The organism is Flavobacterium pectinovorum, from assembly GCF_900142715.1.
In the GTDB taxonomy this organism is placed as follows: domain Bacteria; phylum Bacteroidota; class Bacteroidia; order Flavobacteriales; family Flavobacteriaceae; genus Flavobacterium; species Flavobacterium pectinovorum.
On sequence record NZ_FRBX01000001.1, the window covers coordinates 1 to 57,671 of the forward strand.

Below are 57,671 nucleotides of genomic sequence, written 5' to 3' on the forward strand. Positions count from 1 at the left end.
GGGGCTCACCTCTTCCCATCCCGAACAGAGTAGTTAAGCCCGCCTGCGCAGATGGTACTGCAGTTATGTGGGAGAGTATGTCGTCGCCTTTCTTTTGAAAAACCCTATCCAATACGGATAGGGTTTTTTGTTTTTAAAACATTTTGAAATATAAAATCTTCTTATTTTGGAATTTAGAGCTAAAACAGATTAATTCAAATCTGTGCAACAACAAAATTTACGCATAAATGTTTAGTATAGTCTAAAAAGAAAAAAATCTACATTTCTGACACCTCTGAATTGTGATCTAAAACTTTTATTTTGCATTAAAAGAGCCTGTCGGAAGCATTGGTGTTTCTGTTTATATGATTTGATAGGTTTATTCTCGTTCTAATATTGCATTGAATGATTTAAATCCCGATTGGTTGACTTTTTCATGCCATTTGATCGTCTGGAAAGATCAATGATTTTATTGGTTATCTTTTAAAGATATTATACAAATTCTGGTAGGCTATATGCTTTTTAGATACCCGGAATTCAAATAATAACACAGACTCTGTCTTGATTGCTCAAACCATTTGATTTGTTCTTTTATATAAATGTAGTGACTAATAATTATAAAAAAAAACTCCTAAGTAAGGAGTTTTGGTTACAATGTTAACTTTATTTTTTTAAACTTTTTAAATTAAAATTTATCATTATTTACATCATTTACGAATTGGATAACCCCATTCATAAAAACTTTTTGATCATCCCACATTGCTAAATGACTTCCATTAGGACAGTAAAGGTAACGTCCTTTTTGAACTAATTTACTTTGCTCTTCCATTGCTTTTGGATCCATAGTGTCATATTTTGCCCCAATCATTAAAGTTGGTATTGTAAGTTCATGAAGACGATTCTTAATGTCCCATTTGGCTAAACGCCCACTAATCCCGAATTCACTTGGTCCCTGCATCAAGGTATAGATCTCTCCATTTACATGTTTGCTGGCTCTGTTTAGACCATCCGGCCATTCTTTTAAGCGGCATAAATGTTCTTTATAGAAATTTGGGATAAGTAATTCCATGTAACGTGGATTATTGAAATCTTTTTTAGCTTCTAATGCTCTTATTTCTGCAAGAATTTCCGGTTTCATTTGTTTGGCTAATACTTCATCTGCATATTTTCCATATTCTGGAGCGCTGGCAACCATATTTGCGACTAATAGACCTTTTATGTTTTTTTGGTATTTTAAAGCATATTCCATAGCTAGAATTCCTCCCCAAGAATTTCCTAACACATAAAAGTTGTCTTTATCAGCACCAATTGCTTTTCGAACTTGTTCTACTTCATCTACGAAACGCTCTGTTGTCCATAAACTACTGTCTTTTGGCTGGTCGCTGTAATATGATCCTAATTGATCGTATTCATAAAACTCAAAACCTTCACGTTGAAAATAGGTTTCGAAACACTCCATATATTCATGTGTCATGGCCGGACCACCATGTAATAATAAGATTTTTATTTTTGGATTCTTTCCAAAACGTTTTGTCCAGACTTTAAATTCCCCAACTGGTGTTTTAATTGGAATCATTTTTACTCCGGCTGATTCCACAGCGGTATTTTGACCATAGGTAAAATAATCTGAAAGTGTTTGTGATTTATTTTCATTTTTACAGGAAATAAATAAAGCAACGAATGCTAGAAGGATGATAGAACGCATATTTATAATTAAATTATTAGTTTCTGGTAGATTTATTCTACATCTAAAATACAAATTTTAATTACACTTTGATATTTATGTTTTACGAAGAAAAAAATATCCCAATACTCTTTAAAAAACGTCATTGGTCGAAATACTATACAATCAAATACTCATTTACATTAAATTTATATTTTTAATTAGCTAACCACCAAAATTTTAATTGCAATCGTAATGAAAAACCTTTTTCTTTTACTGAGTTTTTTTTGTTTACTATCATCATCTGTCAATAGTCAGGAATTGGTAAAATCTCCGGAACCTTTTGGTCCACTTCCTACGCAAAAACAGATAGATTGGCAGGAAATGGAGTTTTATGCTTTTGTGCATTTCTCCTTAAATACTTTTACAAATAAAGAGTGGGGCTATGGCGATGAGTCTCCACAACTTTTTAATCCAACGAATTTAGATGTTCGTCAATGGGCGCGCGTGGTAAAGGCAGCCGGAATGAAAGGGATTATATTAGTAGCCAAACATCACGATGGTTTTTGTCTATGGCCTTCTGCTTATACGGAACGTTCTGTCAAAAATTCTCCATGGAAAAATGGGAAAGGTGATCTTGTTAAAGAGTTAGCTGCCGCTTGCAAGGAATATGATTTAAAACTAGGCTTATATCTTTCGCCTTGGGATAGAAATCATCCGGAATACGGAAAACCAGAATATATTACTTACTTCAGAAATCAGTTAAAAGAATTATTAACTAATTATGGTGATGTTTTTGAAATGTGGTTTGATGGTGCTAACGGTGGTGATGGATATTATGGTGGAGCAAACGAAACAAGAAAAATAAATACGCTTGAATATTATAATTGGGATGAAACTTATAAAATGATTTATGAGTTAGCTCCAAAAACATTAGTTTGGGGAGTTGGACCTGCCGAAGCAAGATGGATTGGAAATGAGGAAGGCCGGGCTGGAAAAACAAATTGGTCGCTTTTACGCCAGAAAGATGAATTGGCTGGTAAAGTACATTATACCGAATTTATGTCAGGACATGAAAATGGTGAAAAATGGGTTCCAGGTGAGGCCGACGTATCCATAAGACCGGGATGGTTTTACCATAGTGTTGAAGATGACAAAGTGCGTCCTTTGGATGAAATGGTTGATATTTATTATGAATCTATTGGTCGAAATGCTACTTTATTATTGAATCTTCCTGTGGACAGAAGAGGTTTGGTTCATGAAAATGATGAAGCAAGATTAAAAGAATTGGTGGCAACAATAAAAGAAGATTTTAAAACTGAATTATTGGCAGGAAGTAAAATAAGTGCCGATAATGTTAGAGGAAAGAGTAAAGAATTTACTGCCAAGAATGTTACTGATGGAAATAAAAATACATATTGGGCAACAGATGACAATGTAAAAACTGCATCAATTGTGTTTGAATTTGACAAACCTACAGCTATTGATCGTGTTTTGCTTCAGGAATATATAAAATTAGGACAGCGCGTTAAGGCTTTTAATATTGAAGCCAAAGTTAATGGAAAATGGAAAACTATTGCAACTGAAACAACCATTGGTTACAAAAGAATTTTAAGAATTGACCGGGTTATTGCTTCGGCATTAAAAGTGAATATTACAGATTCGAAAGCAAGTATTGTAATTTCAAATATTCAGGCTTTTAATGCACCTACTTTTGTTCGGATGCCGGAAATTCAACGTGATAGAAACGGAAATGTTACTATGAAATCTGAAGAAGGAAATAGTATTTATTATACCGTTGACGGAAGTAATCCAACAACAAAAAGCACATTATATAAAGATATATTTAAATACAACAAAGCCGTTCAGATAAAAGCGGTTGCATTCAATAAAGAAGAAAAAATATATAGTGCTGTTAAAACGGCAAAGTATGGAATTTCTAAAGAAAAATGGAAAATGGTAGCTGTTTCGAGTGGAGATTTAAATTCATCTATCAAAATAATAGATGGAAATCCAAATACAGATTGGGGATTTGGAAATGAAACCAATAAACTTCCGCAAGAAGTATCAATTGATATGGGAACAATTCTTAAAATTGCTGGTTTTACTTATGTTCCGCAGCAAGTTGGAAATAATCTTAATTTGATCTCAAAATATGAATTCTATACAAGTTTGGATAATGTAAAATGGACATTACAATCTGATGGTGAGTTTTCGAACATCAAAAATAATCCAATAGAACAAGTAAAAACATTTGCCGAAACAAAAGCAAGATACCTTCGTTTTGTAGCAAAATCTGCTGAAGGAAAAGGACAGACAGTTTCTATCAGCGAAATAAATGTAGTTGAAAAGTAAAATAAGACATCTCAATTAGAAGAAAATTTTTTTAAAGTTTCTAATTATGTCTTTTACCGAAGCTAACGGGTCATTAGTCGAATTTTTAATTTTATCGGCAGAGTAATTCTTAATTTTATATTATAAATTAAATGAAACAGGCAAATGATTAAAGAAGGCATAAATTTTAAAGAAGCTGGAAAATTCGAAGAAACTCGTTTTGAGAAGATTCATAACGTGATTTTCGAATCATCAAAAGAGGCTTCAATATTAGTTGCTCAGGAAATAGCAAACATAATTCAAAGAAAAGAAGAATTAAACGAGCCTTGTGTTTTAGGATTAGCAACAGGATCTTCGCCAGTAAAAGTTTACGAAGAATTGGTTCGCTTGCATAAAGAAGAAGGTTTGAGTTTTGCAAATGTAGTAACCTTTAATCTGGACGAATATTATCCAATGGATAAAAATAATATTCAGAGTTACTATCATTTTATGCATGAGCACCTTTTTAATCATGTTGATATTCATCCGGAAAATGTAAATATTCCAGACGGAAAAATAAGTAATGAAGATTTACAACAATATTGTATCGATTATGAAATGAAAATTAAAGCCTACGGAGGTTTAGATTTTCAACTTTTAGGAATTGGAAGAACAGGTCATATTGGTTTTAACGAACCGGGATCTCACGTTAATTCAGGAACGAGAAGTATTACATTGGATCATTTGACTCGTACAGACGCGGCATCATCATTTTTAGGAATAGATAATGTACCTAGAAAAGCAATTACAATGGGAATTGGTACTGTAAAAAATGCCAAAAGAATTGTACTTCTTGGATGGGGAATCAGCAAAGCTGAAATCATTAAAAAAACAATTGAAGGAAATATTTCTTCGCAAGTACCGGCAACGTATTTACAACAGCACAACAACACAACTTTTGTTTTAGATACCGAAGCTTCATCAGAATTAACACGTGTAAAAACTCCCTGGTTGGTAAAATCAGTGATTTGGGACGAAGAGTTAAAACTGAAAGCTGTAGCCTGGTTAAGTGAATTGACGAAAAAACCTTTCCTGAAATTAACAGACAAAGATTATAACGATAACGGTATGTCTAGTGTGTTGACGGAAGAAGGAACTGCATATGATTTGAACATTAAAATGTTTAATAAAATGCAGCAGACTATTACGGGATGGCCAGGTGGAAAACCAAATGCCGATGATACTTACAGACCTGAACGTGCAACGCCGGATAGAAAAAGAATTATCATTTTTAGTCCGCATCCAGATGATGATGTTATTTCGATGGGAGGAACTTTTGACAGATTGGTAGAGCAGGGTCACGATGTGCACATTGCATATCAAACTTCAGGAAATATTGCAGTTTCTAACGAAGAGGCTTTAAAATTTGCTGAGATTTCGTTGTCATTAAATCCGAACTCTTCTGAATCTGAAAAGATCATTAATTTTTTGAAAACCAAAAAGCACAATGATATTGATTCTTTAGAAGTTAGAAAATTAAAAGGAAGAATTAGAAGAAGCGAGTCTTTGGCTGCTACAAGATATTTAGGTTTACCGGATACGAATGTTAACTTTTTAGATCTACCATTTTATGAAACTGGAACAGTTAAGAAAAATAACCTTGGAGAGGCTGATATTCAAATTATGTGTGATATTATCGAAAGGATAAAACCACATCAAATATATGCAGCAGGAGATTTAGCAGACCCTCATGGAACCCATAAAGTTTGTTTAGATAGTTTGTTTGAAGCTTTAAAAAGATTAAAGCACAAGAAATTTATGGACGAATGCTGGGTCTGGTTATACAGAGGAGCGTGGCATGAATGGGAATCATACCAAATCGAGATGGCGGTTCCGATGAGCCCTGATCAGGTTCTTAAAAAACGTCATGCCATTTTCTATCACCAATCTCAAAAAGATGGAGTTATGTTTCAGGGAGATGATAGCAGAGAATTCTGGGTAAGAGTTGAAGATAGAAACAGATTAACAGCAGAAAAATATCATGCTTTAGGTTTGGCAGATTATTCAGCTATTGAGGCGTTCAAAAGATATTATTTTTAGTTAATTTTTTTACAATACAATAAATTATTTTTTAAATGGTTTATTTTGGTTAGTTACCTGTATGAAGATGCGGCCTTTTGGCCGCATTTTTTTTGCTTTTTTGTTTGTGAGTTTTACTGCAAAGAGTGCAAATATTTTTCGCATAGTGCGCGAAGATTTTTATCTGAAAGTAATTATAAGTTTTAGAAGTTCGCTAAGCTTGTAGAAGTTTAAACTCATTTTATGTCATACTGAGCGTCCCGAAGCTTCGGGAGAAGGACAGCAAAGTGATTTCTCAATCAAAATAAAAAAATATAAAAAGTTGCAATGACAAACCAACCCGACAGGTTTTTAAAATCTGCCGGGTTTAGAAACATACACGTCAAAATAAAAAAACCTTTGTCAAAGTTTAAAACTTTGACAAAGGTTTTCTCATAATATAATAAGTAATTTTTAAATCGAAGAATTCAAAATTCTCTGTTTTACATGATCAATATAGGATCTTCCAATTACATATCTAAGGCCTTCAATTTCAATGCTATTTCCTTCAACGGCATCAATTTTATCAATTGCAATGGTGTAAGATCTGTGTATCCTTAAGAAATTTCTTTCAGGTAATAAATCGGTAAAGTCAGATAATGTACTGTGTATAATATATTTTCCTGTCAGGGTATTTATTTTTAAATAATCTTTTAAACTTTCGATCACTAAGATTTCATTAAAAAAGATTTTCTTCATTCTCTTCTTATCAATCTTAACAAATATAAAAGGACTTTCAGGGCTACTTTCTTGAGGAAGACTGCTGTTGCTGTTTAGTCTTTTGCTAATTTTGTTTAGCGTTTTCATTAACCTTGGAAATTCTATAGGTTTTACCAAATAATCCAAGACGTCCAATTCATATGTTTCTATTGCAAACTGACTGTAAGCACTTGTTATTACAAGTATCGGCGGATTATCCAGACTTTTTATAAAATTTATACCATCAAGAACCGGCATGTTAATGTCCAGAAAAATGACATCGACTTTGTTGTTTTTTAAAAAATTTAAACCTTCTATCGGATTACTAAAAGTATTTATAACCTCAAAATTTTCAATAGGCTCCAGATAGTTTTTGATAACATTAATCGCTAATGGTTCATCATCTATGATCAAACAGTTTATTTTCATTTTCGATTATTTTGGTGAGAGAAATAATTTTAGTAAGTATAGTTGGTAAAAAAGATGCTAATGCTTGCTAAGAGACCTTGATTACAAGCTTTACGACAAAAATATCCTTTTTATTTTTAAATGAAAGCTTATAGTCGTTTTTATTATAACCTAATTCGAGTCTTTTTTTGACATTCTCTAAACCTATACCACTAGACTTGTTAAAATTGTCCTTATGTTGCGTAATTTCGGGCATAGGATTACTAATAGTGAAATGCAGAAAATCTCCTTTTACCTTGAATTTGATATCAATTAATACTTTCCCTGTGTTTTTATTAACGCCATGTTTGAATGCATTCTCCAGAAACGTCAATAATATAATAGGGCTAATTTCTTTATCATGAATGTCTCCCGAAATTTCCATATTTACTTCCAGGCGATCATCGTTTCTGATTCTTTCTAAATCCAGATAATTTTGAATGCATAGTATTTCATTTTCTAAACTTTGTCTGGTGCTTTTTGTGTCATACAACATATAGCGCATTAATTCAGATAGTTTAAGAACGATTTTTGGCGTTTTGTTTGATTTTTCTACCGATAAGGAATAAATATTATTAAGCGTATTAAAGAAGAAATGCGGGGAAATTTGAGATTTCAAAAAAAGCAATTCGGTTTCTAACTGAGATTTTTCAAGATCTGTAACTCTTTTTTGTTCTTTCAAAAAGTCAAAAGTAATCTTAATTGCTGTAACAAAAGTCATCACATAAAGTTCTCCCATCATCATATCAATAGTATAATTGAGTGTCAATTTATCTATCGTTTCAGGGCCTTCGGGCCAAACTTCATGTGTTATTAATAAATAGGTAAGATTAAATTTCAAAACTACCATTATAAAGATAGCGCATAAAATAGAAATAACATACTGCAGGTATTTCTTTTTATAAACCAAATTAGGCATCAAAACCAAAATATTCAAATAACATAACGCCATGTGAATTGGAAAACCCAACAAATTTGTTTTGAACGAATAACCATAATCATTAAAATAACTTCCCCATCTAAAAGTATTAAATATGAAATAAGTTAACCAAAATATAATGTGATACTGCAATTGAATGCGATATAACCTGCTTGAATTTAAAATCATAATAATGTGACGTTTTGTGACTTTTTTTGATGTTTATCTAAGTTTATACGTCATCCGTCTAAATTAGTTTTGGTAAAAGTCGTATTTGTTTAAATTTAAAGTTAAATTAAGATTGTTTTATATGAAGAAATTTACTCTGCTTGTTTTGTTCGTCATTTTGGTTACAAGTTGCAAAATAAATGTAAACAAAAATAACCAACAAGATAATTTTTTTACTAATCACGTAAATCCTTTTATTGGTACAGGTGGTCACGGACATACTTATCCGGGTGCAACTGTTCCGTTTGGAATGCTTCAGGTAAGTCCTGACAATGGCATTTCGAGCTGGGATTGGTGTTCAGGGTATCATTATTCAGATTCTATCGTTGCAGGTTTCAGTCATTTACACTTAAGCGGAACAGGAATTGGAGATTTGGCAGACATCTTATTTATGCCTACAAATAAAAAACTGGATTTAACTACAAAAACAACTTCACGAGATCAATTACCTTATAAATCAAAATACAGTCATGTTAACGAAAAAGCAACACCGGGCTCTTACCAAGTTTTTCTTGAAGATCCTAAAATCAATGTAGAATTAACTTCTTCACAACGCACCGCATTCCATAAATATACATTTGCTAAAAACGACAAACAATCTGTTGTAATCGATCTTGGTTTTGCAATTAATTGGGATAAAGCCTTAAAAACTTCCATAACAGTTGAAGATCAATTTACTATAAGTGGTTATCGATATAGTATGGGCTGGGCAAAAAATCAAAAAGTATTTTTTGTTGCAAAATTTTCAAAACCTATTACAGAATCTGTTTTATTGGCTAATAAACAAATAGTTACAGGTAAATCTGCAGAAGGAGAAAACACAGCAGCACAATTATTTTTTGATGCCAATAATAATCAGGAACTATTTGTAAAAGTAGCTTTGTCATCTGTTAGTGTGGCTAATGCAAAAGACAATCTGGATGGCGAAAGTTCAAATTTTGAAAACACAAAAACAAAGGCAGCTAATATCTGGAATGCTGCTTTAAATAAAATAGAAGTCGAAACGCCGGTCGACTCATTAAAAACCATCTTTTATACCGCGATGTTCCACACCCAAGTTGCCCCTGTAGCCTATAGTGATAAAAACGGTCAGTTTAGAAGAGAGGATGATCAAATTGTTACAGCAAAAGATTATACCGCTTATTCGACCTTATCACTATGGGATACTTTTAGAGCCGAAAATCCTTTATTGACTTTATTGGCACCAAAGCAAACATCAGATATTGTAAACTCAATGTTAGCGTATTACGATACTAAAAAAATATTACCGGTTTGGACACTCTACGCCAACGAAACAAATACAATGACAGGATATCATTCTATTCCGGTAATTGTTGACGCTTATCAAAAAGGTATAAAAGGTTTTGATGCCGAAAAAGCCTATCAAGCCATGAAAGTCACCATGATGCAGGACGAGCGCGGATTGAATTTTTACAAAAAATACGGTTACATTCCGTATAATTTACTTGACGAATCTGTTACCATAACTTTAGAATATGCTTATGATGACTGGTGCGTGGCACAAATGGCAAAAGCTTTGGGTAAAACGGAAGATTATCAATTTTTCTTAAACCGTTCAAAAGCTTATCAATATTTATTTGATTCGAAAACCGGATTTATGAGAGGAAAATCAGAAGATGGAAAATCATGGAACGAACCTTTTGATCCAAAACATTCTAATCACAGAGAACACACCGATTATACAGAAGGAAATGCATGGCAACACAGCTGGTTTGTGCCTCATAATGTAGATGATTTTATTACGCTTCATGGAAGTAACGAAGTGTTTACAAAACGATTGGAACAGCTTTTTACAGAAAGTTCAGAAATCACAGGAAGCAATGTTTCTGCAGATATTTCAGGATTAATTGGTCAATATGCACACGGAAACGAGCCAAGTCACCACATTGCTTATATGTTTAATCACGCCAATCAGCCGTGGAGAACGCAATATTGGGTGCGTCATATTTTAGACACACAATACAACACAACACCAAACGGATTAAGCGGCAACGAAGATTGCGGACAAATGTCGGCGTGGTATGTTTTCAGTTCAATGGGATTATATCCAATGAATCCCGCTTCTGGCGAATACGAAATAGGAAGTCCGATTTTCGAAAAAGCAAAAATCAATCTCGAAGGAGGAAAATCTTTTGTAATCGAAGCAGAAAATGTTTCAAACAAAAACTTTTATATACAATCGGCAACGCTTAACGGTGTTCCTTTCAATACAACAGTCATTACCCATAAACAAATACTACAAGGCGGAATTTTGCATTTTGTGATGGGAGCTGAACCCAATAAAAACTGGGGAACAAAACACTAAAACCACGTAACTAACTAAAAAACAAATAAAATTAATGGACATTATTGACGTATCAATCATCGTAGCCTATATCCTCCTCTCCGTAGGAATAGGAATTTGGATTTCAAGAAAAGCATCAAAAGGTTTAGATGATTATTTCCTTGGAGGAAAAACAATTAAATGGTATTTCCTGGGATTAAGTAACGGATCTGGAATGTTTGATGTTTCAGGAACTTCCTGGATGATTGGCGTACTGTTTTTATATGGCGTAAAAAGTTTTATGTTTATGTGGCTGTGGCCGATATGGAATCAGATTTTTGTAATGATGTTCCTTGCAGTCTGGATCAGAAGGTCAAAAGTAATGACAGGTTCTGAATGGATTTTAACCCGTTTTGGGAGCGACAGAGCCGGAAAAGCATCTCATATTATCGTTGCCATTTTTGCCATTATTTCTACAATTGGTTTCATCGCTTACTTTTTTGAAGGAATCGGGAAATTTGTAACCATTATTCTTCCTTGGGATTTAACGCTTCATTATGGCGATTTAATTCTCCTGACTTCAGAAAGATCTTATGCCTTAATAATTATTTTGTTAACTACAATTTACACCGTAAAAGGCGGAATGTTTTCTGTAGTCGCTACAGAAGTGGTGCAATATTTAATTATGATCGTTGCCGGAGTTTTAATCGCCGGTTACGCTTTTATCAACTATACAGATTTACAAATCAATTCGGTTATTACAGAAGAATGGAAAAATGTTTTCTTCGGATGGCAGTTTGAGACCCAATGGGGTGATAAATTTCAAACCTTCAATAATTTAATTGATTCTGAAGGATACAAAATGTTTGGTGCTTTTATCGGAATGACATTGTTCAAAGGATTTTTTGCCAGTGTTGCAGGACCAACACCAAGTTACGATTTACAAAGAATTCTTTCTACAAAATCTGTAAAAGAAGCCGCTTACATGAGTGGTTTTACCAACCTTATTTTATTCATTCCAAGATATTTATTAATTACCGGAATCGTAGTAATTGCATTGGTAAACCTTGCGCCGGAGTTAAATGCCAATACAGGTTTAACAGGAGCTGATTTAGAATTATTAATGCCAAAAGTTGTTAACTTATACATTCCCGTTGGAATAAAAGGAATTCTTCTTGCTGGTTTATTAGCCGCATTTATGTCTGGATTCTCTGCTTTTGTAAATGCAGGTCCGGCTTATATCGTAAATGATATTTATAAAAAATACTTCAAACCCGTTGCAACAAACGAACATTACATTAAGGTAAGCCAGATTTCTTCTTTCCTTGTTGTTGGTTTAGGAGTTTTCATGGGATTCTTTGCAGACTCAATTAATTCATTAACCTTATGGATTACAAGTGCTTTATACGGAGGTTACGTAGCAGCCAATTTCTTAAAATGGATTTGGTGGAGATTTAACGGCTGGGGTTATTTCTGGGGAATGTTCGCTGGATTAGTCGTAGCGTCTTTGCAATTTGCTTTAGGTCAGGCCAAAGGAAGTTTATCTGAAGGTTCATTCTTATTTGAGTTAGCGCATGTGCAGGCAATTTATCTGTTTCCTGTAATTTTTGGATTTTCTATTTTAGGATGTCTTTTAGGAACATTCTTAAGCAAGCCAACAGATATGGAAGTTTTAAGATCTTTTTACAAAAACGTAAGACCTTGGGGATTCTGGAATCCGGTTTATAAAACACTAAAAGCAGAAGACCTGACTTTCGAAAAAAACAATGATTTCTGGACAGATATGCTTAATTGCGCCATCGGAATTGTATGGCAGTCGAGTATGATTTTACTTCCGATATTTTTCATCATCAGAGATTATCCAAAAGCAATTACAGCATTAGTTGTGTTTTTGGTAACAACAACGATATTGAAATTTACGTGGTTAGATAAAGTTCGCAGAATAGAAGATTAGATAATTAGCCAATTAGATAATTAGTCGATTAGATAATTAAAAGAACTTCGACAGCTTTGTCAAAGTTTTAAACTTTGACAAAGCTTAACAACCCGGTTTGTCATTCCGAGGAATGACAAGATTGCGCGGAGCTTCAAATTTCAGAACAACAAACAAAAAAACAGCAAACAAAAAACAAACTATAATAATAAAGAAAGAGAGCATGAGTACAATTCCTTGGCAAGACAGACCCGAAAACAGTAATGATGTAATGTGGAGATATTCTGAAAATCCAATTATTGACAGATACGCAATTCCATCATCAAATAGTATTTTCAACAGTGCCGTTGTTCCTTTTGGAGACGGATTTGCAGGTGTTTTCAGATGTGATAACAAAGCAGTTCAAATGAATATTTTTGCCGGTTTTAGTAAAAACGGAATCGATTGGGACATTAATCATGAACCAATCGTAATGCAGTCTGGTAATACAGAAATGATAGAATCAGCTTATAAATATGACCCACGTGTGGTTTGGATTGAAGATCGTTACTGGATCACTTGGTGTAATGGTTACAACGGACCTACAATTGGTATTGGTTACACTTTCGACTTCAAAGAATTTTTTCAGTGTGAAAATGCCTTTTTACCTTTCAATAGAAATGGAGTTTTGTTTCCACAAAAAATAAACGGAAAATACGCGATGTTAAGCCGTCCAAGTGATAACGGACATACACCTTTTGGAGATATCTGGATCAGTTACAGCCCGGATATGAAATATTGGGGAGAACACCGTTTGGTGATGAAACCATCTCCATTTGAGCAAAGTGCATGGCAATGTACAAAAGTTGGGGCAGGGCCAATTCCAATTCTTACCGAAGAAGGATGGTTAATGTTATACCATGGTGTTATCAATACTTGCAACGGTTTCCGTTATGCAATGGGAGCAGCACTTTTAGAAGAAAATGCACCAGATCAGGTAAAATACAGAACACAGCCTTATTTATTAGGACCTGCAGAAATTTATGAGCAAGTTGGAGACGTAGGAAATGTGGTTTTCCCATGTGCTGCTTTACATAACATCGAAGAAGATAAATTAGCCGTATATTATGGTGCAGCAGATACTGTTGTAGCAATGGCATTTGGTAAATTAAGTGAGGTAATTCAGTTTACAAAAGATAATAGTTTATAGAAAAAAGCATGCATTTAAAATTTAAATGGTTAACAGTTGTTTTAGTATTTTTTTCGATTGCGGGTTTTTCGCAATCGAAAAAAAATACCGTTATACCTAAAACTTACGTAGCGGGTAAAACTATAAATCCAATTGTAATCGATGGAGACGAGTCTGATGCTGCCTGGAGCAAAACAGATTGGACAGATCTTTTTGAAGATATAGAAAATGGCATAAAGCCAAAATATGGAACAAAAGTTAAAATGCTCTGGGATGAAACCAATTTTTATATATTAGCAAAGCTTGATGAGCCACATGTTTGGGCAAATTTAAAACAACGCGACACCATTATTTTTTACAACAACGATTTTGAAGTTTTCATTGATCCCGATAGCGACACTTTTAACTATTATGAATTAGAAATTAATGCTTTAAATACAGCTTGGGACCTGTTTCTGTCAAAACCATATAGAGAAAATGATAACGTAGTATTAAATGACTGGAATATTCCGGGCCTGAAATCAGCGGTAAAAATCAACGGAACGCTTAATAACCCAAACGATACAGATCAAGGTTGGGTATTAGAAATGGCAATTCCCTGGGCATCTTATAGAAAATCCTATAATGAGCAAAATGTACCCGAAGATAAATTTTGGAGAGTCAATTTCTCAAGAGTTAATTGGCAGCATACCATAAAAGACGGAAGTTACGAAAGAAAGAAAGATGCCGAAGGAAAATTTTTACCCGAATACAATTGGGTTTGGTCGCCAATGGGTGTAATCAATATGCATGAGCCGGAAAAATGGGGTTATGTTTATTTTTCTTCGAAAGAAGGAAAAGAGACCTTTACAATTCCGCAGGAAGAAAAAGTGAGATGGGAATTGTACACCTTGTTCAGAGCTCAAAAAGAATATTATCAGAAGAATAAAACCTGGGCAAAATCAATACAAAATCTAACCAAAGAAGCCATTAGCGTCGACGGTAAAATTTTAAAACCAGTATTAGAAAATCACGCTTCAGGATATAATATTTCAGTAAAAAGCCCTTTTTCTAATCAAACATTGATCATAAGGGAAGATGGCAAAATAATATCAAAATAAACCAACTATGAAACTACCAAAACTATTACTTTTTTTATTAACGCTGAGCCTTTTTTCATGTGTTGAGAAAGAAGAACCAACCACTTTTAAATTTGGCGTATGGACAACTGCCGATCCTAAAAAATCAGATGCAGATTATACCAAAGAATTTAAAAAATATAAAGATGGCGGAATAGATGAAGTACTAATCAATACATCAACAGACCCAAAACTCTTAAAAAGATTAGTGCCTCTGGCTACAAAAGAAGGCCTAAAAGTTCACGCCTGGATTATGGCTATGAACAGACCTGGAGATTCAATTGCATTACAGCATCCGGATTGGTATCAGGTTAGTAAAGACGGAAAATCTTGTTTTGATAATCGTCCTTATGTAGATTATTACCAATGGTTGTGTCCAACAAGACAAGAATCAAGAAATCATGTTTTAAATTTAGTTGAAGAATTAGCAAAAGTAGACGGAATCGAAAGCGTTCATTTAGATTATATTCGTTTTCCGGATATCTTTTTACCAATAAGTTTATTGCCAAAATACAACCTGGTTCAGGACACAGAATTACCTCAATTCGACTTTTGTTATTGTGATGAATGTATCAAAGCATTCGAAAAAATTCATCATAAAAATCCAAAAAACAGTCATAACACTTCTATTGATATGGAGTGGAAAAACTTCAGATTAAATGCCATAAAAGCAGTTGTTGACGATGCGTATAAAATTGTTCACAAACACAATAAACAATTAACTGCAGCCGTATTTCCTTATCCTGAAATGGCAGATCATATGGTACGTCAGCGTTGGGACAAATGGAATATCGACGAAGTTTATCCAATGATTTACCATAGTTTTTATGACGAAGAAATTGACTGGGTAGGTTACGCAACAAAACAAGGCGTTGCCGATTTAGAAGATAAAAAGACTAAAATCAATACAGGAATTTATATTCCGGGTTTAAAATCTGATAAAGAATTAAAAGAAGCGATTTTATTGTCAAAAGATAATGGAGCCACAGGAGTTTCGTTTTTTGACGGAAATGCTTTAACAGCAAGTAATTTAAAAACCATCAAAGAAACAAAAGACGGTTTAAAATAAAGAGTTAGAAGATTGTTTAACATATAGAAACATAGATTTAAATTAAAAGTCATTTTTATAAATCCTATTTTTTTTCGCATACAACTATTAGATTTATTTTAAGTAAAAGGACTTTTTTATATATTGAGAACTATGTTTCTATGTGTTAAAATAAATTGTAAAGAACTCAACAAAAATAAAATATCACAGGGATTTCAACTAAAAAATAAGCATATGTCAAATAGAAGAGATTTTATCAAAAAAACAACTTTAGGCACATTGGCCGTAAGTTCAGTTTTAGGCTATAGCGGATTTGCCAATAGCAGGGAAGATGAAAAAGAGGAAATAGAAAATCCTTTGAAAAAGACAAAAAAGCCAGTCGTAATTTCAACATGGAATCACGGTTTGCCAGCTAATCAGGAAACCTGGAAAGAATTAAAAGCCGGAAAATCAGCCTTAGATGCGCTTGAAGCCGGTATGAAAATTCCTGAAGCAGATCCGAATGTCCGCAGTGTTGGTTATGGAGGATATCCGGATCGCGAGGGAAAAGTTACATTAGATGCCTGCATTATGGACCATAATAGTAATTGTGGTTCAGTATGTTTTTTACAAGGAATTATGCATCCCATTTCGGTTGCAAAAAGAGTGTTGCAAAACACACCTCACGTTATGCTGGCCGGACAAGGAGCCTTGCAATTTGCATTATCAGAAGGATTTAAAGAAGAGAACCTGTTAACTCCGGAATCTGAAAAAGACTGGAAAAAATGGTTAGAAGATTCAAAATATAAACCCGTGATTAATATCGAAAATCACGATACGATAAGCATGCTAATGTTAGATCAAGATGGAAATCTTGCCGGAGGCTGTACAACAAGTGGCGCCGCCTGGAAAATGCACGGACGCGTTGGTGACTCCCCAATAATCGGCGCGGGTCTTTTTCTGGATAATGAAGTCGGCGCCGCTGCGGCAACTGGTTTAGGTGAAGCCGTTATTAGGACCGCAGGAAGTGCAATGGTTGTAGAATTAATGCGTCAGGGAAAATCGCCTTTTGACGCCTGTAAAGAAATTACAGAACGTATTTACAACAAGCATAAAAACCACAAAGACATGGAATATCTTCAGGTTGGTTTTATCGCTTTGAATAAAAACGGAGAACACGCTGGTTACAGTTTAAGATCTGGGTTTAACTACGCCGTTTCTGACGACGAAAACGGACACAGAATGGAAGATGCAAAATTTAAAATGTCGTGGGATAAATAGGAATGCGATTATGGAACGCGGATGACGCGGATTGAGCAGATAAAGCGGATTTTTTTTCCTGCGCATTTAATAACCTTTTTGTCATTTCGACGGCGGAGAAATCACATCCAGAGAGCGACGTACTATATGTCTTCACTTTATGTGATTTCTCCGCCGAAATGACAAAGTAGACGAAAATATTTCTTATGAAAATGATTGCCCTAGCCCCGATAGAAGTGGAAATCCTTTTGTGTAATGAAATGGAGCAAAAGATTGCAACGGATAGCGGGATTTGCTCCTAAAAAAATGATTTATCATAGAAATCGAAAAGACAAATTTTGCAGAAAATTGAATAAACTAAAATTTAAACACATAGAAAAAACATAGATTTTACTCTCTCATAAGATTAGAATTAAAGCCCCACACCTTTTTTTTTAACTTGAAAATCTATGTTCTATGTGTTTTAAAAAAAATACAAAGAGAGAATAAAAATACAAATAATGAAAAAAAGAATATCCATATTACTATTACTAATAGCTTCAATATTTTCGGTTAAGGGACAGGATAAAACTCCTTTTTGGCAAAATGAAAAAATCAATGAAGATAATAGAGAGCCCATGCACGCTGCTTATTATGTTTATGAAAATGAAGCATTGGCAGCTAAAAATGAATGGAGAGAATCTAAAAATTATTTAGATATCAACGGAGCCTGGAAATTTAAATATGTTGACAGTCCGGCTGCACTACCAAAAGATTTTGAAAAAACAACTTTTGATGATAAAGCCTGGGATAACTTCAAAATTCCGGCAAGCTGGGATGTTAACGGTTACGGATATCCTGTTTATGTAAATACAACTTACGATTTTGATTATTTAATGGCACCAAATCCCCCATTTGTGCCCACAAAATACAATCCGACAGGAGTTTACAGAAGAGAAATTACAATTGACAAATCTTGGGAAGGAAAAGATATTTTTCTTCACATTGGTACTGCAAAATCAAACCTTACTGTTTGGGTAAATGGTGTTTATGTAGGTTATGGCGAAGATGGAAAATTGCCATCTGAATTCAACTTAAATAAATATGTAAAAACCGGAAAAAACAGCATTGTTTTGCAGGTAATGAAGTGGAATGACGGTTCGTATCTAGAATGTCAGGACATGTGGAGAATGAGCGGAATCACGAGAGATTCTTACTTGATTGCCAGAAACAAAGCGCATTTAAAAGATTATGAAATCATTCCTGATTTAGATGCTTCTTATGTAAACGGAACTTTAAAAATCTCGACGGAATTTTCAAATTTAAATACAAAAGACGGTTACACTTTAGATGTTCAGTTAAAAGACGGCGATAAAATTATTACTTCAAAAGTTATTTCCGCTTTAAGCGAAAAACAAACATTTGATTTCGCAGTAAATAATCCTAAAAAATGGAGTGCAGAAATTCCGAATTTGTATCAGGTAAGTTTTCTTTTAAAAGATAAAAAAGGAAACGTTATTGAAGTTATCAATCAAAATGTTGGATTCAGAAAAGTAGAAATCAAAGCTGGACAACTTTTAGTAAACGGAAAAGCAGTTTACATAAAAGGGGTAAACCGTCATGAAGTTGATCCGGTTACGGGACAAACCATTTCAAGAGATAGAATGGAAGAAGATATTAAATTAATGAAACAATTTAATATCAATGCGGTAAGAATGTCGCATTATCCAAACGATGAATATTTTTATGAATTATGCGATAAATACGGAATTTATGTTGTTGATGAGGCAAATATAGAATCGCACGGAATGGGTTACGATATTACCAAAACTTTGGGGAACAAACCAGATTGGGAATTAGCGCACATTCAGCGTATGCAGCGTATGATCGAAAGAGATAAAAATCATACCTCGGTAATTATCTGGAGTATGGGTAACGAAGCCGGAAACGGTTATAACTTTTACAGAGGTTATTTGTGGATAAAAAATCGTGACAAATCAAGACCAATTCAGTACGAAAGAGCAACTGCGGGCGCCTGGGACGGAAAAGATTTAAAATTTGAATGGGATTCTGATATTATTGACCCAATGTACAGTTCTCCAAACAAAATGGAAGAATATATTTTGGCAAATCCAAATCCTTCAAGACCTTACATTCAATGCGAGTATGCGCACGCGATGGGGAATTCTATGGGGAATTTCAAAGATTATTGGGATGTAATTCGTAAATATCCAAACTTTCAGGGAGGATTTATTTGGGATATGATCGATCAGTCTGTTTATAAAACAACGGAAGATGGAACTCGCATTTTGGCTTACGGTGGAGATTTTGGACCAAAAGATGTAAAAAGCGACAACAACTTCGTAAATAATGGTGTATTCACAGTTGAAAGAAAACCGAATCCACATGCATTAGAAATGCGAAATGTGATGCAAAATATTTTAACTTCGTGGGAAGATAAAACAACAGCAACTATTAAAGTATATAATGAATTTTCGTTTAAAGATCTAAGCAATGTTAGTTTACATTGGAAATTGGTTTTGGACGGAAAAGATGATGCAATGGGAACAATTGATAATTTAGACATAAAGCCAAGAGAAACGAAGACTTATCAGCTTCCGGTTAATGTAGAACAAAAAGAATTTCAGGAAGCTTTTATTGTAGTAACATATCATTTAAAAGAAGAAGAACCATTTTTGCCAAAAGGATTTCAAATTGCAACAGATCAATTGCCTTTTACAGGAACATGGAAAAATGACATCAAAATAACAGGTACAGGGAAAATTTCGGTTGAGAAACAAGCCAATGCTACGGTATTTAAAAGCGATAAAGCAACTATAACTTTCGATAAAAAAACAGGATTTATTACAGGTTACACATTCAATAATGAACCTATTTTAAAAGAAGGATATCAATTGCGACCAAACCTTTGGAGAGCGCCAAACGATAATGATTTTGGAGCTAATTTTCAGATAAATTTAAAATCATGGAAAGATGCAACAGAAAACCCGATACTTGTAAACTGGGTATCTTCTGTAACAAAAGACAATAAAATTTTAGTAACGGCAACGTATAATTTACCTTCGGTTTTTTCAAAAATAATCTTAAATTACGAATTCAACAGCAATGGAGAATTAAACGTAAAAGAACAATTGAATATCGATAAAAATAAAGAAATACCAATGCTGCCAAGATTTGGTATGGAAATGATTTTGCCAAAAGATTTCAGCTCAATTAGTTATTACGGAAAAGGTCCACAGGAAAATTATATCGACAGAAATTACAGTTCACAAGTCGGAATTTACAATCAAACCGTTTCAGAACAATATTATCCTTATATCCGTCCGCAGGAAACCGGAAATAAAACAGAAGTTCGCTGGTTAGAATTATCAAATGATAAACTGAAAATAAAAGTGACATCAGATGAATTTTTGGCAACTACGGCTTTACATTTTTTAAATGAAGATTTAGACGATGGATTGCAAAAAGACCAAAGGCACGCTGCCGAATTGAAAGAAAGAGATTTAACTAGTTTAAAAATCGATTCGAAACAAATGGGAGTTGGCGGAATTGACAGTTGGCAAGCGTGGCCAATGAAAAAATATTTGCTTGAAGAAAAAGCGTATCAATATCAATTTAAAATTACACCATCAATAAAATAATTCAATTATGAGGGTTTTAAAACCATTCCTTATCGTAATCTTCCTGACTGTTTTTAATTTCGGCTACAGCCAAAAAATATATACAGAAAAGGATATTCAGATTATACCAAAACCAACGCAATTATTAATTAATAAAGGTGTTTTTGAATTTTCTGCTACTACAAAATTTGTAGCAGTTACAGATTTTCAAAAGGATATTTCAAATGTTTTGATCAGTAAGTTTGAAAAAGCAGGAGGATTTCGTCCTCAGCTTTCTACGTCAGTTCCACAAAGTAATTTTATACAGTTTAAAGTTGATCAGAATTTAGAAAAAGAAGCCTATATTTTGGATGTAAATTCTAAAAGTATCACGATTACAGCCAAAGGAAATGCAGGTTTTATTTATGCTTTAGAAAGTATCAGACAATTACTTCCGGTTGTTATCGAAAGTAAAAATGCGCTGCCAAACCAAAAATGGCAAATTCCAAATGTGGTTATAAATGACAAACCTCGTTTTCAATGGAGAGGATTAATGCTAGATTTATCACGTCATTTCTTTGATAAAAACTACGTTATAGAAACCATAGATCGTTTAGCAATGCACAAAATGAATGTTTTGCATTTGCATTTAGTAGACGATCAGGGCTGGAGAATCGAGATAAAAAAATATCCAAAATTAACCGAAGTAGGAGCCTGGAGAGTGGATCAGGAAAACCTTGCCTGGAATGCAAGATTGACTACAAATCCGGATGAAAAAGGAACTTATGGCGGATTTTTAACACAGGAAGAATTAAAAGAAATCGTAAAATACGCAGCAACCAAAAACATCGAAATTATTCCTGAAATCGAAATGCCGGCGCACGTAAGCAGCGCCATTGCATCATATCCGGAACTAGCTTGTTTTGATCAGCGTATTGGTGTTCCGTCAGGTGGATTATGGCCTATTACAGATATTTATTGTGCAGGAAAAGAAACTACATTTGAATTTTTGCAAAATGTAATTGATGAAGTGATTACCATTTTTCCATCAAAATACATTCATATTGGAGGTGATGAAGCGACAAAAACCAATTGGGAAAAATGTCCGAATTGTCAAAAAAGAATGAAAGATAACGGATTGAAAAATACCCATGAACTACAAAGTTATTTTGTAAAGAGAATGGAAAAATACATCAATTCTAAAGGCAAAAAAATCATTGGCTGGGATGAAATATTAGAAGGTGGTTTGGCTCCAGATGCAACAGTAATGAGCTGGAGAGGAACACAAGGTGGAATTGATGCCACAAAACAAGGTCACGATGTGATCATGACTCCTGAATCTCCGTGCTATTTTAATTTTTATCAAGGCCCTCAAAATGAAGAACCTGTAGCTTTTGATGCTTATAATCCTTTGAATGAAGTGTACAAATTTGATCCTGTTGTTCCCGGAATGACACCGGAAGAAGCCAAACATGTTTTAGGCGGACAGGCAAATTTATGGGCAGAACATTTACCTGGACCAAAAGATTCAGAATATATGATTTTCCCGAGATTGGCCGCTTTATCAGAAACTTTATGGAGTACAAAAGAAAGCCGTAACTGGAATGATTTTACCCCAAGATTGATTTCGTTAATGCAGCGTTACAATTATTTAGGAATCAATTATGCAAAAAGTGCTTATTTGGTAACTGCTTCTTCAACTGCAGATTTGGCTAAAAAACAAATTAATGTAACGTTGAAAAATGAGTTTCCAAACCCGGACATTCGCTATGTTTTGGGAGATAAAAACATCGAACATAATCCAATAAAATATACAAGTCCAATTGAATTTAAAGAAACTACTATTCTTAAAGCATCTTTATTTCAGGATGATAAACCAGTTGGAAAAACATTTATAGATACTATTATTTTTCATAAAGGATTTGCCAAGAAAGTAAGTTACTTAACTCCTTTTAATGATAATTACAAAGGAGACGGAAAAACGACGATGATCAATACCGTTAGGGGTTCGAAGAATTTTCATGACGGACAATGGCAAGCCTGGTTGGTAAACGATATGGAACTTGTAGTTGATCTTGAAAAACAAGAAAGTATTCAGGAAGTAACCATTGGAGCTTTAGAAAGTCAGGGCGCAGGAGTTAATTTCCCAACTCAGGTAAAAGTTTTGGTTTCTAATGATGGAATTACCTATAAAGAAGTTGGAAAAATAACACGTCCGTATGCTGCGAATGTAAGTTCGGAGTTGAAAGATTTTAAAATCAGTTTTGAAAAACGCAACGCAAGATTTGTAAAAGTAATTGCTTACAACTTAAAGAAAAGCCCAAAAGGAGAGTCTTCATGGTTGTTTGTTGATGAAATTTTAGTGAATTAAATACACACAGAAGCTTTGTCAAAGTTTTAAACTTTGATAAAGCTTAGATTACGCATAAAACCAAAAAACAAAGAATAATAAACAATAAACAGATTAAAGATGAAAAGAGGAATATTCATAATCGCACTTTTATTTTCGGTTCAAATGTTTTCACAAGCCATTTACGAAGATGAGCGCTATGTACCGGAAACGGATCCGCTGGTGTTGAAAAATTTAGATGAATGGCAAGGCAAAAAATTCGGATTGTTAATGCACTGGGGAACATATAGTGAATGGGGAATTGTAGAATCATGGTCTATTTGCCCAGAAGATTATGGATGGTGTGAGCGAAAAAAAGGAAGTAATCCAGCTAATTATAATCAATATGTAAAAGATTATGAAGGCTTGAAAAAAACATTTAATCCAACCAAATTTGATCCTGCAAAATGGGCAAAAGCTGCTAAAAATGCCGGAATGAAATACATGGTTTTTACCACAAAACACCATGACGGATTTAATATGTACGATACTAAATATTCTGATTATAAAGTAACTGACGCAGGATGTGCTTTTAGTACAAACCCAAAAGCCAATATTGCCAAAGAAATTTTTAATGCTTTTAGAGCCGAAAATATTTCAACAGGAGCGTATTTCTCTAAACCAGACTGGCATAACGAAAATTACTGGGATCCTTATTTTCCTCCTTTCGACAGAAACGTAAATTACGATCCGTCTTTATATCCTGAAAAATGGCAGAAATATGTTGATTTTACACACAACCAAATCTTAGAATTATTATCTGATTATGGTAAAATCGATATTTTATGGTTAGATGGTGGATGGGTTAGAAAAAGAGACCAACAAAACCTAAAAGAAAACTACGAAGAAAAATTCGCAGAAAACGAATCTAAAAATGGTTTTATCAAACACAGAGTTGTAGATCAGGATCCTAAAATGGATGAATTGGTTGTAAAAGCCCGCCAAAAACAACCGGGATTAATTGTAGTTGACAGAGCGGTTCACGGAAAAAATCAAAATTATTTAACTCCTGAAAATAGAGTTCCTGAAAAGACCTTGCCTTACCCGTGGGAATCTTGTATTACTTCTGGAGGTGGTTGGTCGTATACTCCGGATGCAAAATATTTAACAGGAAGACAAGGAATTCATATGCTTATTGATGTTGTTGCAAAAGGTGGAAATTTACTATTGAATGTTGCTCCAAGCCCTGAAGGAGAATGGCAGCAAGGTGCGTACGATTTATTGGCGGCTTACGGCGATTGGATGAAAGTAAACAGCACAGCGATTTATAACACAAAACCAATCGAACCTTTTAAAGAAGAAAATATTTGTATGACGCAAAACAAAACCGGAAATGTTTTCTTGTTTTATTTGGCTAAAGAAGGAGAAGATAAAATTCCTGCAACAGTTACAGTGAAAGCTATCAATCCTAAAAAAGGAACAAAAATTACGATGTTAGGTTCAAAAACGGCATTGAAATGGACAAAAGAAGCAGAAGGATTTAAAGTTGTAATTCCGGAAAACTTAAGAAATAATTTACCTTGTAAAGAGGCATGGACTTTAAAAATCGAAGCTATTAACAGATAGAAAAAAGATTATGTTTTTAAACAAAAGGATCACTATAAAAACAGCATGTATTTTTTACATGCTGTTTTTTAGCATCAGTATTTTTGCACAGCAGCCCGCTGATTTTGTAAATCCGTTTATTGGAACTTCTAATTACGGAGCCACTTTTCCGGGTCCAATTGCGCCAAGAGGAATGGCAAGTATTAGTCCGTTTAATGTTGCCGGAAAGCAAAATAAATTGGAGAAAGACAGTCAGTGGCTTTCGAATCCTTATGTAAATGAAAATACATTTTTAACAGGATTCAGTCAGGTTAATATAAGCGGTGTTGGCTGTCCGGAGTTGGGTGTTTTAATACTAATGCCAACAACGGGAGCTGTTGAAACCAATCATTTAAAATACGGTTCGGCCTATAGAAATGAAGTGGCAAAAGCTGCCTATTACAGTGTAGACATTGACAAATACAATGTAAAAGCCGAGTTTACGGCATCGAAAAGAGTTGGCGTAAGCAAATTTACTTTCCCGAAAGGGCAATCGAATATTTTATTGAATCTTGGTTTAGGTTTAACCAATGAAGAAGGTGCGATGGTAAAAGTTGTTTCTTCGACCGAAATTGAAGGAATGCGTTCTGTTGGTTCGTTTTGTTATAATAGTCCCGAAGATGCTTATCCGGTATATTTTGTGGCGAAGTTTTCTAAACCGGCAGATAAATTCGGCGTTTGGAAAAAGCCATCAAAATATGAAGGTACAGAAGCGCAATGGATGACCTACAACGGCAAAACCAGAATGATGGACAATACCATTAAAACGGTTGTTGGCGACAGTATTGGAACTTATTTTACCTATAAATTTAATAAACAGGAAACTGTTGAGGTAAAAATTGGAATTTCGTATGTGAGCATTGAAAATGCAAGAGAAAATTTAGAAAAAGAAACCGGAAACAAATCATTTGAAGCTGTTTATAAAGATACTTACAACGAATGGAACGAAGAACTTTCGAAGATTTTAGTTGAAGGCGGATCAGGAGACGATAAAACGATTTTTTATACCGCATTATATCACACTTTAATTCATCCCAATACTTTAAACGATTATAACGGAGAATATCCTGTAATAAAAAGAACCAAGATTGCTAAAACCGAAGATACTCGTTATACCACGTTTTCTTTGTGGGATACGTATCGAAACATGCATCCGTTAACGTCTTTAGTTTATCCTAAGCAACAATCTGATATGATAAAAAGCATGTTGGAAATGTATGATGAAAACGGCTGGCTGCCAAAATGGGAATTAAATTCGACAGAAACATTTACCATGGTAGGCGATCCCGCGAGTATCGTTATCGTTGATGCCTGCTTAAAGGGAATTCAGGATTTTGATATTTACAAAGCGTATTATGCGATGTTAAAAGGTGCAGATCAAATCGAAAATAATCCGTTGCGTCCGGGACTAAAAGAATATATTGAAAAAGGGTATTTGTCAACTAATTATCGTGGACCGGTTTCGACCACACAGGAATATAATACTTCAGATTATGCGATTTCACTTTTAGCGAAAGCTTTGGGTAAAAAAGATGATTATAACCGTTTTACGAAACGCTCATTATCCTACCGAAAATTATATGACAGCGATTTAAAATTACTTCGACCAAGAACGGCTAACGGAAAATGGTATGAACCTTTTGATCCTGTATCCGGGGCAAACTTTGAAGAAAATGTTGGTTTTATCGAAGGAAATGCGTGGCAATATGCTTTTATGGTGCCGCATGATATCAAAGGATTAATCAAATTAATGGGCGGTGAAAAAGAGTTTTCCGACCAATTGCAAAAAGTATTCGACATCAAACAATTTGATATGGCAAACGAGCCGGATATCGCCAATCCTTACTTGTTTAATTATGTAAAAGGAGACGAATGGAAAGCGCAGGAAATGGTAAAAAAACTGGTGAAGGAATATTTTCAAAATAAACCAAAAGGATTGCCTGGAAATGACGATACCGGAACAATGTCGGCTTGGTTGGTATATTCTATGATGGGAATTTATCCAATTTCTCCAGGAGATCCAATTTATACGATTACAACGCCAATGTTTGATAAAATAACCATCAAGTTAGATCCAAAATATTATAAAAAAGAAAATATTGTAATTGAAAAAGAAATCAATACTGATGGAAAAATCAATTCAATTGAATTAAACGGAAAAACACTAAATAGCTTTTTCATTTCTCATGAAGATTTTGTGAATGGAAAAACACTAAAAGTGATTCAAAATTAAAAACACACAACTATGTTACAATTAAGAATTAAAAAAACAGCCATTATCCTCGTAATGGCTGTAGGTTTTTTTAACCAGAGCCATGCGCAGAAAAAATACCCTTACCAAGATTCACAATTACCTGTTGAAGACAGGGTAAAAGACTTGTTAAGTAGAATGAGTTTGGAGGAAAAAGCCCGTCAAATGGATATGTACAGAGGTGAACTTTTTAAAGAAAAAGAAGATTTTTCTAAATCAAAATCAGATGCTAAAATTGGAAAATTAGGAATTGGAGCCATTCATGATCTTTATCCGCGTTCGGCAAAAATGATCAATGATCTTCAAAGTGAAGTAATTAAAAATAACAAATGGGGAATTCCGGCACTTATTATGTGCGAGATGCTCCACGGATATCTGGATGACGGAAGTACGGCTTTCCCAATGAACATAGGTTTGGGTGCGACCTGGGACACAAGTGTTATGGACAAAGTAGGTAAAGTAATTGCCATGGAAGCCAGAGCACACGGAGTTCATTTTGGTTTAGGTCCGAATTTAGATTTAGGTCGCGAACCAAGATGGGGAAGGGTTGCAGAAACTTTTGGTGAAGATGCTTATTTAAACAGCGAGATTGGCTTGGCTATGATTAAGGGAATGCAGGGCGATGATTTAAGATCAGATCGTACTATAATTTCAGAACCAAAACACTTTGCTGTTCACGGAATTCCGCAAGCGGGGGGAAATTCATCTCCAATTTTAGTGGGAGAACGTTCGGCTCGTGAAGATCATCTTCCATCATTTGAAAAGGCATTTAGAAAAGGCGGCGCTTTAGGAACCATGTGTGCATATTCTGAATTAGACGGAATTCCTTGTGCTGCAAATCATTGGTTGTTGACGGATGTTTTAAGAAAAGAATGGGGTTTTAAAGGAATTGTAGTTTCAGATTTAGGCGCGATTAAATACCTTCAAACGACACATTATGTAACGAACTCTCCAAAAGAAAGTATTAGAGAAGCGGTTGCTGCAGGAGTTGACATGCAATTTTATGATTTTACAAATGAATTTTGGCAACAAAGCATCATAGAATTGGTAGGCGAAAAGAAACTGACAATGGAGCAAATTGACCGTGCTGCCGGCGGTGTTTTAAGGCTGAAATTTTTATTGGGATTATTCGAAAACCCATACACAGATAAAAACTTAATTAAAGAGCGTTTTCATACAAAAGAAAATCAGGAAGCTGCTTTAGAAGCGGGTCGAAAATCTATTATCTTATTGAAAAATGATAATAATATTTTGCCTTTAAGCAAAGATATTAAGACAGTTGCCGTGATCGGACCAAATGCCGATGCATCGAGATTAGGGGGATATGCTGTAAAAAACAAAGTAGGAACTACGGTTCTTGAAGGCATTAAGCAAGTTGCTGGTGCAAAAACAAATGTGCTTTATGAAGAAGGTGTTTCTTTAATTGTAAAAGGACAAATTATTCCGTCGAAATTTTTATTTACTCCTGATGGTTCTCAAAACGGATTAAAAGGAGAATATTTCAACAATAGAAATGTAGAAGGAAATCCGGTATTAACGCGTATTGATAGTCAATTGGAATTTGACTGGCCTTGGTCTCCTGGCGATGGTGTTACAGATGATGATTTCTCTATTCGCTGGACAGGTTATATTCAATCAGAAAAGTCATTTGACGGCTGGTTAGGCTTAAGTTCAGATGATGGAATCAGAATGTGGGTTGATGATCAATTGGTAATCGACAACTGGACAAAAGGTGCTACAAGTATGGTGACAACGCCAAAAAATATTGAAGCAGGTAAAAAATACAAAGTCCGCATAGAAATGTGGGAAGGCGGTTGGGGAGCGAGAGCACACTTGCGTTGGAATCTGGAAAAAGTAAACTTTCAGCCGGCGATCGATATTGCTAAAAAAGCAGATGTTGCGATTGTGGTTTTAGGAGAATCAAATGAATTGGTTGAAGAAAACAGAGACGTAGCGAGTTTAGACTTACACGGGATGCAGCAGGAATTGATCGAAGCGATTCAAAAAACAGGAACTCCTGTAGTTTGTGTGTTGTTAAACGGTCGACCACTTTCAACAAATTGGATTAGCGAAAATATTCCGGCACTTGTCGAAGCCTGGTTTCCGGGTGAAGCAGGAGGAAGAGCTGTGGCCGATGTTTTATTTGGAGATTATAATCCGGGAGGAAGATTACCAATTACAGTTCCAAAATCAGTTGGGCAGCTACCTATATATTATAACCAAAAACCATCTGCAATTCACAGATATGTTTCTGAAAGCGAAAATCCATTATACACGTTTGGTTACGGTTTAAGTTATACCAAGTTTGAATATTCAAATTTTGCTATCAACACGAAAGAAATTAAAGCCGATGGTGAATTGAAAGTAAGTGTAGATGTTAAAAATACAGGAAATTATGATGGAGATGAAGTCGTACAATTATATATTAAGGATGTATATAGTAGTGTAACGACTCCAAGAAAAACATTAAAAGGTTTCAAAAGGTTGTTTATTAAAAAAGGCGAAACCAAAAAAGTAGAATTTACATTAACGGTTGATGAATTATCTATCTGGAACAGAGAAATGAAGCGTGTCGTAGAGCCTGGTGACTTTGAAGTTATGGTAGGCGGGAATTCTACAGATTTGCAAAAGTTAAATTTTAAGGTTGTGGAATAGTATTTTCGACGAAGGGGAAAGTAAAATACGTAGTGTTTTAAGTGTTTTATTTCGAATTCCTTTAAGAAACTGATAAAACGTAAAGATTAATAATATGTAACCCCTGAAAACGTAAGGATTTTAATAGTAAAATCAGGGGTTTTAAACAAAAGTTTGTCGAACACCTTTTCAAAGATGTCATTTGTCGAAATAATGATTTAGTTAACAAACGGGATCCTTAAATTTAACATGTTATTAACTCAAAAAACAACCTATATGATTAAAGACGTACTAAAATTATTGTTGTTGGTGTGCTTGTTTGGATTTCAAAATCTTCATGCACAAACTTCAACAGTAAAGGGAATGATAACAGATGCTTCTAGCGGAATTCCGATCCCTGGAGCAAATGTTGTCGTTAAAGGAACGAAAACTAGTGTATCAACAGATTTTGATGGTAAATTTAGTATCAATGTTCCCAATCAATCAGCAGTTTTAGTTTTCTCTTATGTTGGTTCTGCCTCAAAAGAGATTCCTGTTTCAGGACAAACTACTATCAATGTAACTTTAGGTGCAGATACGCATCAGTTAGGCGAAGTAGTAGTAACTGCTCTTGGTATTAAAAGAGAGAAAAAAGCGGTTACTTATTCTGCTCAGAACATTGATGTAGCTGAGGTATCTCAAGCTAGGTCTTTAAACGTTGCCAACTCACTTTCTGGTAAGGTAGCAGGACTTAACTATTCTACGACTTCAAATGGTGTAGGAAGTTCATCAAGAATTACTTTAAGAGGTAACAGGTCTCTTAATGGTAATAACCAACCATTATATGTAGTAGATGGTGTGCCAATTAGTAACGGAACTACAACTGGTAATCCTGATATTGATACAGGAGGAACTACACAGCCAGACGGTATTTCAAACATTAACCCTGAAGACATTGCTTCGATGACAGTTCTTAAAGGACCATCTGCTGCAGCACTTTACGGAAACAGAGCGAGTAATGGTGTTATCATTATTACTACTAAGTCTGGTAAAGCTGGTAAAACTTCAGTTTCGTTGTCATCTAATTTTATGGCTTCTACAGCTTACAATTTGACAAATTTCCAAAACGAGTACGGTCAGGGAGATGGAGGAGTTTATAACCCTATTTCTGTATCAAGCTGGGGAGGAAAATTAGACGGAAGACAAGTTGCGGCATGGCAGTTGCAACGTAATCCGAATTATGCAGGTCCTGCAACTACAGATTACAGCCCACAGCCAAACAATGTTATTGATTTTTATAAAACAGGTTATAATTTAGCAAATACATTATCTATCACTACCGGAAATGAAAAAGCACAAGGGTATTTCTCTTATACAAATACGCGTGCAGAAGGTATCGTTCAGGGTAATGCTTTAGACAGACACAACCTTAACTTAAGATTGACTAGTAAATTATCTGATAAATTTTCTTTGGATGTAAAAACAAACTACATCGTTCAAAACATTGATAATTTATTAAGAACAGGTGAGGAGTCTATTGGTACTTCAGCTTATTTATTGCCTCGTAGTATTAAATTTAATGAATACAGAGATTTTGAATATACTGATGCTGCAGGTCAATTGCAACAAAATTACTTTATTGATGAAGCAGGTTCTCCAGGAGGAAATCCTTATTGGTCTGCATTACGTGACGATTCACGCGATGACAGAAGAAACAGATTCATTGGTCTTGCATCTCTTAAATACGATATTACAAATACGTTAAGTTTACAGGTAAGAACTGGTTTAGATCAAATGACTAACAAAACAATTAGAAACAGATATGCAACCAGAGCATTTAACAACAACTTAGGTTCATATAGTGAATTCTATGAAACAGTAAGTGAATTTAATACGGATGCATTACTTTCTTATAAAGAGAAATTTGGAGATTTCACAATTGGTCTTAATGCTGGTGCCAACATGTTGAAACAGTCTAGTTCTTCTTTAACATCTGGAGGAGTTTTAAGCAAAAGAAACTATTTTTCTTTGATCAATGTTGCGACAGTTACATCAACTTCAGCAATGTCAGAAAAACAAGTTAACTCTGTTTACGGATTCTCTCAAATTGGTTTCAGAAACTACTTATTCTTAGACATCACAGCTAGAAATGATTGGTCTTCTGCTTTACCTTCTCAAAACAGATCTTTCTTTTATCCATCAGCAGGTCTTTCAGCTGTAATCTCTGATATGGCTACTTTGCCGGAAGTAATCAGTTTTGCAAAAGTAAGAGCTTCTTACGCAAAAGTGGGTAATGATACAGATCCTTATCAAACAAGTTCTCAATTATCATATATTGGTGGTAATGGTGGTATGTTGTATTCTCAAACTACAGCTGCAAATCCTAATTTAAAACCAGAGATGTCAAGTTCTTCTGAGTTTGGTGCAGATGTTAGATTCTTTAAAAATCGTTTAGGATTGGATTTTACCTATTTCCAAACAAAAACATCAGATCAGATTTTCTACATTAACACTCCTGAGTCTTCTTCAAAATCAAGAGCTGTATTAAACGGTGGAGATATCGAAAACAAAGGTATCGAGCTTACACTTACTGCAACTCCTATTCAAACAGAGAATTTCTCTTGGGATGTTATGGCAAATTATGCTTCTTATAAATCTAAAATTACTTCTATCTATGATAACAGAGAGGAATTGGTTATTGGTGAAGGAAGATTGGTTAGAAGTAAAGTTGTGAAAGGTGGAGAGTACGGAGATTTATACATCAAAGGATTCCAAAGAACTCCAGATGGTCAAATGATTGTAAATGCTGCAGGTATACCTTTAGCAACTGATGATTTTAGTGTTCGTGCCGGTAACTTTAACCCGGACTGGACTGCAGGATTAAAAAATAATTTCAAATACAAAGATTTTTCACTAAGTTTCCTTGTTGATTTCAGAATTGGTGGAGAAGTGATTTCTTATACACAAGCAAGACAAGCTGGTTTAGGTGTAAGTGATATTACTTTGGCAGGAAGAGAAGGCGGAATTGTTGTTGATGGTGTTGTAGGAACGACTACTGGTGGTGTAACTACTTATGCTCCAAATACAACAAGTATTACAGCAGAACAATATTGGACAGCAATCGGGCAAAGAACTCCGGTAGCAGAACCTTTTATTTATGATGCTACAAACATTAGATTAAGAGAACTTGTTTTTGGATATTCTCTTCCAAAACGTATGTTACAAAACACTGGTTTCGCAAGTATTGACTTCTCAGTAGTTGGAAGAAACTTATTTTTCTTCTTGAATGAAGCAAAATACTTTGACCCAGAAGCTGGAGCAGGTACAGGAAATTTACAAGGTATTGAATCTTTTAACATTCCTTCAACAAGAGAGTACGGTGTTAATGTAAGGTTTGGATTTTAATTTTAATTTAAAAAAAGAGAGATAATATGAAAAATTATAAAATTAAAACAATAGGAGTTGTCGTGTCGATGCTCGCTGTTTTTTCAAGCTGTACTAAGGATTTTGATGAAATAAATACGAACAAAAATACCTTAACAGAAGATCAGTTAGATCAAACTCTTGCAGGTCCTGCGTTTGCGTCAGCATTATATGCAGGGATACACAACGGTTCTTATTCATCTCCAGGAGTTGATGATCAGGGAACCTGGGGTATTGCAACAGGTATTTTACCATCAACGTTTACACAATATCTTAGTTGTGGATATGGTACAGAAAGAAATGCTTTCGTAAATGGTTATGAAGGACGTGGATGGTTAAGATTTTACACAGTTGCTGTACCAGCTTTGAACAATGCTATTAAAGCATCTGAAGGAAATGCAGAAGCTCTTGCTGTATTGAAAATATGGAAAGTATTCATGTACAATCAAATGGTAGACGCTTATGGTCCAATTCCTTACACAGAAGCAGGAAATAATAAAGAAAAAGTACCTTATGATAGTGTAGATTTTATTTACGGAGATTTTTTCAAATTGTTAGACGAAGCAAATGCTACACTTAATAGTACTTCTGTAACTACAGTGGCAGCACTTCAGCCAAATGACAGAGTGTATTCAGGAAATGTTGCAAACTGGAAAAGATTTGGTAACAGTATGAGATTACGTTTAGCCTTAAGAATTTCTGATGTAGATCCTGCAAAAGCAAAAACTCAGGCAGAAGCTGCAGTAGCTGCGGGTGTTATAGAAAATAATGAGGAAAGTGCTACTTTTAAAGTTAGTAATATTACACCAAACAACATGAATATGATTGTTAATGCATGGGGGTATTATATGACTGCATCTATGGAAAGTTTACTTGTAGGATATGGTGATCCTAGACTTGCTAAATGGTTCGCACCAGCTAATCCTACAGCTGCACCTGCAGCTCAATTTTATAGAGGTCGACCAGTTGGAGGTTTACAAGGTCAGTTTGGAACAACAACTTTCTCTATGTTTAATAATGACGTATTAGGAAGCGGTTCTAACGGAACTTTAAGCGAAACTAAAAATATTGAAATCTTCATGGCTTCTGAAAATTATTTAAGCAGAGCTGAAGGTGCATTGAATGGATGGAATATGAATGGTAGTGCACAATTTTTGTACGAGCAGGGGATTTCATTATCATTGAGACAATGGGGAATTACAGATCCAACTGCAATTGCTAATTATATTGCAGGAACATCTACACCATCTATACCATCTGCTGCAGCTCTTTACCCAACTATAGGGTTAGAAACAGTTCCGGTAACACTTCCTGTTGCATGGGATGCTTCTGAAGCAAACCAACGTACACAAATTGCAGTTCAAAAATATTTAGCAATATTCCCTGAATCTTGGGAAGCATGGGCTGACTTACGTAGAAGTGATGCAAAAGTAATCTACCCACCTATTAACACAGATAATGTTGAAGCAGGTGTTGGAAAAAGTTTAATGAAACGTGTAATCTTTGTTACAAACGAATACTCTTCAAACAGAGATGCCGTTACAGATGCTATCACAAAACTTGGAGGTCCTGACTCAGGTGGTACAAGACTTTGGTGGGACATCAAATAAATAAATAAAGTAAAGATAAAGAGGTTCGTTACTTTAAAGATAAAAGGAGAGGTAACTCTCCTTTTGTTTTATACGACTATTTCTAAAATAGCCAAAAACAAAACAATGAAAACAGAATAATAAAAAAGGTTATCTCAATTTTAATGTGAGTCAATAAAAATGAAGAAAGAAGATAACCAGCAAAAAATAAAATTATGGCTAATACCAATAAACCATCCTCATCTAACCAAACCACATTAATACCAATACTAATTATTGCCGGACTATTTTTCATTTTTGGATTTGTAACCTGGATTAATGGCGCATTAATCCCGTTTATGAAAACAATAAACGAATTAACATCTGCGCAATCACTTTTAGTGGCATCTGCCTCTTATATTTCGTTTGTGGTGATGGCTTTGCCGGCCTCTTATATTTTAAATAAAATTGGCTATAAAAAAGGGATGTCACTCGGATTGTTTATTATAGGATTAGGTGCTTTAATTTTTATACCAGCAGCTGAAGCGAGAACATATTGGATGTTTTTGATGGGTATTTTTATTCAGGGTACAGGAATGACACTATTACAAACGGCATCAAACCCTTATATCACTATTTTGGGGCCAATTGATAGTGCTGCAAAACGCATTTCTATTATGGGTATTTGCAATAAAATAGCGGGTGCACTGGGATCTTTAATTTTTGGAGCAATCTTATTATCAGGAATTGATGAAATCCAACAAAAATTGAGTGTTGTAAACGCTACAGAAAAAGCACAATTATTAGATACGATGGCTGATAGTGTAGTAGCACCATATTTAATAATGGCTATTATTTTATTTGTTTTGGGAGTTTTAATTCTAAAAGCCCCCTTGCCAGATGTTGAAGCTGCACCAATTGAAGAATCAAAAGAAGGCGAAACAACAAAAACAAGTATTTTCCAGTTTCCGCATTTATGGCTGGGCGTATTAACCTTGTTCATGTACGTTGGCGTTGAGGTTATTGCTGGAGATACTATTATTGCTTATGGTATTTCGTTAGGTTTTCCTGCAGCAGATGCTAAGTTCTTTACAACGTTCACTTTAATGGCAATGGTAGGTACTTATATTTTGGGTGTATTTTTAATTCCGAAATTTATTACTCAGGCTTTGGCTTTAAGAATAAGTGCTATTTTAGGCATCATATTTTGTTTTTGCATTGTTTTCACTACAGGTTTTGTTTCCATACTTTTTGTGGCAGCATTAGGAATTGCAAATGCACTTGTTTGGCCTGCAATATGGCCATTAACATTAAAAGGTTTGGGAAAGTTTACCAAAACAGCTTCGGCATTGTTGATTATGGCAATTTCCGGAGGAGCAGTTATTCCGCCTTTATATGGAAAAATTGTAGATTTAACCAAAGCCGATATGGTTTCGTTTGGAATCAATGATACTTTTGCAACAGCTCAAGCAGCTACAGAAGGATATTGGATTTTGTTGCCATGTTATATCATTATTTTATACTATGCTGTTTGGGGACATAAATTAGGCCTGAGCAAAAAATAATCCCCGCCATTAAATTGAAAAGTGAGATTTGAAATTACCATTCAAATTTCACTTTAAAAACTTTTACAATACAATGATTTCAAAATTTTATTCAATACTACTATTCGTTTTGATAAGTATTACGTGTACTTCTCAAAAACAGAACCCACAAGCTTATAATATTAGAAATACTTTTATAACAGAAAAACCAATTACTACAAACAGTCACGCTGCAACTTTGGTCGAAATAAAACCAAATGAAATCATGGCGGCTTGGTTTGGCGGAAGTTACGAAGGTGCAAAAGACGTTGGAATTTATTTCTCAAACTATAAAAACAAAACCTGGTCTGCACCGCAAAACTTGATTAAACCTTTAATAAAGGAAAAAGACACTCTGGCTTGTTGGAATCCGGTTTTATTTAAAGCCAAAAGTAAAACCTTATACTTGTTTTATAAAGTCGGTAAAAATCCAAGAGAATGGTTTGGCGCTATGATTACTTCTAAAGATGATGGAACGACATGGAGCAATCCCGAATATTTACCAGAAGGTATTTTAGGTCCGATAAAAAACAAACCGATTGAAGCAACGCCGGGAGTTATTTTATGCGGAAGCAGTACAGAAAGCGTAGAAAAAAACGAATGGAGAAGCCACGTAGAAACCTACACGGAAGCAACCGGAAAGTGGGAGAAAATAAACATCGAAAACAAACAGAATTTCGATATTATTCAGCCAACGTTTTTGGTACATTCTGATAAAAAACTACAGATGTTGTTTAGAAGTAAACACAATAAACTAATTACAAGCTGGTCTGAAGATAGCGGTCAAAGTTGGAGTCAAACAGATAGTATAAATGTTGTGAATTCAAATTCAGGAATTGATGCTTTAAGTTTATCTAAAAAGTCTTTCCTGGTAGTTAATAACCCACTAAAACAAGGAAAAGACTGGTTCAACGGACGAAATGTATTAGATGTTGAACATTCAAAAGACGGAATTCATTGGCAAAAACTTTTCGACCTTGAATATCAACCCGAAGGAGAATTTAGTTATCCGGCTATTATCCAGACTTCAGATAAAAAAGTACATGTTTTGTATACGTATAATCGAAAATACATTAAACATGTAAGTTTTGATGTGAATTAGATAAATAGCATAACTCGTTGCTATAATTTGTTTTAACACATAGAAACATAGATTTATATTGAAATGAGTAAAAAAGAATATAAAAAGAAACTAGTTTCCCACACATAGTCCCAAAGAAACTATGTTTGTTAATGCAAGTGAAACGCCTTTTTTTAAGCTACGAATACTATGTCTCTATGTGTTAAATTAATAAACGCTTATGATGAAACTTTTTAAAAATTCAAAATTTAAGACCGTATTACTACTTACATTATTTGCCAATATTGCAATTAATGCTCAAAATGGAATCAATCCTAAAACATTTTACAAACACGATAAATATCTTTCGTCAGATAAAATGCAAGGTCGTTTTCCTGGAACAAAAGGCAATAATGATGCAGCAGCTTATATCGAAAAATATTTTAAGAAATTCGGATTAAAAAACTTTAACGATAGTTATTACCAATCTTTCAGTCTTTTTGTAAAAGAAGGTTTGAATAAAGTAAAATCAGACAGCGTTAAAACCCAAAACGTTGTCGGTTATATCGAAGGATCTGATGAAAATCTAAAAAACGAATTTATCGTAATTGGAGCACACTACGATCATTGGGGTTGGGGCGGACAAGCATCCGGAAGTAAAAAGAAAGACGTTGTAGCGATTCACAACGGAGCAGATGATAATGCGTCCGGAGTTTCGGCTTTGTTGTGTATATTAGAAGAATTATCTAAAGCGAAAATCAAACCAAAACGAAGCATCATTTTTATTTCCTTTAGCGGAGAAGAAGAAGGTTTATTAGGCTCTAAATATTTCGTTTCGCATTTACCAGTCGAAAAAACCGCCGTAAAAGTAATGCTTAATATGGATATGGTGGGAAGATTAAATGCAGAAAAACAAATCTACATGGGTGGCGCCGGAACTTTCCCCGACGGAGTAGAACTAATGAAAAAACTAGGCGAAAACAGCGGACTCAATCCCGTAATTCACGCCGGAGAAGTTGGAGGATCTGATCATGTTTCGTTTTACAAATCGGAAATATCCGTAATAGGTTTCCATACCGGAGGGCATCCGCAATATCATACTCCAGAAGATGATGTTGATTTAATTAACATTGATGGTGGAGCATTGGTGACTAAATATATTTATAATACTTTGACTTCAATTGCTAATTATCAGCAAAAGCTCTATTTTATAAATCAAGATTAGGAGTTAAAAGACTTATTGATAGAAATAGGAAATAAACTAAAAGACATTATAAATAATGAATTGATAAAGTGTACATTTTTTGTGCACTTTTTTTATTCTAATTATGCCACAGCCAGCTTAATATTAGAATTAATTAATGACAAAGTTTGTGAATCTAACTGACCAGAAAAAAATGTATCTAAAACTTCCTTAAATACTGGGTCAGCATTTTCAACTTGTGAAAAAAGGCTCATGGATGAACGTAGTTTACGAGCATCCAAATCTCCCAAAATAGACTCAATAGATTTTCTTTTAAAAGTCAGTAAAAGTTTTGAAATTTCTATAAGATGTTTTGCTAATACGGGATGCTGCAAAAATTCGCCAGCTTCCTTAAGATCATTTATAGCATAATAGTTTGCAATACTGCTAGTACCAAGTCCTTTTATTTGTGGAAAGATAAACCACATCCAATGAGTTTGTTTTTTGCCTTTTTTGATTTCTGAAAGTGCAGTAAGATAAAGTTTATTTTGTGCATCTAAAAATCGCATTAAGTCAGTATCTAAGTAAACCATTTGTATTGAATTTTAAAAGGATTCATAAAAGTTTTGAGCGTTCCTATGCTTGATTAAATAAAGTCTAATTTAATTTTTATTAATCAATTTAACAACATGTCAAATGTAAATGCTGAATTCAATTTATTGTTTATATAATTTTAGTCACTTGTTATATAATAACAACTTTATAAGACTATCTTAACTTAATTAGTTGGTTTCTATCTTAAAATTTGACAACAATAGAAGAAAATTCGTGTTGGAATTATAAGAATAATTTTATATTAAAAAACCCCAAAAAGCTTTAAAAAACTTTTTGGGGTCAAAATAAATTTGATAGGTAAACGTATGTTTAAACCTGTTTGTAGTCACTATGCCAAACAGCTTCTTCTGGACCATCTCCTTTATGTCCATCTAATTGAATTACAAAGCTTTTAGCTGGAAAATATGGTGTGATATGGATGTCTAATAAAATTCTGTCCTTTTGAGTTTTATCTTGTTCAATTTTCATCACTGTAAATTTTTCAATAAGATTAGTTGGACCTTTAATTCCATCTAAAAACTTAATGATTTGGCTTCTTAAATCAGCTTCTGTTCTTGTTGTCCAGTTTTCAAAAGCTCTTCTGTTTAAAAAGTCGAAAAGTACTTTTGTAATGTGATCAAATACTCTTACTACAGAGTAAGTTTGTAAGCCTAAGTTGTCTCCGTTAAATAATGTTTTAGCAGAGAAAGCCATAATTTTACTATACTCATTTACCATTGGTACAAGACCCATTTTTTCAAGCTCTGAAATTTCGCTCTTTTTCAAATCAAAACGAACACTTTCTACTTCGTTTAGACCTCCAAATTTTTTACCCGCAACAACCTGAGACATTAGCGTTTTGTAGATTTTACCTGCTAAAGAAGTGGATGGCGGTACATATAAATTATCTTCCTCTCCAACTTCATCATATTTACTTCTTCCCAGTAAATAGTTACAAGTCATGATTGTGTTAGATTTAAATACATCACCACCTGTATGATTTGCATTAAAGAAAATATCTATAACGTCATCTGGAGTCTCAAGATCTTGAAAATCAGTTAATAATACCGTTTTGTTTTCGTGTGCTATTTTAGACCATTTATCTAAAACAGCATTAGAACCTAAATAACCGGGTACTGAAAGAATGGAGTAGTTTTTTCTCAAATCTAGTCTGTCAAAATTTTGTTTTAATTCGTTTGAAACATAATCAATAAACAAAGTATTATCTAAATCTTTTAATTGAGATATATCTGCATTTACGATAGTTACATTTTTAATTTTATCGCTTTCAGCATTTTTATAGAATAAAGCGACACTGCGGTAAGATGTTTCCAGTTCTCTTGAAACATTTAATGCGTATTTTAAATTCCTGTTTAATGTTGAATCTGCAGATGTAGCTTTTGCATTTGCTACTTCAATCATAGATTCAACAGAATCGTTGCCTTTTAATAAATCCAACCATAACTCAAGTCTATTGGTTAGAGTTGTTCTCTCATTTTCCCATTGTGCATCATTAAGAAAAATATTTTTTCTCGCTTTTCTCGTAGGGTTTAAGTTTGACAATCCGTCGATTACATTTTCTAAAAAGGCAAAACCGCCATATTCATTTAATAAATTTATTTTGCTACCTTGTTCCTGTAGCAATTGTTCGGTTGAAGAACCATGACTTTTTTGTTCTTTAGTTTGAGTTGCCATATTTATAGTTTATTGTTGTTAATTTCATTCTTAGCGTTTTCAAGTAATTCAATTATAGCCTCTTTAACAGCAGGGTCCTGAATAGCTTTAATTAATCCTCTGTTACTGGATAGTTGACGCACAATTTTATAAGCTTGTTCTTTTTCAGTATTTAATTTATTTAAAAAAGGACTATTCTCCTTAATTGATTTTGCTCCAAAATCTCCTAAGTTTTGAAATACCATAGATTCATTTAAATCCGAACCTTCTTCAGTAGTAAATTCAAAATCTACACTTGGTTTGTACTTTTCAAACACAGCTTCTACTGTCTGCAAATCATACACAGCTTCGGGTCCCACCGGTTGCTCATTTGTAAGTTTTTGAATTAGTAATGTTCTGTTTGAAGGAATTTCTAAAATTGATTCATTGGCATCAACCTTCACTTCATTGCCACCAATACCATAATTGAACATGCTCATAATTTTATAAGATTTTTAGTTAATTTTGTAAAACTAATAAAAAAAAACTTCTAAATAATATTGATTTGTAAGTATTTTATTTGGATTTTTGTCGTACTATGTTAAAAAATTAGAAACACCATAATTTTTGTTAAAAAACAACTTAATATTTTTTAAGATGAAATATCTGAAATACCCCGTTAATTTTAAGTCTTTGCTTAAAGGTTCACAGGAGAATTTTTGTAAGATTGACGAGTCGATTGCGTACAATATTATGATGATAATTACAACTTCTTTTGGTGAGATTCCAGAGACACCAAGCTATGGCACGATTATTTGGGATTTAGAATTTAATCAACATATTAAAAAAAGAGACTGGGAAGATTTGGTCAGAAAATCATTATATGATTCAATTCAGGCTTTCGAAAAAAGACTAATTCTAAGTGAAGTTTCGATTTCTTTAGATGAAATTAATGATAAAGAATTAGGTTCAAGTATTAGAAGAAAAGCGAATATAGTCGTAAAAGGTTCGATCATAGAAAGTTTAATTCCATTTAATTTTCACACAAAGTTGAATATTAGCCCAATTTCGCAATAAAATAAAATATGAAAGACGTTAAGTTTATCGAAATAAAGAACAGGATACAAAAAAAATGCCTGGAAATTTGGGGAATTGAAGATATCAATATGGCAGATCCTTTGGTGATGATGTTATTAGATGTTTTTGTTCATGAACTTTATTATTTGTATCAGGAAGGAGTAGAATCTGATAATAAAATTATCGAACGAATTGCCCAGGAGATCGTACCAAGTCAGTGGAATTTGCCAATGCCGGCTCATACTTTGGCAAGTACAACGGCTACCAAAGGTATTGTTATACTAAATAATGATACTGAATTTGTTGTAAAATCTGGAATGGTCACCAATGTTGATTATGATATCTATTTTACACCTTTTACAAATGAAAATATTGTAGAAGGAGAGATTAGTTTTCAAATGTATGACTCATTTTTAATAGATTCTTCAAAAACGGTACAGCATTTATCTGCACAAAATAAGGTTTTAGATCATCGTATTTGGGTTGGATTAGATGTTTCGAAAGAAAATCTGGAAAAACTTAATTCATTGAAATTTACTTTTATAACAGAAAACTCATCATTAGATAACTTTTTACAATTTATAAAAGTAAAAGATTCTTTGGGGAATAATATTGAAATCGAAAATGAAACTTTTGAGGAAGTTCAGGATAATAAACATTATGCCGAAAATATAAAATCATTCTATAAAAATTCTATTTACAAAGTAAAGCTTAACGTAGAAAACCTGATCTACGAATCGATATTAAACAGATTTGAAATAGACAAAGAAGAGCTAAAAACCAGCAAAAAAGACACAGGATTGATTTGGTTAGAATTTATATTTCCTGAAATTTTTACTAAAACAGAATTCGATAAAATTCAAATAAAAATAAATACGTTTCCAATTGTCAATAGAAAGTTAAACAACAGAGTACATAATGCTCAGATCGAAGGGCGTCTTTTCCCGATGAAAGCAGAAAGGAATACCCATTTTCTTGATGTAATGAAAATTTTTAACGAAAAAAACATTGAATTTACAAATGGTATAAAACAAGCTAATTCGCTTACCTCAAATACATTTACTATTTTTTATGGCGGATTAGAAAATTATGATTCGCGTAATGCAAAATTTTTTCTTAAAAAGTTAGCAAGGGCATTACGAGAAGATATTGGTTCTTTTTCTAATATAAATGCAGATTATATTGATGCCACGATGACCAGAATCAACGAAGAACTTAATTCGATCGAAAGCAAAATTAATAGCAGTTACAGTCAGGTTAACGAGGAGGAAGTATATGCCTTAATTCATGAAACGGACAAATCTAAAATTCTTTATTACTCGTATTGGACTTCGAATGGACAAGTGGCCAATAATTTAAAAAAAGGCACTGTTTTAAAGCAAACCTCTATATCCGAATTAGCTCAGGATTCTACCATTTTTGAAACAAGTTCAATCGGAGGGATTTACAGGAATAATAAGGTCGAGAAACTAATTAATTTGCGTTACGGGTTTTTGTCAAAAGAGCGCTTAGTAACCAAACAAGATATAAAATCAGCGGTGCACTATCATTTAAGAAATATTACTAAAGATGTTTTAATTACAGATGGAGTAGGGATAAGCAGCAATAGAAAACAAGGAGTATACAGAACCATTGATATCAAAGTTGTTTTACAGGAAAAATATGCTTTGCAGATAGAAAACAAGAAAAAAATAGAGATGTTTTTAAAAGAAACTTTAGAAAAACAATCGGTTATGAACATTCCGTTTCAAATTACAATTAATTAAACTTATGAACGAATTAGATTATAGTCCAAGCTTATTATCTGCAATTAAATCTGCTAAATCATTAGCAATTCAGGATGGTCACAGTACATATGGGGTAGCTCATTTAGCGTATGCATTGTTATTTGAACCAACAGGATTAGTAGAAGTATTAAAATCACTATCTAAAGATATAGAGTATATAAAAGAATGGTTTGATGTGAGAAAAGAAGTGTACACTTCATCTCAAACCAATGATAATAGTATTACAAGTGATACCGAAGTTGAACACGTTTTTACAGAATCAAATTTCAATAAAATTAGATTAGGGGCAGATTCTATCGATGCATTTTGTGTTTTTATTGCCATTATTAAACCCGGATTAGTTTATAGTGACAAACAAATTGATGGCTTAAACTTAAGCGATAAAGAACTTTTGAAACACTTTGGACTTAGAAATAATCAAAAGAGTTTTAGTCTGGTAGACAATGCCGATGAGCAGGAAACGATCGACATTAGCTATTGCGATACTTTATATAAAAAAAATATTATTGAAGAGGGAAGCAGTATCATTGGCAGAAATAGAGAAGTTCGATTGATACTTGAAAATATAGAAAGATATGAAAACCATGGTATTTTATTAATTGGAGAATCCGGTATTGGAAAAACAAGTATTATCAAAAACCTTATTCACAATTTACACGAAACAGATCCTAATTTCTTTGAAGAAACACTTGTTTTATCTTTAAATGTTTCTAAACTCGTTGCAAATTGCAGTAATGAAAATGAGATTTCAAAAAAGCTTATTGAAATTTTCGAAAAATTATCCAAAAACGGAAAAAGCATTCTTTTTATTGATGATATACAGGTATTGCTAAACTCATCAAACTCTAAATCAAATGCTGTCATCAATATTATTAATACACAATTAACCCAGGGTGATATTAATATTATTGCCTCAATTGATGCTGATTCTTATAGAAAATCAATTGAAGGAACTACTATAAACGGAAAATTTGAGAACATTTTTATTGAAGAGCTGGATTATTCTTTACTGGTTGAATGTTTGAATATTTATAAAAATAAATTAGAAAAACATTATAAAATAGCCATTAATGAAGAGGTAATACAGGAAGCAATTCATTTGTCTAAAAGATTTTATAAAGAAAAAAAACTGCCTTACGGAGCCATTGATTTATTAGACAGAACGGCTTCATCAGTAATTGTTTCCAATGCAAATTCATTAGTAGAAATTGTAAAAATAAAAGAACAGATAAAAGAATCTGATCCTGCTGATGAATCAAAAATGAGTTTGCTTGAAAAGGAAATATACAATCGAATAAGCTGTGTTGTAACCAGTAAAATCGATGTTACGGAAAATTCGAAAAGACAAAAAAATGAGCCGGTTACTTTTGAAGATATCGAGAAATTAGCATCGAACATTGAAAATATAGCAAAAGAAAAAATTACGGTTGTAACAAAATCTGAGATTCTGGCAGTGGTTTCTAATGCGACCGGGATACCGTTGGGAAAAATAAGCGCGGGCGAAAAAGAAAAGCTTTTAACAATTGAGGATAAATTGCAGGAAAGGGTAAAAGGACAATCGCATGCTATAAAAACGTTATCCGAAGCTATTATCGAATCAAGAAGTGGTTTGAGTAATCCTAAACAACCTATTGGATCCTTCTTTTTCTTAGGACCAACAGGAACGGGAAAGACAGAATTGACAAAAACGCTGGCTGAATTGTTGTTTGATGATGAAAATGCGATGATTCGATTTGACATGTCAGAATTTAAAGAAGAACATTCGGCAGCTTTATTATATGGTGCTCCTCCGGGATATGTAGGGTATGAAGAAGGAGGTATGCTGGTTAATAAAATTAGGCAAAAACCGTATTCAGTTGTACTTTTTGACGAAATTGAAAAAGCACACAGCTCTGTTTATGATGTGTTTTTGCAAATTATGGATGAAGGAAAAATTCATGATAAATTAGGACGTGAAGGAGATTTTTCTAATGCGATCATCATTTTTACATCAAACATTGGAAGCCAATGGATTCAGGAGCAAATAGAAAGCGGTCATTTACCGACTTCTAATCAATTAATTGAGATTATGAGCCAGCATTTCAGACCTGAATTTTTAGGCCGTTTGACAGAGGTTGTTCCATTTGCCCCTATCAATATAGAAATTGCCAAAGCCATTTTTAAATTACACTTAAATCGCTTGCAAGAGCAATTGATAAGCATCAAAAATATTTCATTTGATCTGTCAGATGGAGCTTTAGAATATCTGACAAATAAAGGATTTTCTAAAAAGTATGGCGCCAGACCTATTGCCGGAATCGTGAGAACGTATCTAAAGAAAACAATTTCAAAATTAATTATATCAGAAGCTATTCTTGAGAATGAAGCTATTGTTTTAGATATAAAAGAAGATGAGTTTATTTGGGGAAAAAAGTAAGTTATGGAACAGGATATTACAGTTTTAAAACAACAGCTTAATTTCAATTTAAGAGGTGAAATTCTTTTTTATGAATTGCAGAATATTCTAAAAGATGATACCGAAGTTTTTGTTAGGCACAAAGGTCTTTCAAAAAGAAACAATTCCAGAGATGCTATTGATATCTCTTCAATGTTATATCAGGAAGATTCCAGATTTACCAAGGAAGCGCTTGTTCTGCATTTGGCGAAAAACAGCATTTACCATAATTTACCTGAACTGCTTTTTCATCCCTTGTCGGTTAGTAATCCTACAATGTCAAACAAAGAGATTGTAGAGGCAGTTAAAGAAAATAAGGAAACAGAGAATAATGCTCTAGATTTCTTTATGCCTTTTGATAATGAAATTTTCTTTGCTAATACTCATTATGCGATCAGAAGCTTACACTTGTTTCAGGACAAGATTGATTTGTTTCTAAATATAGTAGATGAACTAGTTGGTATTGATTTTAATTTATCTAAAGAACAAAAAAAGAATCTGTTCATTTATTTATGTGAGGCCGAAAAGCTAAAAGAAAATCTTCCGGAGCTGGAAAAAGTTTTAGAAATGCTATTGGGCAATGTAGTAAAACTAAAATATAAAAAACATGTATTTACGACATCTCCTTTTTTAAAATTAAGCGAAGGTACTTTAGGCTTTAATTTAGGACTTAGCGGAGCTGTAGAAAGTGAGATTGATGATGTTGAGGTAACCTTATATTTTGAAGGAAATATTGATTATTCCATTTTAGAAAATAAAATGGAGCTTACCCGAAAAGTATTAGAGTATTTTCTTATTAGCAACAGAAAAGTTGACATTGTTTTTTTTAATAACTATCAATTAGGGATAAAACTAAACGAAAACTATTTAGGTATAAATACCATTTTATAATTTTTAAACTATAATAAAAGAGATAACATTCACTTATGAATACAATACTACCCTTTTTTTTAAAATACCTTTTAGCGCCGTTTTTGATACTTATTATAACACTCATTATGAGTCAGTTTTCGAGTGTAAAAATAAAAGCCAAGGCGGCCATAATATTTATTTTATGCTTTTCGCTTATAGCAGCTTTACCTTGTTTGTTTGCGTTTTTTAACAATGAGTTTATTTGGTTTGGCTTATTGTTTTCAGTATTATGGTACTTAATACTCGGAGTTGGATTGTTGTACTTTATGGATTCTGCCTTATTTCAAAAGATAGAAATACAAAATAGTGCCCCGGCAAAAGTTTTTCTTTTTTTAATTGTAGCAATTCTCTCTTCCTGGATTTACTACCTGGTGTTTAATTATATCGCTATTTCCAGCTATGCTCATATCAGTATGCTTAATATCCTATGGTTATTTGCGCCAATCTTTTTTCAGGAATCAAAGAAAAAATATTTACAGATTCCTGAGTCATTTTATGAATATTGGAGGGTTGGAAAAGAACGTAAAGACATTGAGTATTGGGACAATATTGATAAGTTTCGTTTAATGCAGGTATCAATACATATAAAGAAAAAAAGCAATTCTGAATTCTTTTCAAAATTTGATGTAAAAATTGCCCAGGATGTTAATCTGGGTAATTGGTTTGATAAGTTTATTGAAGACCAAAATTATAGATTTCCCAATGATGCCATAGAATCCAGTGCCGAGCATGAAGATAAGGGATGGACTTTTTATACGGCAAAATATTTCAGTTTTCCTTTGTTTATCAGGAATCTGAGTCCTTATCAGACGATTTCAGAGGGTAAACTAAAAAACAAACAAACCATTTTTGCTAAAAGAGTTACTTTGAAAAAACAAAATCCAATAGAGGAATAATTAAGATGAATGTATTCAATACTTCATTATCTAAAATAAAACTAACTAATACCAGAATATAACACTTACCAATTATGAAATCAAACATACATTTACCAATTAACTGGACAGATGGTGTAAAACTAACAAAAGACCATTTTATCAATAATTATTTCAATTTTATAACAATTGTCAGTGATTATAATAAAGTTCAGTTAAACAACTTTAATTATGGGGCTATTCAGCCAGCAGGTAATATATCTATAGATGTTGAAATAAAAATTGAAGGTGGACAATTAGTTGCCTATTTAAAAAAATGCGATGTAATTGCCAAAAACGGATATGTAATTTCTTACAATCAGGATATTTATGGTACAAAACTTCCTGAAGCAAGTATCAATGCAAATGATTTAGACCGAAATTCTGCAGAGTATTATTACGTTATAGTTTCTATAAATCCTTATGATCTAATTCCTGTAGGTATTCCAGATCCGGAAATAATTCCGTTACATCATCCTCATGCGCTTCCGGAGATAAAGTTACATATTGTCAAAAAGAATGAGGTGAATGATAATTTTTTATCCGGCTACTTTTTAATCGTAAAAAAATTAGCATTTCAAAACGGTACATTCCTTGACGACGGAAAATATATAGCTCCGGTTGTAAAAACAAAAAACAATGAAACTTTAAATCAATTCATTACAAAAGTTAATACCGAATTATATCAGTTAAACGATTTTTCGATAAAAATTCATAAAAAAAACGCGCACAGTTCCAGTAACAACAAATTAGTATCGAACACATTTAGTTTGTGTACCAAAATAATTGATTACTATGCAGAGCATTGCTTTTATCTTAAAAACATAGCTTCTGAAGAAGCTCCGGTGTATATGTTTGACAAAATAATTGTGTTGGCCAATCATCTTATCTCAACATTGACCCTAATGGACGACAAAGAGAAAGAAATGCTTTTACAATATTATTACGAATGGATTGATGTAAAACCGTCAGAATTACTTAGTGTATTGTTTGAAGCAAAAAGCGCTGTTTATGACCATAATGACATTGCGCAAACACTGGAAAAACTAAATCAGTTTCTAGGGATTTTAAAACGCTTATGGCAAAAATTAAGCGAATTAGAATACATCGGAATCAGAAAAGAAAATATTGTAATTAGTGAAGAAACCAAAGTGTCAGCCCCAAAAAGCAATACGTGGTCAATACTAGATTAAACATACAACTATGAAACCACTTAATCACGTTAAAATAGTCAGTAAAAAGCGCAAGTTTTTTATTATGTTTTTTATAACATTCGCTTTTGTTTTTGGTTGTCTCTATATCACGCTGATAACTGCAAATAAAGGCGTTGCCGAGTTGGAGCAAAAACATAAATACTACAATGATATCGCAGTAAAACAAGGCGAAATGAACCTGCTCTTAGATGAAATATTAATAGAAATCAACGATTTAAGATTTAAAGACAGAACCTTAAACGAGCGCAAAAACCTTCAGTCTCTCATCAATGAGAAAAGATTTGCTATCAATAATGAGATTCAAAAATCAAAAACAAATTTGACAAATTCTTTTGTTTTATATGAAGAGTTTTTGGTCGAACTGCAACATATACAGACTAAAATTGACGTTTTGAAAGAAGCCGAGACAAATTACGACATAAATAAAACTCAGCTTAAAAAATGTATTGATAAACACGATCAGGAAAATAAAAAAAAATAATCCCATTTTATGAAGAAGGCAATAGAATTTGATGAAACATATTGGAAAAAGGTAAAATTCAACTTATTATTTATCATCAGTGCTTGTATTATATTTATTGTTGTTACCAAGTTTTTATTAAAAACACCCAATTTTAATAATACAGATATGCTCAACAGAATCAATGATTATGAAAAAATGCAGAAGATAAAAGTAGATTATGCTAATAAATCCAGAAAAATTTTCCAGACCATTGATACAATTAAATATGACATCAACCAGGTACAGCGTATTGATGAAGTAAAAAGAAGAATATCAGATTATAAGCGATTGTATAAGGATAACGAATTTCATTCGTCATATAACTTTTGTTTAATTGGCGGCAACCTGTTAAATGTTTTTTTAGAGATAAACCTTGAAGAAAGTACCGTGAAAAAGAACGATACTCTTGTACAAACAAGTCTTAACGAATGTAAAGCAAATTTTAAAAATGAACATTAAAAATAAAACAGTAGTTATCGTTTTGTTTTGTATTGCAATAATTTTGTTTATAGTGGCATTATTATTCCCGTACAATAAAAGATTAAGTAATCTTGATTTTTCAATATTAGACGATAACGATAATCATCAGTATGAATTAAATGAAAAATTATCTTTTAAGATAAATGACAGTACATTGATATCAGATAAAAAAGCAGTCTGGTATTTTGGTAACGGTGATTCGATTGTTAGTAAAGGAAGCGTAAATTACACTTATGACAGAGCAGGCAAATACTTAGTAACACTCAAAATTGATAATAAATTCGATTTTTCAAAACAAATTAATATCGTCAATGGAAGAGCATTGACAGCAAAAGATTCTATTCCAAAAATATTTTGCTCAGAGTTTGGTTATGTAGGCGAAGAAATTGTGTTTACAGGATATTCGCCAAGTTCAAACAATTGGTATTGGGAATTTGGTGAAACCGGAACGATCGATTCTTATGAAAAGCAGGCTATTTATATTTTTACCCAACCCGGTATTTATACCGTAAAATTGGAAACAGATAAAACCAGATATCCTATAACAAAAGAAATAGAGATTCTTCAATTGTACGAACCATTCAAAGAACCAGAAGTTGTAGATTCTGCAGGGATTGTTTTGAACGATATAAAAAAGCGCCTGCAAATTATTGCCAATCTGGGCGCAAGGGATACAAGAATGTATAAAGAACAGGTTAATTACTTGAAAAATAAATACATCTGCAATGATTTATCTGATGTAGTAGTAGTGGTAAACGAAGAAAAATACAATGATTTTTTAAGTTATTGTCAGGGACTTCATTACTTAGACGGAAATTCTACTATAATTCAGGAAGTAAAATTAGATACCATTAAATGCTTTAAGCAAATAAATGTTACTCAAAAAACTAAAAAACAAAGTAAATAGATGAAAATTAGTATTTTACTTCGATATACCTCGTTGATTTGCTTATTGGTAACAAATGGTGTTTTTTCTCAGGTTAAAAATAGCACAAGTGTTATCGAAAAAACAGGAAAAACAGTAAACACTTATGATAATGAAAAGCAAAAAGAAAGTGAAAAATCACAGCTTAAATTAGTTTTTTCAGATAGAAGTGATAATAATATTTACGAAGAACCTTATGGTGCCAAAGTAAACAATAAAGCCAATATTTTGTCTCCAATGTATGTGATCGATGAAGATAAAAACTATTATGAGGTTGTGGTTGCAGATAAAAAATTGATTGGAAAACCTAAAGGAACATTTTCCGTTTTACGCAGTAAAAAAAATCATTTTTCTAATGCAAAAGAAGTGCAGTATTTGGGTTGGATTAAAAAAGAAAATGTCATTGAATACAGCAGGGCGATGCAAAATCAGGTCAATTTAAAGTATGTAAAATATTTTGTGGCTTCAAATACCTTAGACAACTTGTTTTCCAGTGGTAAAAATGTCAAAAAAAGCACACTTTTATTAAAGAACGATCCCAACTTAGAATCAGCATCTAAAAAAAATATCAAACTAAATGATTTTGTATATGTATATAAAATCAACAAAACCACCAATTCAGCCTTTGTATCAAATTTTGATGATGTTATGCCAAAAGACACAACCAATCTTAAATATGGCTGGGTTCCTTTGCAATATTTGAATCCTATAGAAGATAATATGGTTGTCAGGCTGAATCCTGCAGATACGCTGCATTTTTCTTCAGGAAAAATTAATTTTCTGGCTAATGAATTGTACAAGAATACTTTTTTTGTAAATGAAAATCAGTCAAGTGATCCAATCAAGTTCGAAAGCACAAGTAAAATATCGCTGCCCATAAATGTTTGGAACCACGACAAAAACAAAATTACAAATTTAAAAGGCGATGATATTTCGATTAAAACCATCGAACAAATCGCTTTGGAAAGTAAAAATATTAATTTTTATTACGTTTTTGAGAACAACAACTCAACAAAGCAATATTTAAAAAAAACACTTTCGGCATTACAGAATCTTAAATTAACGACCAGTAGTGAATTGTATGCCAATTATAATTTTACATATTCGTTTATAGCAAAAGGGAAATCTAAAAGTTATTATTTGATAAAATCCCAATCTTTTTCAAAATGGTTTGATTTAATAGAGAAAAGCATTAAGACACCGGATGAAATTTTGGATGAGAATATTTTACGCAACAGTAATACAAATATTAGCCAGTTTTTGAGTTCAGAAACAAATTTTGAAAATAACTTTTTTATCCTGACAGGTTTAGATGGATCTATAAACAACGTTTTACCGGATAGTTTCAATATTTTGGCAAAAAATAATGCTAAAATATTATTCATTATTTTTAAAAATGAAAACAATTCCGATAATCAGGATTTTATTCTGCAGAGTAAAATGTATTTAAGCGAGGCAAGTAGTGCCAATAAAAAAAATATTCAGAACTATTATGTTGACCCAAAACTGATAGCAAAAAACGATGAGTTTATATACAATGGTGATGTAGATAATGATTATATCTACGATGCACCATTAAAAAGTAATTTTAACGGAGGTATCATTTTTCCTAAATTAAATGGAGAGCTTACACCGGAAACTATCAATAAATCCATTGACAGCGTTATTAGTAAAACTATTAAAACAAATAATACATTATTAAAATCACTGACACAATACAAAAATGAGTTTAGCTTTTTAAGAAGTCAGCCAAGCGGAACGATTAATAATCTTATTCAAAATTATCCTCGAAAAGACAGTACAAGCACCGACATACCCAAAAACTATAAAAGCGAAACATTTGTAATAAACGCAAAAGATACCCTTAACAGTAGTTTAGAAAACAAAGTCCATATTTTACTGACCGAGAGCGAAATTAAGCAGCTTATAGAAAACTACAGAGAATTAATTAGCAAAGAATATACAAACGCAAATATTGATAAAGTCGAGATTTTAAGCTTTAGGGACAGATGTAAAATGTTTGCTAGTAAAATTAGACAAACTGAATCAATAAAAAACAGAAGTTCTTTGGCAGATTTACTTTATTACAAGACAAGAGTATTTGTAAATAGCCCTGAGTTGCATGAAATAAGGATAAAAGATATTCGAAAGTTTAAGAAAAAACCGGACCAATTCAGAACAATTTTTACAACTTTAAACAGTAAGGTTGAGGTTTTAGAAAAAATGCAGCGCAATAATACTTTTGAGGTTTTTGACGATGAATCTCAGACTAAATATTATTATATATCAAAAAAACTTCTATTATAAAATAAGCATTATGGAGATTATGAATACGATAGAAATGACAAAACCTTTGCATGAAATAATTCTAGAGTTATTTTATTTTGAAAGCAAAGGAAAACCGTGTGAACTCACAAAAAATGAAATTTTATGGAGACTTAAAGATCCGGGCATTACTGAATATCAAATGGAAGAAGTGCTCAATTGGATGGTACATCATAAAAAACTAACCGAAAGTCTGGGGGTTTATTCCCTGGATCGGTTTGAACTAATAGATTTAGAAGAAAAATTTAAAAACGAAAGATTGAATAAAGAGAAAAAACAAGAACCTATTTTTTTTACTAATTACAGTACCATAAACAATATTCATAGTGCGGTGAGACCAAAACCCATAGAGATAATTGTTCAGTACATTTTACCAACGTTTTTACTTTCCTATATTGTTTTTATCTTTTTTTTGGTAAACAAGCTAAATAAAAGTTTTGAAGTCAATAACAGCAAAATTGAAGATGTAAGTGAGTTAACACTTAAAGAACCTAAAACCGGAGTTATTAAGAAAAAAGCGGCTTTATCAGACAAGGAGGTTAAGCGCCTGTTTTCTAATCAGCACCAAAATATTTTATATTTAAACAAAACGATTGATTCTTTACAAAAACAAGTAAACAAAATAAATGAAATCCATACAATTGCGACTTCTGATATAAAAACTCAGATAAATTCATTGCAGCCTCAGGTGAATGCTATCATCTTGCACATTACGGTTGTGCTTCTGGGATTTATTTTATTATTTTTTATGAAAAATATTATTAATTAATATTTCACATTTAAAAAATCCATATAAATTCTCTGCAAGCCCTGCAAATACTGTATTCTTACATATTCTAATTTTCGTGAAAAAAATATTTTACTATTTTTGATGAAAAAGATTACGAATAAACTTGTTTGTTTAATTTGTATTTGTATATTCGTACAAATTATTGATTGCGAATCACCCTCACCTTCCTACAAGAAGCAATTAAAAAAAGTACATTAGTACAAAAAAGAGGTATTCTAAAATCATGTAGAATACCTCTTTTTTTTGTTAATACTAGTCATACAAAATAAAGAGGATTCTAAAAAAAAAACATTTTTTAACTTAATTATTTTTATTATGGCATTTAAAGCAATTTTAGAATTCGAAGGAAACGAGTACCAAGTATTATTCTCAAAAGTCGATATGTTAAGACATACTGATGGTAAAGGAGCAGTTTCATCTGAAATTAAAGGAGGTAGATTAAACCTAAAATTAAAATCTACAGACAATACTACTGTTATCGAACAGGCAGTAAACAGTCAGCACAAACCTGTAAGCGGAAAAGTAAAATTTTTCAAAGCAGATTCTGAACAAGTAATGAAAGAACTTTCTTTTGAAAATGCATTTATTGTATTCTTCAGCGAGCAACTTGATGCTATGGCAGAAACTCCAATGACTACTGAGATCACTTTCTCAGCAGAAAAAATTACATTAGGTAATGCAACATTAGATAACAATTGGGCTAAAATCTAATTTATCTCAATTATCAGGAAGCGGTCAAGCACCGCTTCTTGTTTTTATAAAATCTTAGTGTTTTAAAATAGTAATATTTTTTACTCATCTAACTTATAGGAGTTTTCTAACTATAAAGAAAATATCTGTAATTTTTTGAGAACTATTTGTGTGGTGATATTTTTTTTCTTCTTTTTTATACGGATGAGAAGAATAAAAATAAATAAGAATTATAAGATGTCAAACAAAAATTAGGCTAATCATTACTAAAAATGAGTAGTTGTCTAGCTGTAATTTTATTTGTTCTTAATGCCTTGAATTGAAATGTATAAGGTAACTGATACTAAATAATAAGATATGCAACAACAGGATTTTCTTTATAGTAATTTAGATAAGAACTTTTTATTGAAAAAGATGTTGTCTGGTATTTTATTCTTGATGCTATTTGGAATTTTTTATATGTATTCTTTTATTATATTGATGACTATTGAATCTATTGACAGGAATTTTTTAGCTGAATATTTCTATATAATGAGAGTAGGAATAGCAACATCTTTAAGTTGTATATTCATGTTTTTATTTTATGATAAAAAAAATCCTCTTTTATCTATTTCAAAATTACTTCTGCTATTATTTATTGCCAGTTCCTTTTCAGCTGTATTTGTCTATCTGTTTAAGAATAGCCCTTTTTGGGTTTTGAAATATTCTATTGGTATTATAACAGGACTTTTTTTTTATTTCATATATAAAAAAGAAAAAGGAAATAGTCTCTCAGGAGTAGTTTCACTATTTGCACTTTTATTATGCGAAAATCTGGAGCGTTTTTTAATAATGGATCCCCCAGATTATCCATCAGTTTTATATATCAAATCATTTCCACATATATTTCTTTGGTGTGGAACAATTGTATTTGTTTTTTTCTCGTCGTATTTTTTTGCAAAAGGATTGTTGATCAAAAATAAATTTGTTAGTAGAAGCTCTAAAATATTGGTAAAATGAAATAAAACCAACCTAAACCTAGTAAACGACCAAAATAATATTCTGAATAAACCGAAATAAGATATATGATTTAATGTGTATTGAAATATTTCAAATTAATAAATTTTACCATGGCCAAATCTTCATCCTCAGGAAAACATAAAAATGCCAGCTCATTAGGTGTTAAAGGTCCTCAATATAACAGGCAAACGGGTCAATGGGAAAATACAGATAAGTTGTCGGCGATGATGCAGCGAAGAAGCGTACAAGGCTATCGTGTTGCAGAAGATGTTAAATCTAAAAATTTAAGTTCAACATTTAAAAAGGAGAAACTTCTTCATCACGAGTTTTTGACAACAATAGCCATTGATATTTATGATTTTGCAAAAGCAAAAGGAGCATCTGGTAAGGGTGCATTATTAGTTTTAGCGCAGGCAAGTTTAGAAAGCGGATATGGAGTATCTGCAATAAAAAACGGCGATTATAATTTATTTGGAGTAATGGGAAAACCTTCTAAAAGAAGTACCACCCACGGTAGTGTGAAAGATTATTCAAGCTTGGGAGGTTATCAGGCGGCTTTGACAGATTATTTTAATAAAATAAATAAAAACTGGAGTTATTTTTCAACAATAATAACTCAGGATAATATAACAGCAGATGATATTGATAAAGCTTTCAATACAGGAAAATATTATCCAACAGAAAAAGAAAGACATGCTGGTAAATATACCTATAATGCCGATAAGGATAGTGCAGGTAAAAATCATTATGGAGAGCATTTATTAAATCAGATAAGCGATTTTAAAAAACGTTTTAAAAAGAGTTTAGACTATCAAGTTGAGGAAAATAAAGAAAGATTAAAGGAAATAAATGCCCTCTTAACAAACAACTCCATTTTATTCACAGATCCGGGAAAAATTAAACTAGAGGATGAAAAGAGATTACTTATTAGACAAAACGAAAAATTCAATTCTATTTCAAATGAAATTAACTAATTTTTTTAAACTCAAAATAATTTTAATTGTTTTTGTTTTTTTTGGATGTAATGCAAAGACCAAAGAAAAAGATATTTCAAAACAGATAGTCAAAAATGAGCAAAATAAATTAGAAATTGACAGCCTTGAAGTTAAAGACAAGGTAGGAGCTTTATATACGATTAAGTATTATAATGATAGTATTCATATTAGTCAAAACAAAAAAGATATTATAAAAATAGGATATCTAAATCGATTCGATAAAGTATTTCCTTTAAATGGCCTGATTGTAAATGATAAATCCAGAGATTGTTATATCACAGATAATGAAATGCTTTTATTACCATTAAGTGAGGTTAATAATAGAATAAATCTGATAGTAATTGATCTAATAAATAAAAAACAAATTAACTATCAATTTAAAGAGACATCCGATGATATCCTGACAACAGCTATCAATTCTTTTTATTTTAATGAAAAAAGCAAGATAATTATAAGTACAAATAGCTTGAATTATGAAGGAAAAACAACCGTTCATTATTACAAACTAGGAAAAAAAACAATAACACATCAAGGAACTAAAGACCTGGATTTAACCGCTGAAATGCTTGAAAGCAATGAAGCTTTTTTTAAGTTTTTAAATACAAATAACAATAATATTCCTTAAGATTTGCTACTAATACAAAAAAATAAACTATGACACCACCAACAATAATTTTTGGAATAGATTCTAAAAAAATAAGCCACTTTACCAGCATTGAGTTGGTACAAGTAATAAACGACCATCATCGATTTGAAATCCTTGTTCCACATGCTGCTGTAGAAAGCCCTTTGGCATATACGCTCGAAAATGCACAGGCATGGTTAGGTAAGGTAGTACACATTGTGCTCGAAGAAAATAATAATTTTCTGGGAGTGGTTACCAATATAGATTTCGATCAGGAAGACGGACATTCGGGAAATCATATTGTGGTTTCAGGCTATTCTAAAACCATATTGTTAGAGTCTGGTGA

40 protein-coding genes and 1 rRNA gene (1 of these 41 running past the window's edge) are annotated in these 57,671 nt (G+C 32.9%); 35 read left to right on the top strand and 6 right to left on the bottom strand.

All coding sequences use genetic code 11. The annotated features are described in order from the left end of the window. A 5S ribosomal RNA gene (gene rrf, locus BUE22_RS00005) occupies positions 1-92 on the top strand; the annotation flags it as partial. Between the two features lie 572 nt (positions 93-664). Here the strand turns inward: rrf and BUE22_RS00010 are convergent. Next, positions 665-1,684, bottom strand: coding sequence for a proline-specific peptidase family protein (locus tag BUE22_RS00010; RefSeq protein WP_073392705.1), 1,020 nt, complete (start codon positions 1,682-1,684; stop codon positions 665-667). A 213-nt stretch (positions 1,685-1,897) separates the two neighbouring features. Between BUE22_RS00010 and BUE22_RS00015 the strand changes: the two genes are divergently transcribed. Then, positions 1,898-3,997 (top strand): alpha-L-fucosidase, encoded by a 2,100-nt coding sequence (locus BUE22_RS00015; RefSeq protein ID WP_073392707.1) that lies wholly within the window; start codon positions 1,898-1,900, stop codon positions 3,995-3,997. Positions 3,998-4,141: 144 nt separating this feature from the next. Then, a complete protein-coding gene (gene nagB / locus BUE22_RS00020; protein WP_073392708.1) occupies positions 4,142-6,055 on the top strand; it encodes a glucosamine-6-phosphate deaminase in 1,914 nt (637 codons plus the stop codon). Between the two features lie 432 nt (positions 6,056-6,487). Here the strand turns inward: nagB and BUE22_RS00025 are convergent, their stop codons facing one another. Next, entirely contained in the window at positions 6,488-7,201 is a 714-nt protein-coding gene (locus BUE22_RS00025) for a LytR/AlgR family response regulator transcription factor (protein WP_073392709.1), read from the bottom strand. 67 nt (positions 7,202-7,268) lie between these two features. Next, entirely contained in the window at positions 7,269-8,327 is a 1,059-nt protein-coding gene (locus tag BUE22_RS00030) for a sensor histidine kinase (protein ID WP_073392711.1), read from the bottom strand. A 121-nt stretch (positions 8,328-8,448) separates the two neighbouring features. Between BUE22_RS00030 and BUE22_RS00035 the strand changes: the two genes are divergently transcribed. The 16 genes from BUE22_RS00035 to BUE22_RS00110 all read left to right on the top strand — a co-directional run bounded on the left by BUE22_RS00035 (position 8,449) and on the right by BUE22_RS00110 (position 38,451). After that, complete coding sequence (locus tag BUE22_RS00035) at positions 8,449-10,692, top strand: GH92 family glycosyl hydrolase (protein WP_073392714.1); 2,244 nt, start codon at positions 8,449-8,451, stop codon at positions 10,690-10,692. Between the two features lie 34 nt (positions 10,693-10,726). Further along, positions 10,727-12,604 carry a sodium:solute symporter family protein gene (locus tag BUE22_RS00040; RefSeq protein WP_073392717.1) on the top strand — a complete coding sequence of 626 codons (1,878 nt, stop codon included), beginning with the start codon at positions 10,727-10,729 and terminating at the stop codon, positions 12,602-12,604. Positions 12,605-12,806: 202 nt separating this feature from the next. Further along, the gene (locus BUE22_RS00045) at positions 12,807-13,772 is read left to right on the top strand and encodes a glycoside hydrolase family 130 protein (protein WP_073394232.1); all 966 of its coding nucleotides are present in this window, start codon (positions 12,807-12,809) and stop codon (positions 13,770-13,772) included. 8 nt (positions 13,773-13,780) lie between these two features. Continuing rightward, positions 13,781-14,851, top strand: a complete 1,071-nt coding sequence (locus BUE22_RS00050) for a carbohydrate-binding family 9-like protein (protein WP_073392718.1) — start codon at positions 13,781-13,783, stop codon at positions 14,849-14,851. Positions 14,852-14,858: 7 nt separating this feature from the next. After that, positions 14,859-15,938 carry a putative glycoside hydrolase gene (locus tag BUE22_RS00055; RefSeq protein WP_073392720.1) on the top strand — a complete coding sequence of 360 codons (1,080 nt, stop codon included), beginning with the start codon at positions 14,859-14,861 and terminating at the stop codon, positions 15,936-15,938. A 213-nt stretch (positions 15,939-16,151) separates the two neighbouring features. Further along, positions 16,152-17,177, top strand: a complete 1,026-nt coding sequence (locus tag BUE22_RS00060) for an isoaspartyl peptidase/L-asparaginase family protein (RefSeq protein ID WP_042566710.1) — start codon at positions 16,152-16,154, stop codon at positions 17,175-17,177. Positions 17,178-17,656: 479 nt separating this feature from the next. Beyond that, complete coding sequence (locus BUE22_RS00065) at positions 17,657-20,797, top strand: beta-galactosidase, LacZ type (RefSeq protein ID WP_073392722.1); 3,141 nt, start codon at positions 17,657-17,659, stop codon at positions 20,795-20,797. A gap of 7 nt (positions 20,798-20,804) precedes the next feature. Further along, positions 20,805-23,126: a glycoside hydrolase family 20 protein gene (locus BUE22_RS00070; RefSeq protein WP_073392723.1), complete on the top strand. Its 2,322-nt coding sequence runs from the start codon at positions 20,805-20,807 to the stop codon at positions 23,124-23,126. A gap of 99 nt (positions 23,127-23,225) precedes the next feature. Beyond that, positions 23,226-24,710 carry an alpha-L-fucosidase gene (locus BUE22_RS00075; RefSeq protein ID WP_042566706.1) on the top strand — a complete coding sequence of 495 codons (1,485 nt, stop codon included), beginning with the start codon at positions 23,226-23,228 and terminating at the stop codon, positions 24,708-24,710. A 10-nt stretch (positions 24,711-24,720) separates the two neighbouring features. Continuing rightward, positions 24,721-26,961, top strand: coding sequence for a GH92 family glycosyl hydrolase (locus BUE22_RS00080; RefSeq protein ID WP_073392725.1), 2,241 nt, complete (start codon positions 24,721-24,723; stop codon positions 26,959-26,961). Positions 26,962-26,973: 12 nt separating this feature from the next. Beyond that, complete coding sequence (locus BUE22_RS00085) at positions 26,974-29,634, top strand: glycoside hydrolase family 3 protein (RefSeq protein WP_073392728.1); 2,661 nt, start codon at positions 26,974-26,976, stop codon at positions 29,632-29,634. A gap of 255 nt (positions 29,635-29,889) precedes the next feature. Continuing rightward, positions 29,890-32,997 (top strand): SusC/RagA family TonB-linked outer membrane protein, encoded by a 3,108-nt coding sequence (locus BUE22_RS00090; RefSeq protein WP_073394233.1) that lies wholly within the window; start codon positions 29,890-29,892, stop codon positions 32,995-32,997. Positions 32,998-33,023: 26 nt separating this feature from the next. Beyond that, the gene (locus BUE22_RS00095) at positions 33,024-34,625 is read left to right on the top strand and encodes a SusD/RagB family nutrient-binding outer membrane lipoprotein (protein ID WP_073392731.1); all 1,602 of its coding nucleotides are present in this window, start codon (positions 33,024-33,026) and stop codon (positions 34,623-34,625) included. 194 nt (positions 34,626-34,819) lie between these two features. Next, entirely contained in the window at positions 34,820-36,148 is a 1,329-nt protein-coding gene (locus BUE22_RS00100; protein ID WP_073392734.1) for a sugar MFS transporter, read from the top strand. Positions 36,149-36,221: 73 nt separating this feature from the next. Further along, positions 36,222-37,268 (top strand): sialidase family protein, encoded by a 1,047-nt coding sequence (locus BUE22_RS00105; protein WP_073392738.1) that lies wholly within the window; start codon positions 36,222-36,224, stop codon positions 37,266-37,268. Positions 37,269-37,467: 199 nt separating this feature from the next. After that, positions 37,468-38,451, top strand: coding sequence for a M20/M25/M40 family metallo-hydrolase (locus tag BUE22_RS00110; protein ID WP_243396815.1), 984 nt, complete (start codon positions 37,468-37,470; stop codon positions 38,449-38,451). A gap of 101 nt (positions 38,452-38,552) precedes the next feature. Here the strand turns inward: BUE22_RS00110 and BUE22_RS00115 are convergent, their stop codons facing one another. From BUE22_RS00115 to BUE22_RS00125, 3 genes are all read right to left on the bottom strand, one after another. After that, positions 38,553-39,002 (bottom strand): DUF1810 domain-containing protein, encoded by a 450-nt coding sequence (locus tag BUE22_RS00115; RefSeq protein ID WP_073392747.1) that lies wholly within the window; start codon positions 39,000-39,002, stop codon positions 38,553-38,555. 331 nt (positions 39,003-39,333) lie between these two features. Further along, positions 39,334-40,698 (bottom strand): DUF5458 family protein, encoded by a 1,365-nt coding sequence (locus tag BUE22_RS00120; protein ID WP_042566699.1) that lies wholly within the window; start codon positions 40,696-40,698, stop codon positions 39,334-39,336. A 2-nt stretch (positions 40,699-40,700) separates the two neighbouring features. Further along, positions 40,701-41,156, bottom strand: coding sequence for a hypothetical protein (locus BUE22_RS00125; protein ID WP_042566698.1), 456 nt, complete (start codon positions 41,154-41,156; stop codon positions 40,701-40,703). A 157-nt stretch (positions 41,157-41,313) separates the two neighbouring features. On the opposite strand from BUE22_RS00125, the gene BUE22_RS00130 reads away from it, so the two are divergent. The 16 genes from BUE22_RS00130 to BUE22_RS00205 all read left to right on the top strand — a co-directional run. Next, the gene (locus BUE22_RS00130; RefSeq protein ID WP_042566697.1) at positions 41,314-41,733 is read left to right on the top strand and encodes a GPW/gp25 family protein; all 420 of its coding nucleotides are present in this window, start codon (positions 41,314-41,316) and stop codon (positions 41,731-41,733) included. A gap of 8 nt (positions 41,734-41,741) precedes the next feature. Continuing rightward, positions 41,742-43,499, top strand: a complete 1,758-nt coding sequence (locus BUE22_RS00135; RefSeq protein WP_073392749.1) for a hypothetical protein — start codon at positions 41,742-41,744, stop codon at positions 43,497-43,499. 4 nt (positions 43,500-43,503) lie between these two features. Continuing rightward, complete coding sequence (locus BUE22_RS00140; protein ID WP_073392752.1) at positions 43,504-45,936, top strand: AAA family ATPase; 2,433 nt, start codon at positions 43,504-43,506, stop codon at positions 45,934-45,936. 3 nt (positions 45,937-45,939) lie between these two features. After that, a complete protein-coding gene (locus tag BUE22_RS00145) occupies positions 45,940-46,845 on the top strand; it encodes a hypothetical protein (protein ID WP_073392754.1) in 906 nt (301 codons plus the stop codon). Positions 46,846-46,880: 35 nt separating this feature from the next. Then, a complete protein-coding gene (locus BUE22_RS00150) occupies positions 46,881-47,762 on the top strand; it encodes a TssN family type VI secretion system protein (RefSeq protein ID WP_159438453.1) in 882 nt (293 codons plus the stop codon). 74 nt (positions 47,763-47,836) lie between these two features. Beyond that, on the top strand, positions 47,837-48,973 hold the full coding sequence (locus tag BUE22_RS00155; RefSeq protein ID WP_073392757.1) for a hypothetical protein: 1,137 nt from the start codon (positions 47,837-47,839) through the stop codon (positions 48,971-48,973). A gap of 10 nt (positions 48,974-48,983) precedes the next feature. Beyond that, positions 48,984-49,475: a hypothetical protein gene (locus BUE22_RS00160; protein ID WP_073392760.1), complete on the top strand. Its 492-nt coding sequence runs from the start codon at positions 48,984-48,986 to the stop codon at positions 49,473-49,475. 9 nt (positions 49,476-49,484) lie between these two features. Then, the gene (tssO, locus tag BUE22_RS00165) at positions 49,485-49,955 is read left to right on the top strand and encodes a type VI secretion system TssO (RefSeq protein ID WP_042566691.1); all 471 of its coding nucleotides are present in this window, start codon (positions 49,485-49,487) and stop codon (positions 49,953-49,955) included. Next, complete coding sequence (locus tag BUE22_RS00170; protein WP_042566690.1) at positions 49,945-50,883, top strand: PKD domain-containing protein; 939 nt, start codon at positions 49,945-49,947, stop codon at positions 50,881-50,883. Before tssO ends, BUE22_RS00170 begins: the two co-directional genes overlap by 11 nt. Then, positions 50,884-53,208: a type VI secretion system protein TssR domain-containing protein gene (gene tssR / locus BUE22_RS00175; RefSeq protein ID WP_124020523.1), complete on the top strand. Its 2,325-nt coding sequence runs from the start codon at positions 50,884-50,886 to the stop codon at positions 53,206-53,208. A 10-nt stretch (positions 53,209-53,218) separates the two neighbouring features. Then, positions 53,219-53,995, top strand: coding sequence for a DUF5457 domain-containing protein (locus tag BUE22_RS00180; RefSeq protein ID WP_124020522.1), 777 nt, complete (start codon positions 53,219-53,221; stop codon positions 53,993-53,995). A gap of 336 nt (positions 53,996-54,331) precedes the next feature. Then, positions 54,332-54,727 carry a type VI secretion system tube protein TssD gene (gene tssD / locus BUE22_RS00185; protein WP_042563897.1) on the top strand — a complete coding sequence of 132 codons (396 nt, stop codon included), beginning with the start codon at positions 54,332-54,334 and terminating at the stop codon, positions 54,725-54,727. 336 nt (positions 54,728-55,063) lie between these two features. Further along, positions 55,064-55,705, top strand: coding sequence for a hypothetical protein (locus BUE22_RS00190; protein WP_124020521.1), 642 nt, complete (start codon positions 55,064-55,066; stop codon positions 55,703-55,705). Between the two features lie 110 nt (positions 55,706-55,815). Then, positions 55,816-56,679, top strand: a complete 864-nt coding sequence (locus tag BUE22_RS00195) for a glucosaminidase domain-containing protein (protein ID WP_073392767.1) — start codon at positions 55,816-55,818, stop codon at positions 56,677-56,679. Further along, positions 56,666-57,325, top strand: coding sequence for a hypothetical protein (locus BUE22_RS00200; RefSeq protein WP_124020520.1), 660 nt, complete (start codon positions 56,666-56,668; stop codon positions 57,323-57,325). The genes BUE22_RS00195 and BUE22_RS00200 overlap by 14 nt, the downstream gene beginning before the upstream one ends. Positions 57,326-57,354: 29 nt before the next feature. Further along, positions 57,355-57,671, top strand: partial view of a type VI secretion system Vgr family protein gene (locus tag BUE22_RS00205; RefSeq protein WP_073392772.1) — the 5' end (the start) only. The gene runs 1,453 nt beyond the window's last position; only the first 317 of its 1,770 coding nucleotides appear in the window; it begins with the start codon at positions 57,355-57,357; its stop codon lies beyond the right edge, outside the window.

Excerpts from the sequence above, each read along its gene's own strand:
- BUE22_RS00010 (WP_073392705.1), bottom strand. The coding sequence starts at position 1,684 with ATGCGTTCTATCATCCTTCTAGCATTCGTTGCTTTATTTATTTCCTGT.
- BUE22_RS00015 (WP_073392707.1), top strand. The coding sequence starts at position 1,898 with ATGAAAAACCTTTTTCTTTTACTGAGTTTTTTTTGTTTACTATCATCA.
- nagB (WP_073392708.1), top strand. The coding sequence starts at position 4,142 with ATGATTAAAGAAGGCATAAATTTTAAAGAAGCTGGAAAATTCGAAGAA.
- BUE22_RS00025 (WP_073392709.1), bottom strand. The coding sequence starts at position 7,201 with ATGAAAATAAACTGTTTGATCATAGATGATGAACCATTAGCGATTAAT.
- BUE22_RS00030 (WP_073392711.1), bottom strand. The coding sequence starts at position 8,327 with ATGATTTTAAATTCAAGCAGGTTATATCGCATTCAATTGCAGTATCAC.
- BUE22_RS00035 (WP_073392714.1), top strand. The coding sequence starts at position 8,449 with ATGAAGAAATTTACTCTGCTTGTTTTGTTCGTCATTTTGGTTACAAGT.
- BUE22_RS00040 (WP_073392717.1), top strand. The coding sequence starts at position 10,727 with ATGGACATTATTGACGTATCAATCATCGTAGCCTATATCCTCCTCTCC.
- BUE22_RS00045 (WP_073394232.1), top strand. The coding sequence starts at position 12,807 with ATGAGTACAATTCCTTGGCAAGACAGACCCGAAAACAGTAATGATGTA.
- BUE22_RS00050 (WP_073392718.1), top strand. The coding sequence starts at position 13,781 with ATGCATTTAAAATTTAAATGGTTAACAGTTGTTTTAGTATTTTTTTCG.
- BUE22_RS00055 (WP_073392720.1), top strand. The coding sequence starts at position 14,859 with ATGAAACTACCAAAACTATTACTTTTTTTATTAACGCTGAGCCTTTTT.
- BUE22_RS00060 (WP_042566710.1), top strand. The coding sequence starts at position 16,152 with ATGTCAAATAGAAGAGATTTTATCAAAAAAACAACTTTAGGCACATTG.
- BUE22_RS00065 (WP_073392722.1), top strand. The coding sequence starts at position 17,657 with ATGAAAAAAAGAATATCCATATTACTATTACTAATAGCTTCAATATTT.
- BUE22_RS00070 (WP_073392723.1), top strand. The coding sequence starts at position 20,805 with ATGAGGGTTTTAAAACCATTCCTTATCGTAATCTTCCTGACTGTTTTT.
- BUE22_RS00075 (WP_042566706.1), top strand. The coding sequence starts at position 23,226 with ATGAAAAGAGGAATATTCATAATCGCACTTTTATTTTCGGTTCAAATG.
- BUE22_RS00080 (WP_073392725.1), top strand. The coding sequence starts at position 24,721 with ATGTTTTTAAACAAAAGGATCACTATAAAAACAGCATGTATTTTTTAC.
- BUE22_RS00085 (WP_073392728.1), top strand. The coding sequence starts at position 26,974 with ATGTTACAATTAAGAATTAAAAAAACAGCCATTATCCTCGTAATGGCT.
- BUE22_RS00090 (WP_073394233.1), top strand. The coding sequence starts at position 29,890 with ATGATTAAAGACGTACTAAAATTATTGTTGTTGGTGTGCTTGTTTGGA.
- BUE22_RS00095 (WP_073392731.1), top strand. The coding sequence starts at position 33,024 with ATGAAAAATTATAAAATTAAAACAATAGGAGTTGTCGTGTCGATGCTC.
- BUE22_RS00100 (WP_073392734.1), top strand. The coding sequence starts at position 34,820 with ATGGCTAATACCAATAAACCATCCTCATCTAACCAAACCACATTAATA.
- BUE22_RS00105 (WP_073392738.1), top strand. The coding sequence starts at position 36,222 with ATGATTTCAAAATTTTATTCAATACTACTATTCGTTTTGATAAGTATT.
- BUE22_RS00110 (WP_243396815.1), top strand. The coding sequence starts at position 37,468 with ATGATGAAACTTTTTAAAAATTCAAAATTTAAGACCGTATTACTACTT.
- BUE22_RS00115 (WP_073392747.1), bottom strand. The coding sequence starts at position 39,002 with ATGGTTTACTTAGATACTGACTTAATGCGATTTTTAGATGCACAAAAT.
- BUE22_RS00120 (WP_042566699.1), bottom strand. The coding sequence starts at position 40,698 with ATGGCAACTCAAACTAAAGAACAAAAAAGTCATGGTTCTTCAACCGAA.
- BUE22_RS00125 (WP_042566698.1), bottom strand. The coding sequence starts at position 41,156 with ATGAGCATGTTCAATTATGGTATTGGTGGCAATGAAGTGAAGGTTGAT.
- BUE22_RS00130 (WP_042566697.1), top strand. The coding sequence starts at position 41,314 with ATGAAATATCTGAAATACCCCGTTAATTTTAAGTCTTTGCTTAAAGGT.
- BUE22_RS00135 (WP_073392749.1), top strand. The coding sequence starts at position 41,742 with ATGAAAGACGTTAAGTTTATCGAAATAAAGAACAGGATACAAAAAAAA.
- BUE22_RS00140 (WP_073392752.1), top strand. The coding sequence starts at position 43,504 with ATGAACGAATTAGATTATAGTCCAAGCTTATTATCTGCAATTAAATCT.
- BUE22_RS00145 (WP_073392754.1), top strand. The coding sequence starts at position 45,940 with ATGGAACAGGATATTACAGTTTTAAAACAACAGCTTAATTTCAATTTA.
- BUE22_RS00150 (WP_159438453.1), top strand. The coding sequence starts at position 46,881 with ATGAATACAATACTACCCTTTTTTTTAAAATACCTTTTAGCGCCGTTT.
- BUE22_RS00155 (WP_073392757.1), top strand. The coding sequence starts at position 47,837 with ATGAAATCAAACATACATTTACCAATTAACTGGACAGATGGTGTAAAA.
- BUE22_RS00160 (WP_073392760.1), top strand. The coding sequence starts at position 48,984 with ATGAAACCACTTAATCACGTTAAAATAGTCAGTAAAAAGCGCAAGTTT.
- tssO (WP_042566691.1), top strand. The coding sequence starts at position 49,485 with ATGAAGAAGGCAATAGAATTTGATGAAACATATTGGAAAAAGGTAAAA.
- BUE22_RS00170 (WP_042566690.1), top strand. The coding sequence starts at position 49,945 with ATGAACATTAAAAATAAAACAGTAGTTATCGTTTTGTTTTGTATTGCA.
- tssR (WP_124020523.1), top strand. The coding sequence starts at position 50,884 with ATGAAAATTAGTATTTTACTTCGATATACCTCGTTGATTTGCTTATTG.
- BUE22_RS00180 (WP_124020522.1), top strand. The coding sequence starts at position 53,219 with ATGGAGATTATGAATACGATAGAAATGACAAAACCTTTGCATGAAATA.
- tssD (WP_042563897.1), top strand. The coding sequence starts at position 54,332 with ATGGCATTTAAAGCAATTTTAGAATTCGAAGGAAACGAGTACCAAGTA.
- BUE22_RS00190 (WP_124020521.1), top strand. The coding sequence starts at position 55,064 with ATGCAACAACAGGATTTTCTTTATAGTAATTTAGATAAGAACTTTTTA.
- BUE22_RS00195 (WP_073392767.1), top strand. The coding sequence starts at position 55,816 with ATGGCCAAATCTTCATCCTCAGGAAAACATAAAAATGCCAGCTCATTA.
- BUE22_RS00200 (WP_124020520.1), top strand. The coding sequence starts at position 56,666 with ATGAAATTAACTAATTTTTTTAAACTCAAAATAATTTTAATTGTTTTT.